Here is a 57,671-nt window from a genome sequence, read left to right as displayed (position 1 = left end):
TCCCGTTCGCGATGTGCATCGCCTGCACGTCGTCCATGGCGCCAATATATTCGCCGCCTATGGTTGTTGCATATAGTTGGCAACTACCTCAGTGATGATCTTCACCTCACCAGGACGTCGGCCACCCCCCGGCGCGGCGACGGGTGCCCCGGCTGGCCGAACCCGACCCGGAACGCGATCTGCGGGAACCCCGGCCGCCCCAGCGAGCGCCGCAGCTGGTCGCGAGCCGTCGGCACCTCGATCGGCTGCGAGATCAGCGAACTGGCCAGGCCCGCGTCGGTGGCGGTGAGCAGCACGTGCTGCAGTGCCTGCCCGGCCATCAGCTGATCCAGCTTGCGGTCGCCGGCCGTGCCCAGGATGCCGACCAGCGGCTCCGGCTCGTAGTCCCGGCCCGGTGCCCGCCGCCGACCGCCGAAGTTGCGCTGCGGGATCAGGTCGTGCGCCTCGGCCACCGTGGCGGCGGCCAGCTCCGGGATGCCCTCCGACTCCGACCCGGTGTCCGTCCAGGTGATCAGCTCGCTCTGGTACCGGTTGTCGCGGCGCAGCACCCGGTCGGCGCTGTGCGCGATCTCCGAGAAGCCGGTCAGCGCGGTCATCCCGACCAGCAGGTCCAGCCAGGCGCCCTCGACCCGGGCCGCCTCGATCATCCGTACCCGTACGTCCGCGGGCACCGGGTCCGGCCAGAACGGCTGCCGGTTGCTGTAGCGCCGCTCGATCGCTGCGTGCAGGTCACGTTCGGGGTAGGTCGGGGCCCGGTGCGGCGCCGGCGTCAGCCGGGCGATCAGGTCCGGTTCGGTGCTGTCCGGAAGCAGTCTCACGTCCGCCGGGGTGCCCGCCCACGCCAGCGCCAGCCGGGCGTTGAACGTGGCGGCACCGAGTGCCAGCCGCATCGCCCAGCCACCGCTGTCCGCGACCGTCAGCTGCCGGCCCGGATCCGCGAGCACCTCGATGGCGCCGTCCCGCAGGCGGAACGCCCACGGCTGGCTGTTGTACATGGAGGGGGCCTGGAGTCCGGCCGCGGCGGCACGCCGCAGGTCGGACGAGTCGTAGCGGGTCATGTCTCCACGGTGCCCCGCCGCCGCACGGCCCGTTAAGGGCCGAAGGTCCTACACCGGCACCCGCCACAGCAGGAGCGTGCCGGGACCGTCGGCCCGCGGGCCGATCTCGAACGCGCCGCCCAGGTCGTTGGCCCGCTCACCCATGTTGACCAGGCCGCCACGGGCCAGCGCCGGATCGGCGCCCACCCCGTCGTCCTCGACCTGCAGGACCACCTGCCGGTCGGCGACCCGGACGGAGACCCGCACACTGCGCGCCTGCGCGTGCCGGGCCACGTTGGACAGCGCCTCGCGCAGCACCGCGATCAGCTCCGGCACGATGTCGTCCGGCACCGCGCTCTCCACCGGCCCGGTCGTCTCCAGGGTCGGCCGGAACCCGAGCGTGTCCAGCGCCGCGTCACACGTGTCCCGTAATTCGGTCCGCAGCGTGGCACCGACCGGGGCCCGCAGCTCGAAGATCGACCGGCGGATGTCCTTGATCGTCGCGTCCAGGTCGTCGACGGCCGCGTTGATCCGGTTCACCACCTCCGGCCGTACGCCCGGGGCCATCGCGCCCTGCAGCTGCATGCCGGTCGCGAACAGCCGCTGGATGACCACGTCGTGCAGGTCACGGGCGATCCGCTCCCGGTCCTCCAAGACGGCCAGCAGCTCGCGCTCCTCCTGCGCGCGGGCCCGCTCCAGCGCCAGCGCCGCCTGGTCGGCGAACGTCGACAGCAGCGCGGCGTCGTCGGCGCTGGCCGGGCCGCTCACGATCAGCACACCCTGCGGGCTGCTCTTCAGCGGCGCGACGAGCGCCGGGCCGTCCGCCACCGGACCCGGCCACTCGGCGGCCTCCCGAAGGTTCTCCACGAGCCGGTACGAGTCGTCGAAAGCGGGCAGCACCTTGCCGGTCATCGCCGGGTCACCGCCCTCCACCACCTCGATCCGGTAGCGGTCGTTCTCGCTCTCGAGGAGCAGCACCAGCACCATCCCGGCGTCGGCCACCTCACGGGCCCGCCGGGCGATCAGCCGCAGCGCCTCGGTGCGCCGGACCGTACCCAGAAGGACCCCGGTGATCTCGGAGGCGGCCGCCAGCCAGCGCTGCCGCCGCTGGGCCAGCTCGTAGAGGCGGGCGTTGTCGATCGCCACACCGGCCGCCGCGGCCAGCGCCACCACGATCTCCTCGTCGTCCTCGGTGAACTGGGCCGCGGTCCGCTTCTCGGCCAGATAGAGGTTGCCGAAGATCTGCTCCCGGGTCCGCACCGGGACGCCGAGGAAGCTGTGCATCGGCGGGTGGTTCGGCGGGAAGCCGTACGAGTTGGGATGACGGGTGATGTCCGGCAGCCGGACCGGTCTCGGCTCGGTGATCAGCAGACCGAGCACACCCCGGCCGTGCGGCAGGTCGCCGATCTTGGCATGCGCCGCCGGGTCGATGCCGGTCGTGACGAAGTCGGACAGGCTGTTGCGGTCCGGCGCGAGCACACCGAGAGCGCCGTACCGCGCGTCGGCCAGCGCGCACGCGGCCTCCACGATCCGCTGGAGCGTGCTGTTAAGGTCGAGATCGGTGCCGATTCCGACGACCGCGTCCAGCAGGGCACGAAGTCTCTCCCGGCTCGTGACGATGTCGCCGACCCGGTTCTGCATCTCCTGCAGCAACTCGTCGAGACGGACACGGGACAGCGGGGTCAGTCCGAGCGAGGGTGTCGATCCTTCGGCCACGCGACAAGGTTATCGCCGGGACCTTCGGCCCTGGGGGACCGGGACCATCCCAGGATAGGAATAGGACATGATCCGAGTCTTTCTCCTCGACGACCACGAGGTCGTCCGCCGCGGCCTCGTCGACCTGCTCCAGGCCGGCGGCGACATCGAGGTGGTCGGCGAGTCCGGCTCCGCCCAGGAGGCGGCCCGGCGCATCCCGGCACTGCGGCCCGACGTCGCGGTCCTCGACGCGCGCCTGCCGGACGGCAACGGCATCGACGTCTGCCGCGACATCCGCGCCGTCGACTCGTCGATCAAGGGCCTGATCCTGACCTCGTACGAGGACGACGAGGCCCTGTTCGCCGCGATCATGGCGGGTGCGTCCGGGTACGTTCTCAAGCAGATCCGCGGCACCGACCTGGTCGACGCGGTCCGCCGGGTGGCCTCCGGGCAGTCCCTGCTCGACCCGGCCGTCACCCAGCGGGTCCTGGAGCGCATCCGCAACGGCGTCGAACAGCCCCGCGAGCTCGCGTCCCTCACCGACCAGGAACGCCGCATCCTGGAGTTCGTCGCCGAGGGGCTCACCAACCGGGAGATCGCCGGCCGGATGTTCCTCGCCGAGAAGACCGTCAAGAACTACGTGTCCAGTCTGCTGGCGAAGCTCGGGCTCGAGCGCCGCACCCAGGCCGCGGTCCTGGCCACCAAGCTGCTCGGCGATCATCCCTCCCACCGCTGAGAATCGTCGCCCGCGAGCCGCGGGAGCGTTGAGGCATGCCTGGGGTACGGCCGTGCCCCAGGCGGCTACCGGGTGACCTGACCGGCGCCGGCGAGGCCGACCAGATTGACCGGGATGGTGATCGGCGCCGCGTTCCGGGCCGCACCGGGATCGCCCGGGCAGCCTCGGGGGGCCGGGCAGCCGGCGGCCGCGACCGCGGGTCCCGCGGCGATCAGGAGTGCGGCGACCGTCCCGAGGCCGGCCGTCGTGACACGGGTCGATGTCTTCATGTGGATACCCCTCGCAGGTGTGGTCCGCCGGTTCACCGCGAGTCCACACCCGTCCGCCTGGGGCCGGGCGACGTTTGCCCGCCGACCGGCCGTTCGGGTGGCCGGGGCGGGCTGAACGGCCGGTCAGTACGTGCTCAGGCCGTGCGCCCGGAACTGGGCCCGGACGCGGTCCAGCAGTTCCGGGGACGGGGCGGGCGTGCCGGCCAGGGGGAACGGCTGGTCGAGGGCGGCGTACTTCGCGGCGCCGAGACGGTGGAACGGCAGAACCTCGACCCGCTCGACGGTCGGGACGGCGGCGGCGATCGCGGCCACCGCGTCCACGTTCTCGACGCTGTCGGTCAGACCGGGAACGAGGACGAAGCGGACCCAGATCGGAATGCCGCGCCCGGCCAGCCGGTGCGCGAACTCGACCGTCGGCGCCAGTGTTCCGGTCCGGGTCACCCGGTGGTACGTCTCCTCGTCGCCGGCCTTGATGTCCAGCAGCACCAGGTCGGTCACGTCGAGCAGTTCGTCGGGCGCCTTGGCACCGAGGTATCCGCTCGTGTCGAGGGCGGTGTGGATCCCCTTCTCGTGACAGCGGGTGAAGATCTCCCGTACGAAATCGGGCTGTTGAAGTGCCTCGCCACCGGAGACCGTGACGCCGCCCCGCGCGACCTTGATGAAACGCTCGTACCGCGCGATCTCGGCCATCAGCTCGTCGGCGTCCATCGGGTGCCCGCTGCGCCGGTACCAGGTGTCGGGGCTGTGGCAGTACTGGCAGCGCAGCGGGCACCCGGCCAGGAACGCGACGAATCGCGTTCCCGGCCCGTCGACGCCGGTCGAGACGTCGTACGAGTGCACGCTCCCGGTGACGGTCACAGCGAGCCGTGGAACGTGCGCGAGATGACGTCGCGCTGCTGAGCCCTGGTGAGCCGGACGAAGTTGACCGCGTAGCCGGACACCCGGATGGTGAGCTGCGGGTACTTCTCCGGGTGCTCCATCGCGTCCTCCAGGGTCGCCCGGTCGAGCACGTTGACGTTCATGTGGAACCCGTGCCCGTCGGTGTAGCCGTCGAGGACGCCGACCAGGTTCGCGGCCTGCTCGTCCTTGGTACGGCCGAGACCGTCCGGGGTCGAGGTGATGGTCAGCGAGATGCCGTCGCGGGCGCTGCGGTACGGCAGCTTCGCCACCGACAGTGCGGCCGCCACCAGCCCGTGCTTGTCGCGCCCGTTCATCGGGTTGGCGCCGGGTGCGAACGGTTCGCCGAGCCGCCGGCCGTCGGGCGTGTTGCCGGTGTGCTTGCCGTAGACGACGTTCGAGGTGATCGTGAGGACGGACAGGCTCGGTTCGGCGCCGCGGTACATCGGCTGCCGGCGGATCTTGTCCATGAACCGGTCGACCAGGTCCACCGCGATCGCGTCCACCCGGTCGTCGTTGTTGCCGAACGTCGGGTAGTCGCCGTCCACCTCGTAGTCGACGACCAGCCCGGTCTCGTCCCGGACCGGCTTGACCTGGGCGTACTTGATGGCCGACAGGCTGTCCACGGCGACCGAGAGGCCGGCGATGCCGGTGGCCAGGAACCGGTGCACCGGGTAGTCGTGCAGCGCCATCTCGAGACGCTCGTAGGCGTATTTGTCGTGCATGTAGTGGATGACGTTGAGTGCGTCGACGTAGATCTCGGCGAGCCAGTCGAGCGTCCGGTCGTAGGCCTCGAACACCTCGTCGTAGTCGAGGACGTCCCCGCCCAGCGACGCCGTCGCCGGTGCCACCTGCGCGCCGTTGATCTCGTCGCGGCCGCCGTTGATCGCGTACAGCAGCGCCTTGGCCATGTTGGCCCGGGCCCCGAAGAACTGCATGTCCTTGCCGACCCGCATCCCGGACACGCAGCAGGCGATCGCCGCGTCGTCACTGAGGTAGGGACGCAGCAGGTCGTCGTTCTCGTACTGGATGCTGCTCGTGTCGATGCTGACCCGCGCGCAGAACTCCTTGAAACCCCCGGGCAGGCGCGGCGACCAGAGCACCGTCATGTTCGGCTCGGGCGCGGGCCCCAGGTTGTAGAGGGTCTGCAGGTAGCGGAAGCTGGTCCGGGTGACGAGCGGGCGGTTGTCGGCCCCGATGCCGCCGATCGACTCGGTCACCCAGGTCGGGTCGCCGGAGAACAGTTCGTCGTACTCGGGGGTGCGCAGGAACCGGATGATCCGCAGCTTGATCACGAAGTCGTCGACGAGCTCCTGGGCGAACTCCTCGGTGATCCGGCCCTCGTCCAGGTCACGGGCGAGGTAGACGTCGAGGAAGGTGGAGGTGCGGCCCAGCGACATGGCCGCGCCGTTCTGCTCCTTGGTGGCGGCCAGGTACGCGAAGTAGAGCCACTGGACGGCCTCCTGCGCGGTGGCCGCCGGGCCGGAGATGTCGAAGCCGTACGAGGCGGCCATCGCCTTGAGTTCGCCGAGCGCGCGGATCTGTTCGGAAAGTTCCTCCCGGTCGCGGATCACGTCGGCGACCGACCGCCGGTCGTTCAGCGACTTCTTGATCTCCACCCGGGAGGCGATCAGGCGGTCCACACCGTAGAGCGCCACCCGGCGGTAGTCGCCGATGATGCGGCCGCGGCCGTACGCGTCGGGCAGGCCGGTGATGATGTGCGACCGGCGGGCCGCGAGCACGTCGGCCGGGTACGCGTCGAAGACGCCCTCGTTGTGGGTCTTGCGGTAGGTCGTGAAGATCTTCTTGATGTCGGCGGGGAGTTCCCGGCCGTACGCGGCGAGACCGGTCTCGACCATCCGCAGCCCGCCGAACGGCATGATCGCCCGGCGCAGCGGGGCGTCGGTCTGCAGGCCGACGATCAGTTCGGCGTCCCGGTCGATGTAACCGGGTGCGTGCGCGGTGATCGTCGAGGGGGTCGACACGTCGGCGTCGTAGATGCCGTCGGCGCGCTCCCGTACGAACATCGCGGACAGCTTGTCCCAGATGCCGGTGGTGCGCTCGGTCGGCCCGGCGAGGAAGGCGGCGTCGCCGTCGTACGGCCGCACGTTGTCGTGGATGAACGCGGCCACATCGATCCCGGTGCGCCACGTCGTGCCCGCGAAGCCGCGCCACGCGTCCATGTTTCCTCCCATGACCCCTCCTAGTGGTTCCCTCCCAGCGTCTCGTCGAGGGTGCCCGGGCGGGCAGGGCCGGAAGTCCCGGTCCGGCGGGGCAGCCGGACCGTGGCCACCGTCCCGCCGCCTTCGTTGCCGCTCAGCGTGATGGCACCGCGATGCAGCTCGACGATGGTGCGGCTGAGCGCCAGCCCGAGCCCGGCGCCCGGGATGCCGCTGTGCCGCGCGTTGGTGGCCCGGTACAGGCGGGCGAACAGCCGGTCGCGTTCCGCGGCCGGGATGCCGATGCCGGCGTCGCTGACCGTCAGGACCGCGGCGTCGTCGTCGGCGGTCAGGGTCACGTGCACGGTCGCGCCCTCGGGGCTGTACTTGACCGCGTTGCCGATCAGGTTCTCGGCGACCTGCCGCAGCCGGGCCCGGTCGCCCCGGACGATGAGGCGGTCCGGCAGGTCGGTACGGATCGGCGCGTCCGGCAGCGCCTCGATGACGATCGCGGCCAGATCCACGTCGCCGATGGTGAGCTGGGCGTGGCCGGCCTCCAGCGCGGACAGGTCGAGCAGCCGTTCGACGAGCGAACGCAGCCGGGCGTTGTTGCGCTCGATCACCCCGAGCAGTTCGCGGACCTCGCCGACGGTGGTGTCGTCGGCCTCCTCGGCGATCAGGTCGGTGTAGGTGCCGATCGAGGTGAGCGGGGTGCGCAGCTCGTGGCCGACCAGCGCGATGTACTCACCGATGCTGGCCGCCAGCTGGTGGGCCAGTTCCTCGGCCCGGCGCCGCTCCAGGTAGCCGCCGATGTATGCGGCGATGCCGCTGAGCAGCACGGTCAGGCCCGGGTCGGGTTCCTGGTGCTCGACGGTCAGGACGCTGAGCACGCCGATCACGTTGTCGGCGCTGCGTACCGGCACGGCCACCGCGGCCCGGTAGTGCTCGGCCTCGATCATCACGGGCACGTCCGGGGCCCGCAGGTCCGGCACCCAGAGCGGCTCGCCGGTCTCCCAGCAGGTTCCGGCCAGGCCCTCACCACGATCCAGGACCGGAGGCAGCTGTACGGTCGGCGCGCCCTCGGCGAGGTGGGTGGCGGCCGGCCGCAGCCGGTGGGTGACCGGGTCCACCAGCCACAACCGCAGGTACGGCCAGCCCAGTTCGGCCGAGATGGCCCGCAGCACCTCGGTACCGGCCCGGTCGGTGTCCGGTGCGTGGATCAGCGCCTTGAGCACCTCGGTCTTGCACCGCTCGTATTGGTGCTGGTGGTGTTCGGCCGTGACGTCGTGCACCGCCGCGACCGCGCCGAGGATGTTGCCGCCGGCGTCGCGGACCGGCCGGGCGTTGATCGCGAACCAGCGGCGCCGGTTCTGCCGGTCGTGGGCGAGCACGCCGTCGTGCCGGATCTCCTCGCCGCCGAGGGCCCGGTAGAGCGCCACCTCGTCGGGTGGGAGCGGGCTGCCGTCGTGGCGGCGCAGCCCGAACCGCTCGGCCCAGTCGCGGGCCGGCACGCCGAGGCTCTCGTCGCCGAAGAAGTCCCGGACCGCCTGGTTGATCACCACGAGCCGGCCGTCCAGGTCGCAGGCGACGACTCCGGCGTCGAGGCTGCGCAGCAGCGCCTCGGTGAAGGCCGGGTCGTGCCGGGGCGGCGGCGATTCCAGGCAGGTCCGCAGGGTTTCGCTGAGCTCCCTGACGCTGAACGGTTTGGGCACCACCGCGTCGGCCTCGGCCTCGGCCAGGGTGGTGTCGCCGGGTGGCAGGTAGGCGGTGATCAGCACGACCGGCACGGTGGCGGTGGCCGGGTGCTCGCGCAGCGCGCGGCACATCCGGATGCCGTCGAGGTGTGGCATGTCCACGTCGGCGACGACCAGGTCGGGAGGCTCGGCCACGGCGGCGGCCAGACCCTCGCGGCCGTCCCCGGCCAGGGTGGCCCGGTGGCCGAGCCGGCGGACCACCTCGGCGATCACCGCCTGATGTTCCGGGTTGTCCTCGACCACCAGCACCGATGCCATGCGTACAACCCTAAATCATAATAAATGCGGCAGAGGTTTCGTCGCTGGTGGAAGCCGGGTACTGTGCGTCGGCACGCAGGCGACTTTCGGGGTTTGACATGAGTGAGCTCACCGCCCACCTGGACGTCCCTCTGGACCGTGGTGCCCCCGCTGCCGCCCGCCGGGCCGTGACCGCGGTCCTGGAGGGCTGGGGCTTCCACGATGCCGACTGGCTCGACGCGGCTTCCGTCGTGGTCAGTGAACTGGTCACCAACGCCGTCCGGCACGGCGGCGGCTGTGTCTCCCTGCAACTGGAGGCACACGGCGACCGGGTGATCGTGTCCGTCGCCGACGGCTCCTCGGTGGTGCCCCGGCGGCGTGACCCGGACGGTATCGGCGGCCGGGGGATCGCCCTGATCGAGGCCCTGTCGGCCGGCTGGAGCGTGGAGAACTACCAGGGCGGCAAGCGCGTCCGGGTCGAGCTGACCGGGTCAGACGGAGAACCAGGGCCGGTCCGGTGCTGAGCGGCGAATGATCACTTCGGGACGGTCATCCTCGCGACGGTCCCGCGGCCCGGCCCGGCGGACCGCACGGTGAGTACGCCGTCGTGCGCGCGCATGATCCGGTCGGCGATGCTCAGGCCCAGGCCCACCCCGGGAACGGCCTCGTCGCGGGCGTAACGGCCGCGGTAGAACCGCTCGACGACGTGCGGCAGTTCGTCGGCCGGGATACCCGCTCCCGCGTCGGCGACCTCGAGGGTGCCCCCGCTCACCCGGATGGTCACGGTCTGCCCCTCGGCACTGAAGATCACGGCATTGCGTACGAGATGCTCCGCTGCCTGGCTCAGCCGGGTGAAGTCGCCCGGCACCGCGAACGGGCCGGGCCCCGCCTCGATCACCACCGGCACCTCGCGCTGTGCGGCCTGACCGCGGCACGACGCCATCGCCGCCTCGGCCACCGCGATCAGGTCGGTGCTGGCCCGCAGCAGTGGCAGCGGCGAGCCGGCCGGGCGGGTGCCCGCCAGCAGGTGGTCGACCATCCGCACCAGACGTTCACCGTTGCGCTGGATCGGCTTGATCAGCCGGCGGTACGGCGCCAGCTCCTCGTTGTCGACAAGCAGCTCCAGATAGCCCTGGATGGTGGTGACCGGGGTACGCAACTCGTGCGACACGGTCGCGACGAAGTCTTCCTCCCGGCTGATCGCCCGGGACAGCTCGTCACCGACCTCGGCCAGCAGCTGCCGGTCACGCAGCGCCGCCAGGTGGCCGGCGGCCTGCCCGGCCATCGCCCGCAGCAGGTCCAGCTGCCGGTCCCCGGCCGCGCCCGGCTTGTCGTCGAGCACACACATGCCGCCGATCGTGTGCCCGTCCTCGTCGACCAGCGGCACCCCGGCGAAGAACCGGATGTTGGGTGTGCCCAGCACACTGCCCCACGTGCGGTAGCGCGGCTCGGTGAGGGTGTCCTCGACGACCAGCGGCTCGAGGGAGTCGACCACCCGCCCGGAGAAGGAGGTGGCCCGCGGTCCGCCGTCACCGGGCATCCCGGTCTTGCCGGCGAACCACTCCCGGTCGGCGCCGATCAGGGCGACCGTGGCCATGGGCGTACCGAGGACGGCACCGGCCAGCCGGGTCAGCTCGTCGAGCACGACCGGGCGTGGGGCGTCGAGCAGGTGATAGCTGTGCACCGCCATGAGGCGGGCGTCTTCCCCTACTGCGCTCACAGTTGCATCCGTTCCTCAGACGAGACGGAGTTCTCCGCCGCGACTCCTCCTTTCGGCCGTTCGCGGTTCCGTCTTGAGGAGTCGGCCGCGGATAAATACCCGCCGGTCCAAACCTCAGCCGTCGGCCAGGTCCGGCGATAGGGAGCCACGTAACCCCGAAGGCCGGTCAGTCGAAGGAGACCCACATGCGGACCGAGCTGTACCGGTCGGGCGATGCCGACACCCGCAACAGCGGCAAGCCCATCCTGCTGCTCGTCGACGACGACAGCACCATCGCGACGCTCTCCCTGCAGCTGGGCCGCGATCACCGCCTGCTGGTCGCCGGCGACGGTGAGCAGGCACTGCGGCTGCTGGCCTCGAACGGCCCGGTCGCCGCGGTCATCACCGACATGATCATGCCCGGCATGAACGGTGTCGAGCTGCTGGGCCGCATCCAGATGGAATACCCGGAGGTGATGCGTATCCTGCACACCGCCCACGGCGATATGAACACCGCCATCGCGGCCATCAACTCCGGTGGTGTCTACCGTTACCTGCCGAAGCCGGCGCGACGCGACGACATCATCCAGACCGTCAAGCAGGCCGTCTCCAAGCATGAGCACTCGATGGCCGAGCGCACGAAACTCGACACCACCCTCAAGACCAGCGTGCAGGCCATCTTCGGGCTCCTGGAGCTGTCCAGCCCGCAGGGCTTCGCCCGGGCCGGGCGGATCCGTTCCCTGGTCGCCGAGCTCGTCCACGCGCTCGAACTGGACGGACTGTGGGAGATCGAGGTCGCGGCGATGGCGTCGCAGGTCGGTGCGGTCACCGTGCCGGCCGAGGTGATGCGGAAACTGTGTGAGGGCGACCCCCTCTCGGCCGACGAGCAGGCCACGGTCAACGGGATGCCGAAGATGGTGCTGCCGCTGATCAAGGACATCCCGATGCTCGAGGACGTGGTCGCCACCATCCGCGGTCTGGCCGGGGAGGCACCGCCGGCGGGCGGCTGGTCACCACTGGCCGAGGGCGCGATCAGCGTGGTCCGGACGGCGATCGAGTACGTGACCGCGGAGTCCCGCACCAACACCGCCTCCACCGCCATCACCGCCATCACCCGGGCCGGCAGCTGCGCCCCGCACGTGCTCGTCGCACTGCGCCAGCTCAAGGGCGTCGAGACCGGCTCGACCGCCACGCAGGCCTACGCGCTTGCCGACCTGCAGGTCGGGATGCGTCTGGCCCAGGACGTCATGGCGCAGAACGGCCTGGTGCTGATCGGCAGCGGTACGGTCGTGACCGACGTGATGCTCGACCGGCTGAACAACTTCTCGCGCATGGTGGGCCTGGTCGAACCGGTGCTCACCGCCGCCTGACCACCGGCCCTCCGGCGATCCGCTCGTACTCGCCGGTGAGCAGGTGGACGGCCCGCAGCGCGCCGTCCACCTCGGCGCGCAGCCGGTCGCCGGTCGGGCCCGGAGCGGTGATCCGGCCGGCGCGCGCCTGGTCCTCGACCTGACCGCAGAGGGCGGCCAGGGTACCGGCGCCGATGTTCGCGGCCGACCCCTTCAGGCTGTGCGCGTGATCCCGTACCGGGGTCGGGTCGCCCTCGTGCAGCAGCTGCACCAGCTCGTCCGCCGCGGGAGGGACCCGTGCGGCGAACGAGCGCAGCAGCCGGAGCACCAGGGCCAGTTCGGCCGGCGACGGGTCCTCCTCGACGAGATCGGCGAGCCGGGCCCGGACCCCGGCCAGCCGGGCCTGATCCTCCGGTGCGGTGGTGGTCCCCATTCGCTCATGGTGCGCCCGGACGGGCACGGTCCGAGCGGGTTTCCGCCGAAACGGTCAGGCGCCCCAGCTCGCCTGGGTCCCGCCGACGCGCTCGGCGGCGACCGTTTGTGCGTACCCGGAAGCCTGGAAGGCCTTGAGCGGATCGCGCGGCAGCCCCCGTTCCTCGCGCCGGTCCGCGAGAGCCGTCCGCACGTCGGTCTCGTAGGCGTCCATCAGCACCCGGTGCGCGCCGAGCACGTCACCCTCGCGCTGCGCGGTGGCCAGCGCCGCGCGGTCCACCTGCAGCGCCTTCGCCAGGGCCTGTTCCACGTTGAGCACCGAAATGATCTGACCCGGGATCTTCTCCTCGATGTTGTGGCACTGGTCGAGCATGAAGTTGACGCCCGACCCGGGCCGGTGCGCGTCCGCCGCCACGATCTCCGACATGATCCGGAACAGCTGGAACGGGTCGGCCGAGCCCACGATCAGATCGTCGTCGGCGTAGTAGCGCGAGTTGAAGTCGAAGGCGCCCAGCTTTTTCTGCCGGATCAGCTGCATCACGATGAACTCGATGTTGGTGCCCGGCGCGTGGTGACCGGTGTCCAGCACCACGGTCGCCCGCTCGCCCAGCGCCAGGCAGTGCAGCAGCGAGGTGCCCCAGTCCGGGATGTCGGTGCTGTAGAAGTACGGCTCGAAGAACTTGTACTCCAGCAGGATCCGATGGTTGTCGTCGGAGGCGTCGTAGATCTCCCGCAGCGACTCGGCCAGCCGGTCCTGCCGGCCGCGCAGCGAGTCCTGCCCGGCGTAGTTCAGGCCGTCCGGCAGCCAGATCTTCAGGTCCGTCGAGCCGGTCTGCCGCATCACGTCCAGGCACTGCTTGTGGTGGTCGATCGCCTTGCGGCGGATCGCCGGATCCGGGTTGCACAGCGAACCGAGCCGGTAGTCGTCGTCCTGGAACACGTTCGAGTTGATCGCGCCGATCCGCACGCCGAGCTTGTCGGCGTGCGCCTTCAGGTCGCTCCAGTCGTCGACGAGGTCCCACGGGATGTGCAGCGACACCCGGTTGGCCAGCCCGGTCAGGCTGTTCACCTGCGCCGCGTCCGACAGCTTCTCGTACGGGTTCCGCGGCCCGCCGGGACGGGTGAAGACCTTGAACCGGGTTCCCGAATTCCCGTACGCCCAGCTCGGGACCTCGATCGTGAAGCCGTCGAGTCCGTCGAGGTTGGTCATTGTGAGCCTCCGTACTTGCGGTTGGTGAGCCCGTTCAGCAGCGCGGCGAACACCAGCACCGCGCCGAGGGCGAGGAGCTGGTACTGCGAGCCCTCGTTGCCGACGAAGGCGAGCAGGATGCCGGCGTTGAGCCAGACGATGAGCAGAGTGGCGAGCACGACCCCGGCGACCCGGCCGATACCGCCGGTGATCGCCACCCCGCCGAGGACGGCGATGGTGATCGCGGGCAGGGCCATGCCGTTGCCGGAGACACCCGCGTCCGGACGGGCCGAGGCGAACTGGCCCACGGTCACCACGGCCACCAGGCCGGAGATGAGACCCGCGTAGACGTACGCCTTGAAGCGCGTGTCCCGGACCGGCAGGCCGGCCCAGCGAGCGGCGACGTCGTTGGTGCCGATCGCGTAGAGGCGCCGCCCGTACGAGGTGCGGGCCAGCAGCAGCCAGACCGCCACCACGGTGGGCAGCAGGAAGGTGAAGATCCCGAGCGGTACGTCGGGCACGTACTGGCCGAACAGCGGCAGCTCCACCGACTTGCTCAGGGAGAACAGCTCCTGGATCGGTTTCGTGCTGATCGGCTGCTGGTTGTTGATCACGATCGCCAGCGATTTGTACGCGTAGAACGTCGCCAGGGTCGCGATCAGAGCCGGGAAGCCGATGTACGAGACGAGGAAGCCGTTGACCGCGCCGAGCAGCGCGCCGAACCCCGCCGTCGCCAGGATCGCCAGCCAGAGCGGCCAGCCCCATTCGCCGTACGCGAAGCCGAAAACCATTCCGGCCAGGCTCACGATCGCGCCGACGCTCAGGTCGATACCGCCCCGCCCGGAGAGGATCACCAGCAGCTCCGCGAGGCCGAGCATGGCCAGCGGGATCGCGTTGATCAGGCTCGCCGACATGTAGTCGAAGTCGTACGGCGCGGTCAGATAGCCACCGGCGTCGTTGACGAAGAACGTCACGACCACGACGACGATCAGTACCGCGAGCAGGGCGATCCGCTGGGTGAGCAGGACTCTGAGGATCTTCGCGGCCGGGCTCTCAGCCGGGGCCTGCACGGTCGCCGCGGTCATCGGTTCCTCCTGGCGCGGGCACGCAGCAGGTCGGCACCGACCGCCACGATGATGAAGATGCCGACGAACAGGTCGGACAGCTGCGAACGCCAGCCCAGCTGGGTGACGCCGGACGCCACCGACTGCACCAGCAGCGCGCCGAGCAGGGTGCCGAGCACCGAGCCACGACCGCCCATGATCGAGGTGCCGCCGATGACGACCGCCGCGATCACCGCCAGCTCCTTGCCGGCACCGACCGACTGATCAAGCGTCGAGGTGCCCTGCGCGATCACGAAACAGGAGGCCAGTCCGACCAGCAGGCCGGTCAGCACATAGGCGAGCAGGACGCGCCGCTGCACCCGCACGCCCGCCAGACGGGCCGCCTGCGGGTCGCCGCCGATCGCGAAGAAGTGCCGGCCGCCCGCGGTGTGCCGCAGGTACCACCACGCCGCCGCGGTGATCAGCAGGGTGATCAGGAAGGCGTGCGGAATCCCGAGGGTGCGGCCGTCCGGGCCGCGCCCGAAGAACGCCAGCGTGCCGGGGATGCCGTTCACCGTGCCGGAGCCGAAGATCTGCAGGCCCAGGAACATGAACAGGTTCGCCGTACCGAAGGTGATGATGATCGCGTGCACCCGGCCGTACGCGATGAGCACGCCGTTGACCAGGCCGAGCAGACCTCCGGCCGCGACCGACAGCAGCACCGCGACGCCGAGGCTGACCTCCGGGCCGACCAGCGCCTTCGCGGTCAGCACCGAACACACCATGATCGCGCCACCGACCGAGACGTCGATGCCACCCGTGATGATCACGATGGTCATGGCCACCCCGACCAGCGCGACCGGGGCCGTCGCCACCAGCAGCGGCTGGATCGACCCGGCCGTCAGGAACGCGGGTGTGCTGATCGCGAGCGCGGCCCACAGCGCGACGATCACGCCGACCAGGACGAACTCCTGCCCGGTCACCGGCGCCGGCAGCACCCGTCTCCTGATCCTGGCCTCCGCCACCGCGGTCATTCGCTGCCTCCCGCGGCTGCTGCCAGCAGGTCCACCTGGCTGGCGTCGGGGCCGAACTCGTCGGTGGTCGTGCCGCCGCGTACCACCTGGATGCGGTCGGCGATGCGCAGTGCCTCCGGCAGGTCCGAGGTGACCACCAGCACCGCGGTGCCCTCCTCGGCCAGCTCGGTGATCAAGCGGTGGATCTCCTCCTTGGCGCCGACGTCGACACCCTGCGTGGGCTCGGCCAGCACCAGCACCTTCGGCCGCTCCACGAGCTGCCGTGCCAGCACCACCTTCTGCGCGTTGCCGCCGGACATCGCGCTGATCGGCTGCCGCTCGTGCGGCGTCTTCACCGCGAGCCGTTCGATCAGCTTCAGCGCCACGGCCTTCTCCCGCGCCCGGTCCACCCAGACGCCGAATCTCGACAGCAGCCCGAGATGCCCCGCGGAGATGTTGAACGCGATCGACTGGAAGCCGAACATGCCCTCGACCTTGCGGTTCGCCGGCAACAGCGCGATGCCGAGACGCTGAGCCTGCCCGGGGCTCCTGATGTCGACCGGGTCCGCGCCGATCAGCAGCTGCCCGCCGGTACTGCGATCGATGCCGTACACGCATGCCGCGATCTCCGAGACACCCGAGCCGACCAGGCCGTACAGCGCGACGATCTCGCCGGCCCGCACGCTCACGTCGACGTCGCGGAACTTCCCGGCCCGGCTCAGCCCGCGCAGCTCCAGCACCGCGGGCCCCTCCGGGACCTCGCGATGCGGCCGGGCGTCCGACAACTCCTCGCCGACCATCAGGTGGGCGATCTGCCGCACGCTCAATTCCGTGATCGGGTACGTGCCGATGGTGCGCCCGTCCCGCATCACGGTGACCTCGTCGGCGATCCGGAACAGCTCGTCCAGCCGGTGCGAGATGTAGACGACCGCGACCCCGGCCGCCGTCAGGCGCCGCACCACGTCGAAGAGCACCTCGATCTCGGCGTCGGTCAGGATCGCCGACGGCTCGTCGAGGATCAGCACCGTCGCGTCCGAGGCCAGTGCCTTCGCGATCGACACCTGCTGCTGCTCGGCCACCGACAGGGTGCCGACCTCGGCGGTCGCGTACCGCTCCGGCAGGCCGAGCAGCTCCAGCAGCTCGACCACCTTCGCGTTCTGCGCCGCCCAGTCGACCCGTCCGGCCCTCTTGAGCTCACGGCCGAGGAAGATGTTCTCGGCCACGGTCAGCTCCGGGAAGAGCTGCGGCTCCTGATAGACGGTGGCGATCCCGAGCGCGATCGCGGCGGTCGTCGAGCCGAGCCGGACCCGCTCACCCTCGAACTCGATCTCACCGGTGTCGGCGGTCTCGGCACCCGCCACGATCTTGATCATCGTGGACTTGCCGGCACCGTTCTCGCCGACCAGAGCGTGGACCTTGCCCGCCCGTACGATGAGATCCGCGTGCTGAATGGCCCGGACCGCGCCGAACCGTTTCGCGATGGCGGTCAGGCGCAGCCGGGGTGTCTCGTTCGTGTCGATCATCAGTAGTTGAACTGGTCGACGTTCTGGTCGGTGATCGCGAGGGCCGGGCCGAGCAGCAGCATCTTGTCGGCCTCGGTGTACGCGACCGCGGACAGCTCACCGGAGACGTTGTTGGTCGCCGCGAACGGCTTGCCCTGCGCGAGCTGCGCCCCGGCCCACGCCGTCAGGTAGCCCAGGTTCTCCACATCCCACAGGATCGCGGCGCTGGAGGACTTGTCCTCCAGGTACGGCTTCATCGCCTGCGGCGTGCCCAGCCCGACGGTGAACACCTTGCCGATCTTCCCGGCGTCCTTGACCGCCTGCGCCACCCCCGGCGCGCTCGAGGTGCACTCACCGACCAGACCGGTCAGATCCGGATGCGCGTTCATCAGGTCGGTCGCCATCTGGGTGGCCCTGGCCTGGTCCTCGCCGGCGTACACGATGTCGACGATCTGCGCGTCCGGGTACTTGGTCTTGGTGTAGGCCTTCTGCACCTCGATCCACGAGTTCAGGTTCTCCGCGGTCTGCCCGCACGACACGATCGCGTACTTGCCCTTACCGCCCATCTCCTTGAGCAGCGCGTCGGTCAGCCCCTCACCGATACCTTGTGCGGTGGCCTGATTGACGAACACCTCCCGCACACTCGCCGGCGCATCGGTGTCCGCGGTCGCCACATGAATCCCGGCATCCTTGGCCTGCTGCAACAACGGCGCCATGCTGTCCGGGTCGTTCGGTGCCACGATCAGCGCGTCGACCTTCTGCTGAATGTAGGAACGCACGATGTCGGCCTGCGCCGCCGCGTCGGCCTGCGTGGGGCCCTGGTACAGCCACTCCACGTTGCCCAGCGCCGCCGCGGCCTCCTTGCCGCCGGCGTTCATCGCCTCGAAGTAGGGCACTCCCTGCAACTTCGGAACGAACGCCACCTTGTACGTCTTACCGCTCGCCGCACCGGAGGAACCGGCATCAGGCGACTCGTTCTTCTTGGTGCAACCGGTCAAAGCCATGGCGGCCGTCGTGGCAAGCACGACGACAGCGGTCAACCGAGGGCGCATGACGCCTCCTGAGGAAGGGATTCTTGAAACGTTCTAGCTGAGGTGTGAGTCACGTTACGAGCCCGTTAGGGCAGGGTCAAGAGTCGCTTCTCAAGGTGCCCTTGATTTCTTCCTGCAGCAGGCCGTTAGCCCTTACGGCCAGTATGAGACGTTTCAAGTGCACCCATCACGCCCAGGGCCGCACTCCTCCACCGCGCCCCTGCCGACCCGCCGGACCACCCTGGCTTCCGGGCCGCTCTTCCACCGCGCCCCTGCCGACCCGCCGGACCACCCTGGCTTCCGGGCCGCTCTTCCACCGCGCCCTGCCGACCCGCCGGACCACTCTGGCTTCCGGGCCGTCATCGCGAAAAAGGCCGAGGCCCCGCCGCGGGTGCGACGAGGCCTCGGCCTGTGGTGAATAGGACTGCCAGATGTCAGCGGAGCTTCCGGATCATCACCGCTGCCACTGCGGCCGCGGCCAGGACCGCGCCGATCAGGGCGTACCGTTGCCGCTGGCCGGCTCGGTCCGGCAGCGTGCCGATGGTTTCGGCGGCGCGTCCGCGGAGAGTGCCGATCGCGTCGGTCGCCCGGCCGGGCAGTGTGCCGATGGCGGTCCTTGCGCGTTCTGCCGCCTCGGCGGCGGACTCGGCGAAGTGGGTACGCGTCTCAGCGGTCGCCTGCCTCCCCGTGTGCCCGGTGCCGCTGGGCTGTCCGGTTCCGCCGGCATATGTGGTGCCGCCGGACCGTCCGGCATCGTCCGCGTGCGTGTCGCTGGAACCCGAGCCGGTGACCTTGGCGGCCAGATCACGTGCGCCCTCGGCCAGCCGCCGGCCGGTCTCCGAGGCGGCGTCGGCGAGGTGGTGGCCCTTCGCTGCGGCAGTGCCGGTGACCTGATCCTTGCGCTCCCCGGCGGCGTCCTTGATCTGCTGCACCTTCTCGGTGGCGGCCTCCTTCACCTGCTGCTTCTTCTCGGTGGCGGCACCCTTGACCCGGCTGGGCACGTCGAGTTTCGCGACCAGGGCCGCGGCGGTCTCGCCCATCTCGGCACGGGTCTGCTCGATCTCGGCCCGTAGCGCCTCGGCCCGCTCGGAGGCCTCCGCGGGCTGACCCTCACGCGCCCGTTCGGCGGCGACCTGGGTGCTGTCGTCCCGGTCCGTTTCCGTACCGGCGTGCCCGGTTGTGACCTCGGCCGGCCGGATCTCCGCGGCACGTTCCGCCGCCGGGCGGGCCTTCGCCGCGTCAACGGATGCATCGGCGGCGTCGTTGGACCCGCTGGATCGAGTGGTGCCCCGCCCGGTATCGGTCGTTGCCCCGCTGCTCGATCGGCTTCCGCCGGTGCCACCGGCCGTGGTCGACGGGGTTGCGGGAGCGCCCGTGGTGCTGGACGACGTGGCGGCGGTGGCCCCTGCCGACTGCGGCGTGACGGGCGTGTCGCCGTCGTGGCCGGTGTCCGGGGGCGGGATGTCCGGGGTTCCGGATCCGCCGTACAGGTTCTCGTCCGCACCGGGCGTGGCTGCCCCCGCGCTCGCCATGGCCTCCCGGTCGCCGGACATTGCGGTCCGGCCGGGCGACGGCGTTCGCGCATCGGCTGCCGGGCTGCCGGTGGCCGGCCGTTGTGTGCCAGGCATGCCACCGGTCGCCGAGGTGGCCGGGGAGGTACCGGCCGGCGTCTGCGTTCCCGGCTTGGGTACCGCGGCGCGACCCGTTGCCCGAACCGTTGCCGTACCGGAGCCCGATCCGCTGCCGGAACCGGTGGCGCTCGAACCTCCTGCCGAGGAGGTCCTGCCCGCCAGCGTTGCTCCGGCCGGCGGGGTGGCGGCAGGCGTCGGCTTCGGCGTTCCGGCGGAGGACTCTCCACCGGTGGAATGGGCGGCCGCGACGGTTGCCGGCGTCACCTTCGGTGTAGCCGGGGTGGCCTTCGGCGTTGCCGCGACGGTTGCCGGAGTCGGCCTCGGCGTTGCCGGGCCGCCGGAGCCGGCCGATGCGGTCGCCCCGGTGGGTGGCGCGGTCGCCGATCGTGGGGTGTTGTCCGCGGGCGTACGACCGGTGGTGCCCGATGGTGCGGGCGCGGCGGTGCCGGCGGTTCCCGGTACGGCCGGTGACGACGAACTGGTCGTCACCGTGGTGCGGGAACCGGGCCCGGGAGTGACCGTGCTGTGGGCGCCCTTTCCGGGCTCACCCGTGCCCGGCCTGGCCGTGTCGGGCGGCATGGCAGCGGACGACGGGTTCGAGCCCGCCGGTACCGGACCGCTCTCGGACGGCGATGTTCCGCTCGGCGCGCCCTCGGCAGGGGCGCGGCTCGACGCGGGAGGGCCGGGCTTGGGCCGGTTCCGATTCGGGGTGGGCCGGCGTGATTCTGCTCGGCTGCGGTTCGGGGTGCTCATGAGTGCGTCCTGCGCCGGGCCGCGGTCATGATCTCGTTCACGTCGCGGCGGCCACTGGCGATCGCGGCATCCGGGGTGGGCGGTACCGCCTGCTCCACCTCACGCTTTCCGGCGAGTGCGGCGATTCCGGCGCCGCAGAACAGCACCACCGCCACGATGAGCGCGGCGGCCCAGACCGGCATGATCAGTGACAGGGCCGCGCCCGCGGTGACCAGCAGCGCGCCGACGCCGTACAGGGCGATCACCCCGGCTCCGCCCAGCAGGCCCGCGCCCTTGCCGGCCTTCTTACCCTTCTCGGTCATCTCGAGACGAGCGAGTGCCAGTTCATCACGTACCAGCGTGGTCACCTGCTCACTGAGCTGGCTCACCAGTTCCGCGGTCGATTGATCGGTTCGTGCGTCTGTGTGGGTCATCGTCCCCTCCGTCCTGCACGGTTGTCCTTGCACTCGTACCCACACCAATCCTGACTAATCGCCCGTGCTCAGGGCGCGGGAATCCGGTAAGTGCAGGTGAATCCCGGGGCCGGAGCCGCGGCGATCTCTGTCGTCCGTCACCGCGCCGCGCACCGCCCTGGGCCATCGACGGCAGTTCCCAGCCGGGAGCCGTGCGGCCGGTAGGTGATCGAAAAACGTCATTGATGACGTCAAGGAACCCGTGAGATCGCCGCGGACGCCCGCGAGGCCAGGCCGGTACGGAGCCCCATGCCGAGGAGCGGCGGGAAGGCCGGCTGCGGACGCCGGGAGGGTCGGAGGGCCAGTCATCACGAAGGGGTCGGCCGGCCTCGCGCGCCGGTGAGCGCAAGGACGGCTTCGTCATGCCGGAGCGGGTGCCAGCAGATCGGCCGGACGGGCACGCCGGCGATGCGGATGACCGCTCTGGTGATGCCGATGGCCTTGCGGGTGTGGTGAACGCGGGTGCGGTGGGCGCGGCAAGCGTTTCCGGGCGCCGGTAACGGCGAATGACCGTTATGCGGCTTCAGTCTGGCGGGGGTCCGCTTTACGGGAGCGCTGGACGGGTATAACGGTGCGCATGCCTGATGCGCCCGTGCTGCTCGCCGAACGGTACCGGCTGGGCGCGAGCCTGGGCCGCGGAGGAATGGGGCAGGTGTTCCTGGCCCGTGACGAGACCCTGCAACGGGACGTCGCGATCAAGGAGATCGACCGGCCGCTCGGCAGCGACGGCGACGCGGCGGCGGCGCGGCGCACGCTCCGGGAGGCGCGGGCGGCGGCGCGGATCAATCACCCCAACGTCGTTCAGGTGTACGACGTACTGCAGCTCGACGACCGCACCTGGATCGTCATGGAGTACGTGCCGAGCCGGTCGCTCCGTGAGGAGATCGCCGAACAGGGGTCGCTCGATCCGTACCGGGTGGCCCGCATCGGACTCGAACTGCTCGGAGCCCTGCGCACCGCCCATCGGCTCGGGGTCGAGCACCGGGACGTGAAGCCGGCGAACGTGCTGCTCACCGATGACGGCCGGGTGTTGCTCACCGACTTCGGGATCGCGGCCGTCGACGACGACGCGGTGATCAGCCGGTCCGACGTCCTGGTCGGTTCGCCGCAGTTCATGGCGCCGGAGCGCGCGCAGGGCACCTCGAGCGGACCGGAGGCGGACCTGTGGTCGCTCGGCGCCACCCTCTACGCGGCGATCGAGGGCCACGCGCCCTACCAGCGCGGTTCGACCATGGCGACGCTCGCCGCGCTCGCCACCGAGGAGCCGGACCCGCCGGTGCAGGCCGGCCCCCTGCGGCCGCTGCTCGACGGCCTGCTCCGCAAGGACCCGGCCACCCGGATGGCCGCCGAGGACGCCGAGAGCCTGGCCCGCGAGATCATCGCCGAGTTGACCGGCGAGCCCGAGCCGTCGTCTCCAGCACCGCGTAAGCCCGGCGGCCTGGCCGGACTGGCGGCGAGCATCCCGGCGGCGTTCCGGATACCACGTCCCCGGTACTCCGGCGATCCGTCCGGCGGCGCCGGCGACTCCGGTCGCGGCTCGTCCGGAGACGGGGGAAGGGCTGGACGTTCCGAAGGTCCTGGAGGCGCCTCAGAGGCGCCCGTCCCATCCACTCAGTCCGGGCCGTCTGCTGATCGGGGCGTAGCGGCCGTGCCCACGCCCACGCCCACGCCAACGCCCGCACCCACGGCTTCGGCTTCGGCTTCGGAGGAGCATCCTGAGTCCGCCAGGGATGCGGGCGAGGCCGCGTCCGGGGTTCCGGGTACCGCGGTCGGCGAGGACGGCCGGGGCGTCGAGGGGAAGAAGGCTGACGGTTCCGCTGAGGCGGGACTCGCTCCGACGATCGCGGAACCCGAGGCCGCGGGCACTGCGGCGGCGCATGTGGGCGGCGCCGAACTGTCTTCGACGCCCGCACGCGACGCCGACACAGTTCCCGGCACCAACATCCACCGCGCAGCCGACACCAACGTCGACAGCGACGCCAACACCAGCGTCGACACGAACCAAAGCAGCGGCACCGAAGCCAACGGTGGCACCGACACCGACCTCAGTACCGAAGCCAACGGTGGCACCGACACCGACCTCAGTACCGAAGCCAACGACGGTACCGAAGCCAACGGCGGTACCGAAACCGGCCGCACTACCGAAACCGGCCGCGGTACCGAAGCCAACGGCGGTACCGAAGCCGGCCGCACTACCGAAACCAACGCAGGTGCCGACTCGAACCTCGGTACCGACACCCACGTCGGTACCGGCGCCGCGACCGGCGAATCTGCTGCCGCCGGGCCGGCCGCCGGCGCCGGATCGGGTGGCGGGGAAGCTGTTGCGGCCAGCGGTGTCGCCACGGGCGTGCCGGCCGCTCACGAATCGGCGGCGGTTCCTGACGACGAGCCGGTGGCGCGGCCCGCCACGGCTTTCGCCCCGCGGCCGCAGCGTTCACACGTACCGGATGATGAACCGACTGCGGTGACCGGAAAGGATCGGCCGAACCGCCGGGGTCTGCTGATCGGCGCCGGTGCCCTGGCCGTCGTGATCGCCGCCGGGGCCACCTGGGCGATGTCGGGAGATCCGGAGGATCCGAAGGCGAATCCGCAGCCGAACCCGTCGGCGACCGCCACTTCGGCCGGTCCGGCCGCGACGTCCGGAGGGCCGCCGGCGGATGCGGTGCAGCAGCCGCCCGCGAGCCCTTCCAGCGTGCCGAGTGCGACTCCGAGTACGAGCGCATCGGGAGGCACCGGTCAGAACGGTGGCGGCCGTCCGCCGCTTCCGGCCGGCTGGAAGGAGTACCGGGACGCTACCGGCTTCTCGGTGTACGTGCCCGAGGGCTGGGCGAAGTCGCAGGAGGGTTCGATCGTCTACTTCCGTAAGAGCGGCAAGATCCTCGGCATCGACCAGACCGACGATCCGAGGCCGGATCCGGTCAAGGACTGGCGTACGCAGGCGCGGACCCGGGTGCGGGGCGGTGACTTCGTCAACTACCAGGAGGTGGGCATCAAGCCGGTGGACTACTTCCGCAAGGCCGCCGACTGGGAGTTCCTGCACACCCGGGACGGGGTGCGCAAGCACGTCAACAACCGCGGCACCGTAATCTCCGACGACAAGGCGTACGGCTTCTTCTGGGAGACGCCGGAGTCCGAGTGGGCCGCCTCCCGCGACGACCTGAAACTGATCTTCGACAGCTTCCAGCCGGCGAAATGAGCCCTGGGCGGAACAGGCCGGCGAGCTGAGGCCGACAAACAGTCGGCTGAGTGCGGCGGTGCGAACATCCGCCGGGCGAACATCCGGCTGGGTCATCCTCCGGCTAGGCGAACAGTCGGCTGGGCGAACAGTCGGCTGGGCGGACAGTCGGCTGAGGTAAGCCCCGACGAACCGCTCAGTCGCGGTCGTGCCGGATGCCGAGCAGGCGGTTCGCGTTGATCGCGACGTGGAACGGATCGTCGAGCATCAGCGTCTCGTCGCCCTTCGCCATCGCGTAGGTGTGGTATCCGCCGGCCTCCAGGCGGAAGAGCGTGAGAGTGACGGACTCGTAGTTCGTCATCTCCGGCTCGATCAACAGGTACCACTTGATCTTCGCGCTGGCATAGAGCTCCTTCTTGAGTACGCGGTCCATGGTGACGTTGCTCGGTGAGGTGATCTCGCACGCCAGTAGGACATCGGTCGCGTCGGTGACGGTGACGACCCTGGGTCCACGCGAGAGGATGAGATCGGGTTGCATGACCGTGCCGGCTGACAACCGGACGTTGACGTCGAGCCGCACCCAGACACCGGCGTCGTCGCCTCCGGGCAGTAACGCCGCGTACAGGCGTCCGCTGATGTCCCGGTGTGGCGCGTTGGGTCGTGGGCTCACCCAGAGGCTCCCGTCGAGCAGCTCGATTCGATGGTTGGTCTCGTCGAGCGCCAGGAACTCGTCCTCGGTCCAGGGGCTTGTCTGGTCATCCAGGGAGGACTTCGTCATGGGCAGAGGGTCGCATGCGCTCATGGCGTTATGGTCGCATGACGCGTTGTCAGACGTCAACATGTCATGGTTCAACGGGGAACGGTCTGCCCCGCCGCCCGGGCTGCCTCCGCCAGGCGCTCGGCCACGTCGGCGTGGTCGGCGGCGACGAGTCCGACGGTCACTCGCAGGTGGGGTGGCGTGCCCGTCCCGACCATGAAGGCGTTGCCCGCGGCGGCGCCGATGCCGGCGCTGGCGAGGCTCAGCAGGGCCGCCTGTTCGTCGGCCACCGGCAGCCACAGGTTCAGGCCTTCGCCGGGAGGTAGCTCGATCCCCGCCGTGGCGAGACCGGAAATGATCAGTCGCCGGCGCCGGGCGTATTCGTCGCGGGCGGCGGACACCGCCGCGATCGACGACGGATCGGTCAGCAGGGTGAGCAGCAGGCGCTGCAGGAGCCGGCTGGTCCAGCCCTGCCCGAGAAGGCGTCGTTCCAGGATCGGGTCGAGCACGGTGGCCGGGCCGCTCACCGCGGCGAGTCGCAGGTCGGGGCCGTGGGACTTGGAGAAACTGCGCACGTGGACGGTCTGCCGGGGCAGGTGCGCGCCGAGGGACAGCAGCGGCCCGGAGGACAGGTCGCCGGCCGAGTCGTCCTCCACCACGTACACGGAAGGGTGTGCGGAGAGGACCTCGGCGAGGGCGCCGGCCCGCGACGGTGACCACGACGCGCCGGTGGGGTTGAGGGCGCGGGGCTGGAGGAAGACCGCGGCGGGCCGCCGGGTCAGGGCGGCGGCGAGCCGGTCGGGAAGCATGCCGTGGGCGTCGGTGGCGACACCTGCGACGCGGACGCCGAGGGTGTCGAGGAGGTCTAGCAGCGGCGGGAAGCACGGATTCTCGACGAGGGCCAGTTCGCCGAGCCTCAGCAGTCCGGTCGCCACGTGGTCGACCGCGTCCATCGCCCCGTCGAAGATCGCAAGACGCTCGGGCGGGTACGGCCACCGCTCCCGCAGCAGTGCCCCGAGCTCGGGAAGCACCGGCTCGTCGAGGTAGCTGCTGGGGGCGGGCGAGAGGCCGTGCAGCGCGGGCACCGGTGGCAGCAATGCCGGGTCCGGCACGCCGGTGGAGAGGTCGAGCCCGAAACCCGAAGTTCTGCGCAGCGCGGCCCGATAACGACCGGGACCGCCGGCGCCGGGGGTGGCGACGACCGTGCCCCGCCGGCCGTCGGTGCGAATGGTGCCGGCCCGTCGCAGCAGCTGCCACGCCGAGTTGACGGTGCTGGGGGAGAGGTGCAGCTCACCGGCGACCGCGCGTACCGGCGGCAGTTTGGTGCCGGCCGCCAGCGCGCCTTCACCGACCGCGCGGCTGACCGCCTCGGCGAGCCCGCGGGCACTGGCGTCGGACAGTCGTTCCGTGACGGCCTGGTAAAACATTATGTGACAGTACAATCGGATCATTGTTCGGTCTAGAGTCGTCACATAATCTCAGTGCATGAATCACATCGCGCACTGGATCGGCGGGGCCGAGACCGCAGGCACTTCCGGCCGGGTCGGCCCGGTCTTCAACCCCGCCACCGGCGAGCAGATCGCCGAGGTGGATCTCGCGAGCGGAGCCGAGATCGGCGAAGCGGTGCGGAGCGCCAAGGAGGCGGCCCGGAGCTGGCGGGAGGCGAGTCTGTCCAGGCGGTCCGCCGTCCTGTTCAAGTTCCGTGAGCTCCTCGCCTCGCGCAGCGGCGAGCTGGCCGCGATCGTCACGCGCGAGCACGGCAAGGTGCTTGCCGACGCGGCCGGCGAGATCGCCCGCGGCCTGGAGAACGTCGAGTTCGCCACCGGTATCCCGCACCTGATGAAGGGCGGCTTCTCCGAGCAGGCCGCCACCGGCGTCGACGTCTACTCGATCCGCCAGCCGCTCGGTGTGGTAGCCGGCATCACCCCGTTCAACTTCCCGGCCATGGTGCCGCTGTGGATGTGCGCCACCGCGATCGCCGCCGGCAACGCGTTCGTGCTCAAGCCCAGTGAGAAGGACCCCTCGGCCGCACTGTGGCTGGCGCGGTTGTGGCAGGAGGCCGGCCTGCCGGACGGTGTGTTCACCGTCGTCAACGGTGACAAGGAGGCGGTCGACGCCCTCCTCACCCACCCCGACATCGCGGCGGTCAGCTTCGTCGGCTCGACCCCGATCGCCAGGTACATCTACGAGACCGGTACCGCGCACGGCAAGCGGGTGCAGGCCCTCGGCGGTGCCAAGAACCACATGATCGTGCTGCCGGACGCCGAGCTCGACGCGGCCGCCGACGCCGCGATCAGCGCGGGCTACGGCGCGGCCGGCGAACGCTGCATGGCGATCTCCGTGGTGGTCGCGGTCGGCGACATCGCCGGCCCGCTGGTCGAGGCGATCGCCGCGCGACTTCCGAAGATCAGGATCGGTGACGGTACGGACCCGGCGTCCGAGATGGGCCCGCTGATCAGCGCCCAGCACCGGGACAAGGTCGCCGGCTACATCGAGGCCGGTGCCGTGCAGGGCGCGACCGTCGTCGCCGACGGCCGTTCCGCCGACCTGCCGGAGAACGGCTTCTTCCTGGGGGCGACGCTGCTCGACAACGTCACGCCGCAGATGACGGTCTACACCGACGAGATCTTCGGGCCGGTGCTCAGCGTGGTCCGCGTGGACACGTACGCCGAGGCCCTGAAGCTGGTCAACGACAACGAGTACGGCAACGGCACCGCCATCTTCACCCGGGACGGCGGCGCGGCCCGGCAGTTCCAGTTCGACGTCGACGCCGGCATGGTCGGCGTGAACGTGCCGATCCCGGTGCCGGTCGCCTACTACTCCTTCGGGGGCTGGAAGGCGTCGCTGTTCGGCGACACCCACATGTACGGCCCGGACGGCATCCACTTCTACACCCGCAGCAAGGTCGTCACCTCGCGCTGGCCGGACCCGGGAACGTCGTCGGTCGACCTCGGCTTCCCGCAGACTCGATAAGGACGCTTGACGTGAGCAACGAATCGCAGGTGCGCGCGGACGACCGCACCCACGTGTTCCATTCCTGGTCGGCGCAGGGCCTGATCGACCCGCTGCCGGTCGAGAGGGCCGAGGGGTCCCACTTCTGGGACTACTCGGGCCGCCGGTATCTGGACTTCTCGTCCCAGCTCGTCAACATGAACATCGGGCATCAGCATCCGAGGCTCGTCGCGGCGATCCAGGAGCAGGCGGCCAAGCTCTGCACCATTCAGCCGGCCTTCGCCAACGACAAGCGCGGCGAGGCGGCGCGGATGATCGCCGAGATCGCGCCGGCCGACCTGAACAAGGTGTTCTTCACCAACGGCGGCGCCGAGGCGAACGAGAACGCGATCCGGATGGCGCGTCTGCACACCGGCCGGCAGAAGGTGCTCTCCACCTATCGCAGCTACCACGGGTCGACGGCCACCGCGATCACGGCCACCGGCGACCCGCGGCGCTGGCCGAACGAGCCGGTGGCGATCGGGGTCGTGCACTTCTGGGGCCCGTACCCCTATCGGTCGCCGTTCTACTCCGACAGCCCCGAGCAGGAGACCCAGCGGGCTCTCCAGCATCTGCGGGACACGGTCGTGTTCGAGGGCCCGGCCACGATCGCCGCGATCCTGCTCGAGACCGTGGTCGGTACGAACGGCATCCTGGTGCCGCCGCCCGGCTACCTGGCCGGGGTGCGCCAGATCTGCGACGAGTTCGGCATCGTGTTCATCGCCGACGAGGTGATGGCCGGTTTCGGCCGGTGCGGCGAGTGGTTCGCGATCGACCGGTGGGGCGTCGCCCCCGACCTGATCACCTTCGCCAAGGGCGTCAACTCGGGCTATCTGCCGCTGGGCGGTGTGGTGATCTCCGACGCGATCGCCGAGACGTTCCGGGAGCGCCCCTTCCCGGGTGGCCTCACCTACTCCGGGCACCCGCTGGCCTGTGCGTCCGCGGTGGCCAGCATGCAGATCTTCAAGGAGGAGGGGATCGTCGAGCACGCCCGCGCACTCGGCGACGACATCATCGGTCCGTCACTCGCCGCGATGCGCGACAGGCACCCCAGCGTCGGCGACGTGCGTGGCCTGGGAGTGTTCTGGGCGATCGAACTGGTCACGAACAAGGACACCAGGGCACCTCTGGTACCGTTCAACGCCGCCGGACCCGCCGCCGCGCCGATGAACGCGGTCGCCGCGGCCTGCAAGGAACGGGGCCTCTGGCCCTTCGTCCACTTCAACCGGCTCCACGTCGTGCCGCCGTGCACGATCACCGCGGAAGAGCTCCGCGAAGGACTGGCCATCATCGACGAGGCCCTCACCGTGGCCGACGAATACAGCGCCTAAAACGTCGGATTGCGTAGCTGAAACGGGGTCGGATCTTCTGATTCCGTTTCAGCTTTGGAAATTACTTCGGATTCCCTTGCTAGCGCGCTCGCCTGTGTGACAGGGTCCCTCCAGTCCGGGTGAGATCGCCCTTGACCGGAAGGCCAAAACTGCTGTGAGCACCCCTGTTCCCGTGCTGCGCAACTTCGTCGCCGGGTCCTATACCGACACCGAGGACGGGCTCACGTCCGCGGTGATCGACCCCAGCACCGGGGAGGCCTACGCAGCGGCGCCGGTCTCGTCGGCGCGGGACGTCGAGAAGGCAGTGGCCGCGGCTGCCGAGGGTTTCGAGGTCTGGCGGGACAGCACCCCGGCCGAGCGCCAGCGCGCGCTGCTGCGGATCGCCGACGCCGTCGAGGCGCGGGCCGAGGAGATCATCGCGGCCGAGGTGCGCAACACCGGCAAGCCGGTGGAGGCGACCCGCCAGGAGGAAATGGGCCCGCTCCTGGACGAGCTGCGGTTCTTCGCCGGGGCGGCGCGCATTCTGGAGGGCAAGTCGGCGGGGGAGTACCTGCGCGACCACACTTCTTTCGTACGCCGTGAGCCGATCGGCGTCTGCGCACAGATCACCCCGTGGAACTATCCGATGGTGATGGGTGTGTGGAAGTTCGCCCCGGCGATCGCGGCCGGCAACGCGGTCGTGCTGAAGCCCTCGGACACCACCCCGGTCAGCACCCTGCTCCTGGCCGAGATCGCGAACGAGTTCCTGCCGCCGGGCGTGCTCAACGTGGTCTGCGGCGACCGGGACACCGGCCGCGCCCTGGTCACCCACCCGACCCCGCAGTTCGTCTCGATCACCGGCTCGACGCGGGCCGGCATGGAGGTCGCCGCGGCCGCCGCACCCGACCTCAAGCGGGTCCACCTTGAGCTCGGCGGCAAGGCGCCGGTCGTGGTCTTCGACGACGTCGACATCGCCGCCACGGCCGCCGCGATCGCCGGCGCCGGTTACTTCAACGCCGGCCAGGACTGCACCGCCGCCACCCGCGTGCTGGTGCACGAACGGATCGCGGCCGACTTCACCGCGGCGCTGGCCGAGGCCGCCAGAGGCACGAAGGTCGGCGCGCCGAGCGACACCGACGCCTACTTCGGCCCGGTCAACAACGTGAACCAGCTGGACCGGGTCGCCGGCTTCCTGAACCGCACCCCGGACCATGCCGAGGTGGTGGCGGGCGGGCACCGCGTGGGCGACCGCGGTTACTTCTTCGCGCCGACCGTCGTGGCCGGTCTGCGCCAGCAGGACGAGATGATCCAGGACGAGATCTTCGGCCCGGTCGTCACGGTGCAGACCTTCACCGGCGAGGACGAGGCCGTCCGGTTCGCCAACGACGTCCGGTTCGGGCTGAGCGCCAGCATCTGGACCCAGAACCACGGCCGGGCCATGCGGGTGTCCCGCCGTCTGGATTTCGGCGCCGTGTGGATCAACACGCACCTGCCCTTCGTCTCCGAGATGCCGCACGGCGGATACGGTCACTCCGGTTACGGCAAGGATCTCTCGATGTACGGGTTCGAGGAATACACCCGTATCAAGCACGTGATGAGCTTCAACGACACCCCCGCCCAGAGGTGATAGATGACCACTCCTCCCTCCACGCCGGCCGCACATCCGGCGATCGAGTTCGCCGGCGTGCGCAAGGACTACCTGTCGCACGGTGAGGCGGTGCCCGCCGTCAAGAGCCTGGACCTGGCGATCGGACAGGGGGAGTTCTTCTCGCTGCTCGGGCCGTCCGGCTGCGGCAAGACGACCACGATGCGGATGATCGCCGGCTTCGAGGAGCCGACCGCGGGCAAGGTGTTCCTCGACGGCAAGGACGTGACCGGGGTCGCGCCGAACAAGCGCGACGTCAACATGGTCTTCCAGTCGTACGCCCTCTTCCCGCATCTGACCGTGCAGCAGAACGTGGCCTTCGGCCTGGAGCGCCGCAAGGTCGCCAAGGCGGAGATCAAGCGGCGGGTCGGCGAGATGCTCGAGATCGTCTCGCTGACCGGCATGGAGCGGCGGCAGCCCAAGGAGATGTCCGGCGGTCAGCAGCAGCGGGTCGCGCTGGCCCGGGCACTGGTCAACCACCCGCGGGCGTTGCTGCTCGACGAGCCGCTCGGCGCGCTCGACCTCAAGCTGCGCCAGCAGATGCAGATCGAGCTCAAGCGGATCCAGCGCGAGGTCGGGATCACATTCGTCTACGTGACCCACGACCAGGGTGAGGCGCTCACCATGTCGGACCGGATCGCGGTGATGAACGGCGGCCTGATCGAGCAGCTCGGCTCGCCCCGCGACATCTACGAGCGCCCGGCGTCCCGGTTCGTCGCCGGTTTCATCGGCACCTCCAACATCATCGACGGCCGGGTCAGCTGGTCCGATCAGGGTTTCGCGGTGCTCGACAAGGGTCCGGGCGAGCGGATCGTGGTGCCGGTTCCGGCCGGTGTCGCGGTGGGCCGGGACATCGAGGTCTCCATCCGCCCCGAGAAGATCGATCTGCACCGGACGGTCCCCGCCGACGTCAGCGGCAGTCTCCTCTCCGGTGTGGTCTCCGAGGTCGTGTACCACGGGACATCGACGAATTACACAGTGGCGACCTCCGCTGGAACCGACTTCGTGGTGTTCGATCAGAATGCTCACGATGCAGAGGACGTCGCGTCTCGCGGTGAGCGCGTCTTCCTCACTTGGGCCCCGCAGCACTCGTACCCGATCGGAGTCTGATGTTCCCCACCGATAAGCCGAGCCCTTCCCTCCTGCGAGGAATGACGCAGTCGCGGTTCGGCCGCCGTGAGGCGTTGCGCCTCGGCGGATTGTCGGCGATGGGCGCGTTCCTCGCCGCCTGTGGCGTGGAGGGCAAGGGCAAGCCGCAGGCCAGCATTGCCCCCGACGCCGTCGCCAAGTTCTGGGGCGGCAAGACCCAGAAGGGTCAGCTGAACTTCGCCAACTGGCCGCTCTACATGGACCCGAAGCAGCCCGAACTGAAGAAGTTCACCCAGAAGACCGGCATCAAGGTGAAGTACGACGAGGTCATCCAGGAGATGGGCCCGTGGTTCGCCAAGGTGCAGCCGCAGCTGTCCGCCGGACAGTCGATCGGTTACGACCTGATGGTCATCACCAACTCGATCCAGTTCGGTCAGTTCCGTGACTCGGGCTTCCTGGCGCCGCTGGACCACTCGAAGCTGCCCAACTACGCCGCCAACGCGGCCAAGTCGTACGCCGCCTCCTCGTACGACCCGGGCAACGTCTTCAGCATCCCGTACGCGTCCGGCATCACCGGTATCGCCTACGACCCGTCCAAGATCAAGGAACCGGTCACCAGCCTCGCCGACCTGTGGAACCCGAAGTACAAGGGCAAGGTCGGCATGTTCCGCGACCTGCAGGAGCTCGGCAACTTCGGTCTGCTCGCGGCCGGCCTCGACCCGTCCAAGTCGGACGAGAACGCGTGGAAGACGGCGGCGGCCAAGCTCAAGGAGCAGAAGGACGCCGGCATCGTCCGCAACTACTACGACCAGGGCTACGTCGACGCGCTCGGCAAGGGTGAGGTCTGGATCACCCAAGCCTGGTCGGGTGACATCTTCCAGAAGAACGTCTCCGACGGCACGAACTTCAAGTTCGTGATCCCGTCCGAGGGCGGCACGATCTGGACCGACAACATGGCCATCCCGATCACCGCGCAGAACCCGGTCGACGCCATCACGCTGATGGACTTCCTGTACGACCTGGAGAACGCCACCACGCTGGCCGAGTACATCAACTACGTGTGCCCCGTCCCCGCCGCCCAGGCGCAGATGAAGAAGCACGCGGCCGCGGCCACCGGTGAGGACAAGCAGTTCCTGCTCTCGGTCGCCGACAGCCCGCTGGTCTTCCCGGGCGACGCCGAGTACAAGCGGCTGCACTACTACGTCAACTTCAACACCGCTGAGGAGAAGAACGACTTCGAGCGGGTGTTCCAACCGATCGTGCTGGGGTGATCGATGGACCGGGTGAAACGTACACTCGCGCCCTATCTTCTCGTCCTTCCGGGCGGGTTGTGGCTCGTGGTCTTCTTCGCGGTGCCGATGGCGACGATGGTGTCGCTGTCCCTGCAAGAGGGTGACGTGGTCAACGGGTTCGTCTTCACGGGCCACTGGCAGAACTACGTCGAGTCGCTCGCGGATTACCAGACCCAGTTGATCCGTTCGCTGGTGTACGGCGCCGTCACGTCGTTCGTGTTGATCGTGCTGGCATTCCCGGTCGCGTACTGGATCGCCTTCTACGGGGGCAAGCGGAAGGCGACCTATCTGTTCCTGATCCTGCTGCCGTTCTTCGTGTCGTTCGTCCTGCGCACCATCTCGTGGCGGATGCTCCTCACGGACGACGGCGTGCTGCTGCACCCGCTGAAGGAGGCCGGGGTGCTCCCGGCCGACTTCCAGGTGCTCGGCACCGCCACCGCGGTGATCGCCGGGCTGGTGTACAGCTTCCTGCCGTTCATGGTGCTGCCGATCTACGTGGCACTGGAGCGCATCGACCCGCGCGTGGTCGAGGCGGCGCGGGATCTGTACGCCTCCCCGGTCTCCTCGTTCACGAAGGTCATCTTCCCGCTGGCACTGCCCGGTGTCTTCGCCGGTGTGCTGATGACCTTCGTGCCGGCCAGCTCCGACTACGTCAACTCGGAGCTGCTGGGCAGCTCCGAGACCACCATGATCGGGCAGGTCATCCAGTCGAAGTTCCTGTCCAACTCCGACTACCCGTCGGCGTCGGCGCTGTCGTTCACGCTGATGGCGGTGCTGCTGGTGGGCATCTTCGCGTACGCGCGGGCCCTCGGTACCGAGGACGTCATGAAGGTGGCGGCGCGATGACGGGCCGGTTCCGCATCGGCGGCGCGCGGTTGATGCACATCTACACCTGGGTGCTGATCGCCTGGCTCGTCCTGCCGATCTCGGTGATGATCCTCTTCGGGTTCAACAACCCGAGCGGCCGGTACAACCAGACCTGGCAAGGCTTCACGTTCAAGTGGTACCGGGACGTGTTCGCCCTCGAGGCACTCACCGACGCGCTGGTGATGTCGCTGGTCATCGCGGTGATGACCGCCCTGATCGCCGGTGCGCTGGGCACCGGCATCGGGTACGCCCTGGGCCGCTGGCGGTTCCGCGGGGCGGGCGGGCTCAACCTGCTGATGTTCGCGGCGATCTCGTCTCCCGAGCTGGTGATGGGCTCGTCCCTACTCAGCATGTTCGTCTCGCTCGGGGTCAGCCCCGGCCCGGTGACCATCACGATCGCGCACGTGATGTTCTCGGTGTCGTTCGTGGCGATCGTGGTCCGGGCCCGGGTGGTCACATTGGACCGGTCCCTCGAGGAGGCCGCGGCCGACCTCGGGGCGAGCGGCTGGACCACGTTCTGGAAGGTGATCTTCCCGATCCTCCTGCCGGCGATCTTCTCCGGTGTGATGCTCGCGTTCGCCCTCTCGATCGACGATTTCGTGATCACCAACTTCACCGGCGGTACGACCGAGACGTTCCCGATGTGGATCTGGGGTGCGACCCGGGTCGGCCTGCCGCCGCAGGTCAACGTGATGGGGACGATGATCTTCGCGGCCGGCGTGCTGATTGCGGTGGCGTCCAACATCCGCTCCCGGTCGAAGAAGAAGGTCGCGGCGTAACGAATCCCGGTGAAACGGCCCGGCGGTGCGAACCGCCGGGCCGTTTCGCATTCTCTCAAGTCCGGTAAAAACTGCGGAAAGAGCACTCACAACTCTTGTGTGCGACGGAATCCGTGGGCAGTATCGGATCAACCTCTGGAACTAGTGGGAGAGATACCCGTGACAGACCGATCGCCCGCTGACGTGGACGCCCTGTCCAACACCGCCCGTGACCACCTCTGGATGCACTTCACCCGGCTCTCCGCATACCAGAACAGCCCGGTCCCGGTGATCACCCGCGGAGACGGCTGCTACGTCTGGGACTCCGCCGGACGCCGCTACCTCGACGGCCTCTCCGCCCTCTTCGTCGTGCAGACCGGCCACGGCCGGCAGGAACTCGCCGACGCCGCCGCCAAGCAGGCCGCCGAGCTGGCGTACTTCCCGATCTGGTCCTACGCCCACCCCAAGGCCATCGAGCTGGCCGCCCGCCTCGCCGACCTGGCGCCCGGCGACCTGAACCGGGTCTTCTTCACCACCGGCGGCTCCGAGGCCGTCGAGTCGGCGTGGAAGCTGGCCCGCTCCTTCTTCAAGCGCACCGGCAAGCCGCTCAAGACCAAGGTCATCTCGCGGGCGGTGGCGTATCACGGCAGCTCGATGGGCGCCCTGTCGATCACCGGCATCCCCCCGTTCAAGCAGGACTTCGAGCCGCTGGTCCCGTCGACGATGCGCGTGCCGAACACCAACTACTACCGCCGCCCCGACGAGAACATGACGCCCGAGCAGTTCGGGATCTGGGCCGCCGACCGCATCGCCGAGATGATCGAGTTCGAGGGCCCGGACACCGTCGCGGCCGTCTATCTGGAGCCGGTGCAGAACGCCGGCGGCTGTTTCCCGCCGCCGCCCGGCTACTTCCAGCGGGTCCGCGAGATCTGCGACCGCTACGACGTGCTGCTCGTCTCCGACGAGGTGATCTGCGCGTTCGGCCGGCTCGGCGAGTACTTCGGCGCCGACCGGTACGGCTACCAGCCTGACATCATCACCGTCGCCAAGGGCCTCACGTCGGGATACGTGCCGCTCGGCGCGATGATCGCCTCCGAGCGTCTGGCCGAGCCGTTCCTCACCGGCACCAACTGGTTCGCCCACGGCATCACCTACGGCGGGCACCCGGTCGGCGCCGCGGTCGCGCTGGCGAACCTCGACATCATGGAACGCGAGGGTCTCAACCGGCACGTCCGGGAGAACAGCCCGCTGTTCCGCTCGTACCTCGAGAAGCTCCTCGACCTGCCGATCGTCGGCGACGTCCGCGGTGACGGCTACTTCTTCGGCATCGAGATGGTCAAGGACAAGTCGACCAAGGAGACGTTCGACGCCGAGGAGTCCGAGCGCCTTCTCCGCGGCTTCCTCTCGCAGGCGCTGTTCGAGGCCGGGCTGTACTGCCGCGCCGACGACCGTGGTGACCCGGTCATCCAGCTGGCGCCGCCGCTGACCGCCACGGAGACCCAGTTCGCCGAGATCGAGCAGATCCTGCGGACGGTGCTCACCGAGGCCCAGAACCGCCTCTGACGGTCCGCCGAAACCTGGCTGGACACCACCGTTGTCTCAAGGCTCGTAAGACAGCGGTGGTGTCCAGCTGTGGAGGTCCGGCTGTGGTGCGCCGTTGTCTCGGGGCTCTTGAGACAGCGGCGCGCGACAGCCGGACCTCTTTGTCATGCGTGGGCCACGTACACCCAGGCGGTGCCGCCGGAGGCGAGCGGTGCCTCGATGCGGTGGTAGTCGTCGACCTCGTAGTCGTCGGCGCGCAGCAGGTCCGCCTCGTTCACCTCGAGCGCTGACCCGGCCACCACGTCACCGGGATCACCGGTCGGGACGAGGATCGGGTGGAACCGCTCACCGCTGACCGCCAGCACGTCCCGGTCGGTGATCTCCACCTGCTCGAGCCGGAAGCCGACGATCCGGTCGTCACGCCCGTCGAGCCGGCGCCCGAACGTGCTCGTCTGCACGGCTGGATCACGGAGGGTCCCGTAGGAGAACAGCAGAGGCATGATCGAACCTTATCTGCCTCGGCCTCGCTCCGGCGTACCCGTCCCAGTCCGAGAACTTCCGGAACCATTTCGTAACTTGGCCGACGGAGAAATGCCTCCCAGAGCGATTAGGGCCCGCCTGCGCTGCCGCTTCTCTGGAACCTCGCAGCATCAAATCACCGAAACTTCCGAGCATTGCTCCGGGGTGGCGTGCGAGGCGCATCCGTGCAGGTCGATCGCCTGTCCTGGATGGACAGCCCGGCCGGGTAATGGGCGAAATACGTCACTCGGAATTGCAATGAATGCTGCTCCTGGGTTCGAATTGCGGAGGCGTCTATTCTCGATTCGAGAATTGGTGTCACCGATGTGCACGGATCGATGAGTCTCGGGCTGGCAAGCCTCTCACCAGCGCTCATGGGCGGCGGACTGCGGGATCGGCGGTCGGCGGCGTCATCTTCAGCGTATTGACGCGGTCAATTATCGGGGCTTAGCGTACGGGTTGCTGACCGCGCTCCTCCCCACGCTCGTTCCCATTTCGACACCCCCGGAGTGACCTTTGATGAAGGCAACCCGCGTCGCCGTGGCCGTCCTCGCCGCGTCGTCGCTTCTCACCGTCGGCGCCCAGCCGGTGCGGGCCGTACCCGCGGCCACGACGGCGCCGGCAGCCGCCGGGCACGGCAGCCACGTCAAGACGCTGCGTCAGGCGGCACCACGCGACCTGAAGATCGGCACGGCCGTTGCCGGCGGCGGCCACCACCTCGAGCAGGCCTACCCGGATCCGTTCACCTACGACCGCCCGTACCGCAAGGTCCTGGCCCGTGAATTCAACTCCGCCTCGCCGGAGAACCAGATGAAGTGGGAGTTCATCCACCCGGAGCGCCACCGCTACAACTTCGGCCCGGCGGACGCGATCGTCCGGTTCGCGCGCCAGCACGGTCAGGTGGTCCGCGGGCACACGCTGCTCTGGCACAGCCAGAACCCGGAGTGGCTGGCCGAGGGCACGTTCACCAAGGCCGAGCTGCGGTCGATCCTCAAGCAGCACATCTTCACCGTGGTCGGCCGCTACCGGGGCCAGATCCACCAGTGGGACGTCGCCAACGAGATCTTCAACGAGAACGGGGAGTACCGGCAGGAGAACATCTTCATCCGGGAGCTCGGGCCGGGGATCGTCGCCGACGCCTTCCGCTGGGCGCACCAGGCGGACCCGCGGGCGCAGCTGTTCCTCAACGACTACGGCGTCGAGTGGCCGGGCGCCAAGGTCGACGCCTACGAGGCGCTGGCCGAGCAGCTGCTCGCCGACCGGGTGCCGGTGCACGGCTTCGCCTCCCAGGCGCACCTCAGCATGCGGTACGGCGCCCCCGACCAGCTGCGCGAGGTGCTCCAGCGCTTCGACGACCTCGGGTTGCACACCGCGATCACCGAACTTGACGTGCGCATGGACCTGCCGGCCGGTGGTGTGCCGACGGCGGAGCAGCTGGCCACCCAGGCGCAGTACTACAAGACGGTCCTGGACGCCTGTCTCGCCGTCGACGACTGCAACTCGTTCACCATCTGGGGCTTCACCGACAAGTACTCCTGGGTGCCGGTGTTCTTCCCGGCCGAGGGCGCCGCAACCGTGATGGACGACGACTTCCGCCGTAAGCCGGCCTACTTCACCCTGCGCCAGACCCTCGCCGACGCCCGCTGACACACCGAACCCCGGCTGGCGCGCACCGCTGTCTCATGCTTCGCGAGACAGCGGTGAGCGCCGGCCGGATGTGCTGGGCCGCGTCCGGTCGGACGGGTTCGGGTGCGGCGTCAGCCGGCGATCTGCTGGCGCAGCGTGGACGCCCGGGCGGCGTCCCCCGACTCCTCGGCCAGCTGGGCGTCGGCGAACATCTGCTGCCAGCCGCCGGGAGCCCGCCCGGCCTCGGCGCGTGCGGCGGCGGCGTCACGCACGTCGGGGGTCGCTGCGGTGCGCAGGCCCCACCCGTACGGGAAGAGGGGTTGATAGGTCGTGTCCCCGATGTTGACCGGGACCTGCGAGACCGAACGCGGCCAGGAGAACGACAGCCGGCCGGTGAACGGCACTCTGCCGAAGAGCACATCCGCGACTCCGGCCCCCTCGCTGCCGGGCAGCCAGGACGCGACCAGGGCGTCGATCTTGCCGAGCTGGTCGGTGATCACCTGCGGGCGCCCGGAGACGATCAGCACCACGCACTTCGCGACGGCGTCGCAGACCTTGTCGACGACGGCCCGGTCGCCGGGTTGCAGGGTGAGCAGCTTGGGCTCCTTCTGCTCCTCGGTGCCCTGCGTCCAGACACCGCTCCCCACATCACCGAACCCTTCGGCGTACGGCGTCTCGCCTACCACGACCACGCCGACGTCGGATGCGCCGATCGGTGCGGAGGCGTCGGCGCTGAAGGTGACGGCCGTGGACGGGGCGACCTCCCGGATGCCGTCCAGAACGGTGGTGCCGGGGATGACGTCGCCGTTGCGGCCCTGCCAGTCGATGGTCCAGCCGCCCGCCTGGTTGCCGATGTCGTCGGCGCTGCGCCCGGCCACGTAGATCTTCGCGCCGGGCCGCAGCGGCAGCAGCCGGTCACTGTTCTTGAGAAGCACCTGCGACGCGGCGACGGCCTCGCGGGCCAAGGCGCGGTGGGCCGGGGTGCCGACTTCGCCGAGGGTGGCGTACGGGTTCTCGAAGAGCCCGATCCGGAACTTCACCCGCAGTATCCGCCGGACCGCGTCGTCGATCCGGCTGACCGGCACCCGCCCGGCCTCGACCTCGGCCCGCAGATGCTCCTGGAACTGCGGCGCGGTGCTCGGCTCCATGAACATGTCGACGCCGGCGAGGACCCCGGCGCGGACCTGGCCGGCGGTGGGTTCCGCGGTGTCGGCGGGTTCGGTCGACGGGAGCTGGTGGATGGCCTCCCAGTCGCTGATCACGAAGCCGTCGAAGCCCATCTCGCCCTTGAGGGTGCCGGTGATGAGGTCCCGGTCGGCATGCACCTTGACCGGGTTGCCGACGCCGTCCTCGGTCCGGTCGACGCTGGAGAACGACGGCATGACGCTCTGGACGCCGTGCTCGCTGACGGCGGCGGCGTACGGGACGAGGTTGATCCGGGCGAGGTCGGGCCGGCTCGTTACCGTGACGCCTTGGTCGATGGCGTAGTCACTGTCACCGGTGCCGTGCTCGGTGTCGCCGTCGCCGCCGAAGTGCTTGACGGTGGCGACGACTCCGCCCTGCTCGAGCCCGTCGACCGCGCTTGCGCCCAGCCGGGTGACGAGGCCCGGGTTCTCGCTGAAGCTCTCGTAGGTGCGGCCCCATCGTTCGTCCCGGGAGACGCAGACGCACGGCGCGAAGTCCCACGGGATGCCGGTGGCCCGCATCTCCGCGGCGGTGGCCCGGTAGACCGCATCGACGAGCCGGGGGTCGCGGGTGGAGCCGAGGCCCACGTTGTGCGGGAACACCGTGGCGCCGTGCACGTTGCCGTGCCCGTGGACGGCGTCGATGCCGTAGAGGAGCGGGATCCGCAGCGGTGTGTCCAGTGCGGCGCGCTGCAGGTCGTTGACCATGTCGACCCAGGCCTGCGGGGTGTTCGGCGCCGGAACCGACCCGCCACCGGACAGCACGGAACCGAGTCGCCACGCGGTGACCCGGCCGGGGTTGGCCGCCACCTGGGCACGTTCTGCCTGGGTCATCTGCCCGATCTTGTCGGCCAGGCTCATCCGGGACAGCAGGTCGGCGACCCGGCGTTCGACCGGTTGCCGGGCGTCCAGGTACGCCGGGCTGATCGTTTTCGTAGCCGCCGCGGGTACTGAGGCGAGGGTCGCGGTGAGGGCCGCCACCGCGCCCAGAGCCACGAGCCGAGAGTGTGGTCGCAATCGTCCTCCTCGGGATCTCGGTATGGGAGCGCTCCCGAAACGATCCTCGATGCGAGGAACGCCTCCCGGAAGAACAACGCGGGTGTTGCGGGTACCGACATATCCGCCCCGGCCCGTACCGGGCTGGCGCATGCTTGACGAACGGACTTCCGACGGAGCTGACATGGCCGTATTGCTGATCGCTGAGGACGACGAGGACATCGCTCTGGTACTCGCCAGGGTGTTCAAGCGAACCGGAATGACCGTGCTGCGCGCATCGGACGGACGGGCAGCGTTCGAGGCGATCGTCGAGCACCGGCCGGACATCGTGCTCACCGATCTCGGCATGCCGGTGATGGACGGGTGGGAGTTGATCGAGGCGATCCGGGGCCATCCGGACGATGACGTGCGACGCATCCCGGTCGCCGTGCTCAGCGGTCACCTGCGGCCGGGGGATCCGCGAGCCGGCTCGGCCCGCGTCTGCGCCATCATGCTCAAGCCGTGCCCGAACGACCGCCTCCTCGCGACCATGGACGAACTGATCGCCATCGGACTCCACGATCACGACGGCGCGGACAGCCGCTGTCCCGCAGACATGTCCGTCTCGGTATGAAAAGTTAGGAATTGGGTAGGGCCTCGGAAAGCCCGTGGCCACGGGCCTCGGTCGGGAGAATCGGGCGGGTCATGGTGGTGCTGGACGAGGCGTCCGCTCTGCACAACGGCGCCTTCCTCGTAGCCCTGCTGCAGAGCATGGACGCGGGGGTGGTCGCCTGTGACAGCCACGGGCGGGTGGTCTTCGCCAACCGGTCCATGCGCGAGGCCGCCGGCATCGAGCCGGACGGACCGCTCCCCCCCGACTTCCAGGACATCGCCTACCGTCACCTGACCACCCCCGACATGCGTCCGATGACCCCCGCCGAAAGTCCGCTGCTGCGGGCGCTGCACGGCGAGCACGTGGTCTCCGAGGACGTGCTGCTCCGCCGCCCCGGCCAGCGGGTACGCATCTTCGACACCAGCGCCCAGTGCATCCGCCACCCGGACGGGCGGCCGCTCGGGGCGGTCGCCGTCGCCCACGATGTCACCGCGCTGCGCCGGGTCGAACGGTTCCGCAACTGCCATCTCGCCGTTCAGCACGCGCTGATGAAGTCGTCCACGATCGCTCAGGCCACTCCCGGCGTGCTGCGTGCGGTCACCACCACGCTCGGCTGGCCGTCGGCGGAACTCTTCCTCATCGACGAGGCCACCGGCCTGCTCCAGTCGGCCGGGTACTGGGATTCGGCCGGTCTCGACCCGGATGGCTTCTTCGGGCACACCCCGGTACGCGGGCAGGGCATCACCGGCCGGGTCTGGGAGAGCGGCCGGCCGCTCTGGATCCCCGACATCAGGGTCAGCGCCGACCTGCGGACCGCACACGAGCGTGAACGCGTGCAGATCTGCCTGCGCCGCGGGGTGCGCACCGCGCTGTCCGTGCCGGTCCGCGACGGCCACGCCCTGCTCGGCGTGCTGACCTGCTACGCCGGCACCCAGGAGTACGAGCCCGACCTGCTCACCGTCCTGCTCCACGGGGTGGCCGGGCAGATCGGTGTCTTCGTCGCCCAGCGGCGGGCCGAGGAACTGTCCCGCCAACTCGCCCGCGCCCAGGGAGACTTCGTCGATCTGGTGGGGCACGAGTTGCGTACCCCACTCACCTCGATCACGGCGAACGCCACGCTGCTCGCCGAGGAGGCGGCCGGCCTCGACCCGGACATGCGGCAGATGGCCCAGGTCATCGCCCGCAACGCGGCCGTGCTGCAGAGGATCGCCGACAGCCTGCTCGACCTGGCCGGCCTCGACTCCGGGCATCTCGGGCTGGACGTACGTGACGTCGACCTGGCAGCGCTGGTCGCCGACGCGGTGACCTGCCTGCGGCACAGCGGCGACCGGCTGACCCTGGCCACCGAGCTGCCGTCCGCACTGCACCTGCCCGGCGACGAGGCCCGGTTGCGGCAGGTCATCGACGATCTGCTCTCCAACGCGGTCCGCTACAGCCCGCCGGGGGCGCCGATCCACATCACGCTGCACGCCGACGACCCGATGGCGGAACTGTGCATCGCCGACAGCGGCATCGGCACCCCGGCCGGGGAACAGGCCCGGGTGTTCGACCGGTTCTTCCGCGGCAGCAACGTGCGCCATCAGGGCAGCAGTGGCAGCGGGCTGGGTCTGAGCCTGGCCCGCGCCATCGTCCTGCTGCACGGCGGGACGATCAGGCTCACCGACAACCGGCCGACCGGCACCATCGTCTGCGTCCGCCTCCCGCTCGCCGGCCCCTGAACCCCCGGCTGTGCAAAACCGCTGTCTCGGGCGGGTTGAGGCAGCGGTGTGGGCCAGACGGGGGTCAGGCGGCGCGGCGGCGGTCGAGAGCGTCGAGCAGGGCGGTGGCACGCAGGCCCGCGTTGATGCCGAGCCACCGCGCCGGTTCCGGTTCCCAGCGGCGCGAGCGGTGCCCCACCCACGGCAGGCGGGTCAGGTCACTGTCGATCCCCAGGATCAGATCGGTGAGGGTACGCCCGGCGAGGTTCGCGGCGGCGACACCGTCACCCACGTAGCCGCCGGCCCAGGCGATCCCGTCACGCAGTCCGACCGACGGCATCCAGTCCCGCGGGATCCCCAGCGGCCCGCCCCAGCGACGGGCGATCGGCGGATCGATCCCGAACAGCTCGGTGATCGTCGCCCGCAACGCCTCGAACACCTGCGGCACCAGGTCGTACTCCGGCCGGATCCGTGACCCGAAGTGGTACGGCGCGCCACGGCCACCGAACGCCAGCCGGTCGTCGGCGGTCCGCTGGCCGTAGATGACCAGCCGCCGCTCATCGGTGAACGTCTCGCGCCGAGCCAGGCCGACGCGCTGCCAGAACTCCTCCGGCAGCGGCTCGGTGACGATCATCAGGGAGTACACCGGTGCGATGTCGCGGCGGTGCCCGGCCAGCCCGGCGGTGTAACCCTCCAGGGCCCGCACGACCGTGGGCGCGTGGACCGTACCGCGGGAGGTCCTGATCTGTCCGTTCCTGATCTGCTCGACGCGGGTGTCCTCGTGGATGGTGACGCCGAGGCTCTCGACGACCGAGGCCAGGCCGCGCACCAGTTTGGCCGGATGCAGCGCGGCACAGTGCTCGCTGTAGATCCCGCCCAGCACGCCGGTCGCGTGGCACATGGCCTTCGCCGTCCCGGCGTCGACGAAACCCGGATCGCCCTGTGCCCGGCGCAGCTGGACCGTGCTCCGGACCAGGGAGATCGTGCCGCCCTTGGCGTAGTCGCAGTCGATGCCCTCGGCCAGCGCGGCGCGGCCGACCTCGTCGACGGCACCGCCGAGTGCCCGGTGCATGGCGGCCGCCGCGTCCGGGCCGTACCTCCGGGCGAGTTTCGCCTCGGAGACCGGGAAGAGGCCGGACGCCCAGCCGCCGTTGCGGCCGGACGCGCCGAAGCCGCAGTACTCCGCGTCCAGGACTACGATCCTCCGGGACGGATCGGCCTTGGCCAGGTAGTACGCGGTCCACAGCCCCGTGTACCCGCCGCCGGCGATGGCCACGTCGGTGTCGAGATCACCGGCGAGCGGCGGGCGCTTCCCGATCGGCCCCAGCGAGTCGAGCCAGAAGGAGGGGCTGAGCATGTGGACCTACCGTGTTCCCCAGGCGTAGGTCTGTTTGGCGAGACGCAGGTACATGAAGGTGTCCGCGGCGCTGACCCCCTCGATGGTCCGCACCTTCTCGTTGAGGATGTCGAGCAGGTGCTCGTCGTCGGTGCAGACCAGTTCCACCAGCAGGTCGTACCGGCCGGCGCAGATCACCACGTAGTCGACCTCGGGGATCTCGGCGATCCGGTCGGCGATGGTGCGCAGGTCGCCGTTGACCCGCAGGCCGACCATGGCCTGGCGGGCGAACCCCAGGGTGAGCGGGTCGGTCACCGCCACGATCTGCATCAGGCCGTTGTCCAGAAGCCGCTGTACGCGCTGGCGCACGGCGGCCTCGGACAGGCCGATCGTCTTCGCGAGCGTGGCGTACGACATGCGGCCGTCACGCTGCAGATGCTCGATGATCAGTTTGTTCGTATCGTCCAGCGTCACGTCCGTCACGCCGCGATTCTTCCCTGGAACGCTTGACGTAAGCAAAGGGGTCGCCCGTCAGGTAAGCAGTGCTCGTCGAAGGATGTCGATGCCTCGGTTCAGGTCCTCGTCCGGGATCACCAGCGGGGGCAGGAATCGCAGCACGTTGCCGTAAGTGCCGCAGGTAAGGGTGAGCAGGCCGGCGTCGTGGCAGGCCTTCGACACGGCCGCGGTCCGGGTCGGGTCCGGTTCGATCGTCCCGGGGATCACCAGCTCGACGGCGATCATCGCGCCGCGTCCACGTACCTCGGCGACACCCGGATCGGTGTCGGCGAGCGCGGCTTTCAGGGTGGCGCCGATGCGCTGGGCCGCCGCGTTCAGGTCCAGTTCCCGCATCGTCTCGATGGCGGCGAGCGCGGCCGCGCAGGCCACCGGGTTCCCGCCGTAGGTACCGCCGAGGCCGCCGGCGTGCACGGCGTCCATCAGGTCGGCGCGGCCGGCCACACCGGCGATCGGCAGCCCGCCGCCCATGCCCTTGGCCGTGGTGATCAGATCCGGTTCCAGGCGCTCGTGCTCGGACGCGAACCACTGGCCGGTACGCGCGAAGCCGGTCTGGATCTCGTCGGCGATGAACACCGCCCCGTTCGCCTTCGCCCAGGCCGCGATCGCCGGCAGGAAGCCCGGTGCCGGCACGACGAAACCGCCCTCGCCCTGGATCGGCTCGATCAGCACGGCCGCCACGTTCGAGCCGCCGACCTGCTTCTCGATCACGTCGATCGCCCGGCGCGCCGCCTCCGCACCGTCCAGGCCGCCGTCGCGCAGCGGGTACGACATCGGCGCCCGGTAGACCTCCGGGGCGAACGGGCCGAACCGGTGCTTGTACGGCATGTTCTTCGCGGTCAGCGCCATCGTGAGATTGGTGCGGCCGTGGTAGGCGTGGTCGAACACCACCACGGCCGGGCGGCCGGTCGCGTGCCGGGCGATCTTGACGGCGTTCTCCACCGCCTCGGCGCCCGAGTTGAACAGCGCCGCCCGCTTCTCGAACGTGCCCGGCGTCAGCGTGATCAATTCCTCGCAGACGGCCACGTACGACTCGTACGGCGCCACCATGAAGCAGGTGTGCGTGAACCGCTCCACCTGCGCGCGGACCGCCTCGACCACGCGCGGCGCGGCGTTGCCGACGTTGGTGACCGCGATGCCGGACGCGAAGTCGATCCACTCCCGGCCGTCGACGTCGGTGATCGTGCCGCCGCCGGCGTGGTCCACGTAGGCGGGCACCACCGAGCCGACACCCTGCGCGACCGCCGCCAGCCGCCGCTTGTGCAGTTCCTCCGAACTGGTCACGGTCAGGCCCCCACGTTGTGCATGACGTGCTTGATGCGGGTGTAGTCCTCGAACCCGTACACCGACAGGTCCTTGCCGTGCCCGGAGTGCTTGAAGCCGCCGTGCGGCATCTCGGCGACCAGCGGGATGTGGCAGTTGACCCAGACGCAGCCGAAGTCCAGGCGCTGCGTCATCCGCATGGCCCGGCCGTGGTCCTTCGTCCAGACGCTCGACGCCAGCGCGTAGTCGACGCCGTTGGCGTAGCGGACCGCCTCGTCCTCGTCGGTGAACTTCTGCACCGTGATGACCGGCCCGAACACCTCGTTCTGGATGATCTCGTCGTCCTGCCGCAGCCCGGAGACCACGGTGGGGGAGTAGAAGAAGCCACGGTCGCCGACGCGCGCGCCACCGGCCTGCAGCACCGCGTGATCCGGCAGCCGCTCGATGAAGCCGCTGACCCGGGCCAGCTGATCCGCGTTGTTGACCGGGCCGTAGAGCACGTCCTCGTCGTCGGGTGCGCCGGTGCGGATGCCGCGGGCCTGCTCGGCCAGTGCCGCGACGAACTCGTCGTAGATGCCCGGCGCGACCAGGACCCGGGTGGCGGCGGTGCAGTCCTGGCCCGCGTTGAAGTAGCCGGCCTCGGCGATCGACGCGGCGGCCGCCTCGACGTCGGCGTCGTCGAACACCACGACCGGTGCCTTGCCGCCCAGTTCCAGGTGGGTGCGCTTGAGGTCGGCGGCGGCCGAGCCGGCCACCTCCATGCCGGCCCGCACCGAGCCGGTGATCGACACCATCCGCGGGGTCCGGTGGGTGACCAGGGCGCGACCGGTGTCCCGGTCGCCGAGGACCACGTTGAACAGTCCGGCCGGCAGGAACTCGGCGGCGATCTCGGCGAGCAGCACGCTGGTCACCGGAGTGGTGTCGGACGGCTTGAGCACCACGGCGTTGCCCGCGGCGAGCGCCGGCGCGATCTTCCACATCGCCATCAGCAGCGGGTAGTTCCACGGGGTGACCTGGGCACAGACACCGATCGGCTCGCGCCGTACGTAGCTCTCGAAGCCGTTCATGTACTGCCCGGCGGACCGGCCCTCCAGCACCCGCGCCGCACCGGCGAAGAAGCGCAGGTGGTCGATGGCCGGTGGCAGTTCCTCGCTGGCGGTCAGGCCGAGCGGCTTGCCGGTGTTCCTCGACTCGGCGGCGACCAGCTCGTCGGCGCGGGACTCGATGGCGTCGGCGAACTTGAGCAGGGCGCGCTGCCGCTCACCGGGAGTGGTGTCCCGCCACTGCTCGAACGCGATGGACGCGGCCTTCATCGCCCGGTCGACGTCCTCGCCACCGGAGACCGGGGCCGAGGCGAACACCTCGCCGGTGGACGGGTCGATGAGGTCCTCGTACCGCCCCTCCGCGGGCGCGACGGCCTCGCCCCCGATGAGGTTGTGCAGCACCGTCTTCGCGGTCATCCGCCCTCCACATGTGGTATCGAGTGATCGGCCCCATCTTTTCTGCTGATTCCGTTGCTAACAAGAGTGCGCAGGAATATTTCCGTACGGCCTGGGGCCTTCACGGGGTACGGCGAACCGCCAGAACCGCGATGTCGTCGGTCGGCATCTCGGCTGCGACATCCGCCATGACGTTAGCGCAGACGACGTCCGCCGCGTCGGCTCGTACGCTGGTCAGAAGTCTTTCCAGCCCGTGGTCGATGACCTCCGCGCGGCGCTCCACCAGGCCGTCGGTGTAGCAGAGCAGCACCGCCCCCGGCGAGAGCGGCAGCTCGGTGCTGCACCGCGGCCGGGGCGGCCGGGCCACGCCGAGTGGCGGATCCACCGGCACGCCCGCGAACACCGCCGGCCGGCCCGGCTCCACCAGGACCGGCCGCAGATGCCCGGCCGAGGAGATCAGCACCCGGTCGCGGTCCGGGCTGATCATCGCGTAGAGCGCCGTGGTGAGGCTGCCCGCCTCGAACGTGTGCACCTTCCGATTCAGCAGGGTCAGCGCCTCGCCGGGATCCTCGCAGATCAGCGCGTACGCCCGGAGCGCGCTGCGGACCCGGCCCATCACCACGGCCGACGCCAGGCCGTGCCCGGAGACGTCACCGATCACCACTCCCAGCCAGCCGGTCGGCAGGGAGAAGACGTCGTACCAGTCACCGCCCACCCCGGTGGCGTGGCCGGGCACATAGCGGGCGGCCAGCTCGACCCCCGGCACCCGGGGCAACCGGGCCGGCAGCAGGCTGCGCTGCAGGGCGAGCGCCGCCGACTGGTCCAGTTTCGCCGACCGGATCCGCCCGGCCACCGCGGCCCGGTCGGCGACCATCTGCAGCAGCTTGACGTCGTCGTCGCCGAAGTCACGCCGGGTCAGCGTGCCGACATGCAGCACGCCGACCAGGTCCCGGCCGGCCATGACGGGCACGCCGAGAAGCGACCGGATGCCCTTCTCCAGCAGTATCGGGTTGACCACGTCGCCGGCGGTGACGTCGGCGATCCGCACCGGCCGGCGCATCGCGGCGATGCGGCCGGCGAAGCCACGCCCCACCGCGATCCGGAAGCCGGCCCGGACCTCCTCCTCGAGGCCCTTCGCCGCGGTGGCGACCAGTTGCCGGGCGTGCTCGTCGAGCAGCAGGATCGCCGCCGTGTCCACGCCCAGCAGGTCGCGCACCCGGTCGAGCAGCTCGTCGAGGAGATCGGAGGCGTCGAGCCGGGACAGCGTCGCATCAGTGACCGCCTCGAGGCGGCGAAGCCGCTCGTCGTCGTTGATGCGTGGGGGCACGGAATCAGCCTAGTGGCCGGTGGGCGGTCACGAATCGGCCTGACGCACCTCCACCGGCGTCAGCATGACCCGGTCGGGGCCGGCCAGGCGCACCGGTCCGGTCAGCTCGACGACCGCCTCGCAGGGCAGGTCGGCCGCCGAGGTTCCGGCGAGGATCCGCAGCTCACCGGGTTCGATGATGCGCCGCAGGTCGCGGCCGGTGAACGCGGTGCGGTCGGTGTGCACCCGGAACGCGACCTCCGCGGCGGCGCCGGCGGCCAGCTCGACGCGCTGATATCCGACGAGCTGAATCACCGGACGGGTGACCTGGGCGACCGGGTCGGACAGGTACAGCTGCACCACCTCGCTGCCGTCGCGGTCGCCGGTGTTGCGTACCAGCACGGTGGCGGTGAACTCGCCGTCGATCGGCACCCGGGTGCTGGAGAGCCGCAGGTCGCCGACCGTGAACGAGGTGTACGAGCGGCCGTGCCCGAACGCGAACAGGGGCGTGGGATCGAGGTTGCTGGTGCCGGTGTGCATCGCGCCGAGGCGCGGCTGCAGGTAGGTGCCGGGCTGGCCGCCGGGCGTGCGCGGGATCTGCACCGGCAGCTTGCCGCTGGGCTGCACCCGGCCGGAGAGCACACCGGCGATCGCGGGGCCGCCCTCCTCGCCGGGCATGAACGCCTGCACCAGGGCGGTGGCGCGACCGGCCACGTCACCGAGTGCGTACGGCCGGCCGGAGACCACCACCACGACCACCGGCTTGCCGGTCGCGAGCAGCGCCTCCAGCAGTTCCGCCTGCACGCCGGGCAGCCGCAGGTCGGCGGCATCGCAGCCCTCGCCGGAGGTGCCGTTGCCGAACAGTCCGGCCAGGTCGCCGACGAACGCCAGGCACACGTCGGCGCCCTCGGCCGTGGCCACCGCATCGGCGAATCCGGAGCGGTCGTCACCCTCGACGGCGCAGCCCGGGGCGTACGCGATCTCCGCGCCCCCGAACTCGGCACGCAGCGACTCGACCGCCGTGGGCAGCTCGATCTCCGGCTTGACCCCGGGATAGCGCGGCAGCACGTGGTTGGGGAACGCGTAGCAGCCCAGGAAGGTGCGGGCGTCGTCGGCGCACGGGCCGACCACCGCGATCCGGGCGGCACCGGTCAGCGGCAGCACGGTGCCCGGGTCGAGCAGCACGATGGACCGTTCCGCGACGGCGCGGGCCAGCTCCCGGTTCGTGGGGGAGTCGAGCACCACCCGCTTGGCGCCGGCGACCGAGTCCTCCGGGGTCCAGCCGTCGTCGAGCAGGCCGAGCGCGGCCTTCTGGGTGAGCACCCGGCGGGCCGCGCGGTCGACGTACGACTCGTCGAGCTTGCCGGCCCGGACCCGGTCGACCATTTCGGAGCCGTAGCCGATGGTGTCCGGCAGTTCCACGTCGATGCCGGCGACCAGCGCCCGCGCGCCCGCGTCGCCGTCGTCGGCGGCCACGCCGTGCATGCTGGCCAGGAACGGCACCGCCCAGTAGTCCGAGACCACCGTGCCGGTGAAGCCCCACTCCTCGCGCAGCACGTCGGTGAGCAGCCACGGATCGGCGCCGGCCGGCACCCCGTCGATGTCGGAGTACGAGTTCATCACCGATCCGACGCCCGCCTCACGGACCGCCGTCTCGAAGGGTGGGAGGATCATGTCGAGCAGCTCCCGGCGGCCCATCGGGACCGGGCCGTGGTTGCGGGCCCCGCGGGAGGCGGAATAGCCCGCGAAGTGCTTCAGCGTGGCGATCACCCCGGAGCTCTGCAGCCCCCGCACGTACGCCGAGCCGACCGTCGCGACCAGATAGGGGTCCTCGCCGATGGACTCCTCCACCCGGCCCCACCGGTAGTCGCGGACCACGTCGAGCACCGGGGCGAGCGCCTGGTGCACACCGAGGGCGGCCATGTCCCGGCCGATCGCCGCGGCCATCCGCTCGATCAGCTCCGGGTCGAAGGTGGCGCCCCAGGCGATCGCGGCGGGGTAGACCGAGGCGCCGTGCATGGTGAAACCGGTGAGGCACTCCTCGTGGACGACGGCGGGTATGCCGAGCCGGGAGGAGGCCATCACGATGCGCTGCTGGCGTACCAGTTCGGCGGTACCCTCCGACACGGTGATCGGGTAGCTGCCGTAGATCCGGGTCAGCTGGCCCAGACCGTGCCGGCTGGCGTCCTCCAGAGCGGGGCCGCTCCCGAACTCGTTCTCCATGGGCGCGACCGAGTGCTCGGACTCCGGCTCCGGCCCGGCCGCGCCCGTCGCGCCTTTGTCTTTTCCGAGCCACCGGCTGCCGAGCTGTGCCACCTTCTCCTCAAGGGTCATGATGGCGAGAAGGGCCTCGACGCGTTGAGCTTCCGGAAGCTTCGGGTCGCGCCACAGCGGCGGCGATTGTTCTGTCGTCACGGTTCCTCCGATAGTTTCCGAAACTTCCGAACCTCCCCGGACCTCGGCGACGCCGGTGTGCCGGGCGTGCGGGGGAGCGTCGGCGCTGCCTACTCTGGCGCCCTGAGCACTGTTACGGCAAGGGCCTTGACACTCGTCACAACGAAACCCTACGTTTACGAAACCCCGCGTTAAATTGCAGTCACACGACGAAACTTTCGCAAGCTTAACCGGTTCAACAGAACAGTTGCAGAGATCGCCTCATCATCAGCCGCACCGCGGCTTCGTTCGAGTACGGAGATCAGCGTGAAGCGCAGGACATTGTTGACCCTCTCCGCCGGAGCCGCCGCGGGCGCCGCGCTGGCCGCGTGCGGTAACGAAGGCCCCGGTGGCGGCGGCTCCGGCTCCGGCAGCGGCGGCTCGGCCAGCTACTGGTCCCTCAGTGGCGAGCCCGGCCAGCCCTACCGCCAGGCCGCGATCGACCGTTTCAACAAGGCCAACCCGGACTCCAAGATCACGCCGACGTTCTTCCAGAACGACGCGTACAAGGCGAAGATCAAGACGGCCCTCGGCGCGAACCAGGCCCCCACCCTGATCTGGGGCTGGGGCGGCGGCGGCCTCAAGAGCTACGTCGAGGCCGGTCAGGTCGAGGACCTCACCGACTTCTTCGCCAAGGACGCCGCGCTCAAGGGCAAGCTCCTCCCCGGCTCCTTCGGCGCCGCCACGGTCAACGGCAAGATCTACGCGATGCCGGTCGAGACCGTCCAGCCGATCGTCCTGTACTACAACAAGAAGATCTTCGACCAGGTCGGCGTGAGCGCCCCGCAGACCTACGGCGACATCCTCGACCTGATCCCCAAGTTCAACGCCAAGGGCATCGCGCCGTTCTCGCTCGCCGGCCAGTCCCGCTGGACGAACATGATGTGGCTCGAGTTCATGCTCGACCGCAACGCGGGCTCCGAGGTCTTCGACAACGTCTTCGCCGGCAAGGCGGGCGCCTGGTCCGACCCGGCGGTGCTGGACATGCTGACCAAGGTCCAGGACCTGGTGAAGATGAACGCCTTCCAGAAGGGCTTCGCCTCCACCGCCGCCGACACCAACGCCGACCAGGCCCTCCTCTACACCGGCAAGGCCGCGATGATGGTGCACGGCTCCTGGTCGTACGGCATCCAGAAGGCCAACGGCGGCAAGTTCGTCCCCGATGGCGGCCTGGGCTGGATGAACTTCCCGCCGATCGACGGCGGCAAGGGCGACCCGAGCAACACCGTCGGCAACCCCGGTCAGTACCTGTCGCTCTCCTCCAAGGCGTCCGCCGCCGACAAGGAGACCGCGAAGAAGTTCTTCTCCACCGTGCTCGTCGACGACGAGGAGAAGGCCGGCTGGGTCAAGTCCGGTGGTGTGCCGGTCATCGCGAACAGCGAGAGCCTGTTCACCGGCGACGACGCGCAGTTCCAGAAGGACATGTCCACGATCGCGTCCAACGCCAAGACCTTCGCGCAGTCGTGGGACCAGGCGCTGAGCCCGACGGCGGCCGAGGTCCTGCTGGACAACATCGCCAAGCTCTTCCAGCTGCAGGTCAGCCCGCAGCAGTGGGTGGACAACATGAACGGGGTCATCGGTAAATGACGACGCTCGCTCCGCCCGCCGTTCGCGGTCAGGAGCCCACCCGATCCAGCGGCGGGCGGAGCGGCTCCGTCCTCGTGTGGATGGTCCTGCCCGCTTTCGTGATGTTCATCTTCTTCGGGATCATCCCGCTGTTCGGGGTGATCGCGCTCAGCTTCGCGACGTGGAACGGCATCACTCCTGACATCCAGCTGAGCGGTCTCACCAGCTGGACTGCGGCTCTGACCAACCCGAACCTGCCGAACGCCCTGTGGGTCACCTTCCTGATCATGGGGTTGTCCTGGCTGGTGCAGACGCCGCTCTCCATCCTGCTCGGCACCTTCATGGCCCGGCAGACCCGCTACCGCGGTTTCCTCGCGGTTCTCTACTTCATCCCCCTGCTGCTCAGCTCCGCGGCCATCGCGATCACGTACAAGTCGCTGCTGGACCCGAACTTCGGGCTCGGTGCCGGTCTCGGCATCGAGGCTCTGAACCAGAACTGGCTCGGCCAGGCCAACCTGGCCATCGCCACCCTGATCTTCGTGGTCTCCTGGCAGTTCATCCCGTTCCACTCCCTGATCTACCAGGGCGCGGTACGGCAGATCCCGGCATCGATGTACGAGGCCGCGCAGATCGACGGCGCGGGCCGGGTCCGGCAGTTCTTCAACATCACGCTTCCGCAGCTCAAGTACACGATCATCACATCGTCGACGCTGATGGCGGTCGGCTCGCTGACGTTCTTCGACTTGATCTGGGTGCTGACCGCCGGCGGCCCCGGCGACGCCACCCGGGCCCTCGCGGTGCAGATGTACCAGCTCGGCTTCCAGGCCAGCCTGATGGGCCCGGCCAGCGCGATCGCCGTCATCCTGGTCCTCGTCGGTGTCGGACTCTCGCTGTTGCTGCGGCGGATCGGCGGACGGGCCGATCAGAGCCAGCTGGAAGGAGCCTGAGGTGGCGACCATGACCCCTACCCACGCCGCCGGAACCGGGGCTCGTAAACACGCGGCGCCACCGGCCCCGCGCCGGCCGGTCGGACGGCGGTTGATCGAACGCAACTGGATCGGCGGCAGCCTCGGCTGGATCTGGCTGGTCATCGTGATGGTGCCGCTCTACTGGCTCGTCATCACCAGCTTCAAGACCCAGTCGAACTACTTCATCACCAACCCGCTGCTGCCGCCGGGCGAGTTCACCTTCGAGAACTACCAGCTGGTCATCGAGAGCGACTTCGTCAACTACTTCATGAACAGCGTCATCGTCACCGCCGGCGCCATCATCCCGGCCACGCTGATCTCGTTCATGGCGGCTTACGCGGTCGTACGCGGCGCCGGCAACCGGTTCCTGAAGACGGTCAACGGGATCTTCCTGCTGGGGCTCGCGATCCCGCTCCAGGCCGTGGTCATCCCGGTCTACCTGATCATCATCAGGATGGAGCTGTACGACACGCTCCAGGCGATCATCCTGCCGTCGATCGCCTTCGCCATCCCGCTGTCGGTGCTGGTACTGGCCAACTTCATCCGCGACGTCCCGAAGGAACTCTTCGAGTCGATGCGGATGGACGGCGCCACCGAGTGGGGCACGATGTGGCGGCTCGCCTTCCCGCTCACCCGGCCCGCACTCGTCACCGTCGTCATCTACAACGCGGTCGGCATCTGGAACGGTTACCTGCTGCCGCTGATCCTCACCCAGAGTCCCAGCCAGGCCACCATCCCGCTCGCGCTCGCGTCGTTCCAGACCCAGTTCGGCGTGAACGTCCCGGCGGTCGCCGCGTCGGTCACCCTCACCACGGTCCCGATCGTGCTGCTTTACGCGATCGGGCGGCGTCAGCTAGTCAGCGGCCTGACCGCCGGCTTCAGCAAGTGAAACCGCGCGTGCCGCGGTGCTCTCCCGCACCATCAGCTTGGTGACCAGCTCCACCCGCGGGGTCTCGATGGTCTCGCCGCGCGACAGTCGCAAGACGGTCCGCGCGGCGAGCGCCCCCATCTCGGCCAGCGGCTGACGGACCGTCGTCAGCGGCGGCGACGCCCAGCGCGACTCGGGCAGATCGTCGAATCCGACCACGCTCAGCTGCTCGGGCACCCGCAGACCGCGCCGCCTGGCCGCCTCGCACACCCCCAGCGCCATCAGATCGCTGGACGCGAACACGGCGGTCGGCGGCTCGGGCAGTTCCAGTAACTGGCAGCCGGCCACGAAACCGGACTCGTGCCGGAAATCGCCCACCTGCACCAGTGCCGGGTCGACCCGCAGGCCGGCGGCCTCCAGTGCGGCCCGATAGCCGTCCAGCCGGGCCCGGCTGCAGAGCAGATCGGTGGGGCCGCCGACGAAACCGATCCGCCGGTGCCCCAGGGACAGCAGATGGTCGGTGGCGGTCCGGCCGCCCGACCAGTTGGTCGCACCGATCGTCGGCACATCGGACGCGGCGCCACCGGCCGGATCGATGATCACCACCGGCACCTTGAGGCGGTGCAGCTCGTTGTGCACCGGCTCGGCGACGTCCGAGGTCACGAAGATGACGCCGTCCGACGCGCGGGCCCGCAGATTCTGCAGCCACTGCCGGGTGGCCGTGGTGCGCCGGTGCACCTGCGAGACGACGGTGCCGACGCCCGACGCGTGGGCGACGTCCTCCACACCGCGGATCAGCTCCAGGGCCCAGGGACTGTCCAGGTCGTTGAAGACCAGGTCGACCAGACGGGCTCGCCCGGTATGCCGAGAGTTGCGGGGCCGATAGTCATGCTCGCGCAGCAGTCGCTCGATCAGCTCACGCGTGTTGGGCGAGACGTCGGAACGCCCGTTGAGCACACGGGAGACAGTGGGAACCGACACCCCCGCGGCTTCTGCGATCGCCGCGATGGTCACTCGACCCCTGCCACTTGCCACGGAAGCGCTCCTTACCGCCGGCCCTTCTCGGCTGCAACTTTCGGGCTCCGGCACCGAGAATTCTGCCATGGCCGGGTCGCGGGACAAATGCCTGGTCGGACTGGGACCGCTCCCACTTCTGTTCCGCTGCGCGAAACGTACATTTCCCGGGAATCTTCCGTGGTCAGGCCCCTTTCCCGCCCGTTCGCATCCAGCGATCATGATGCGGTGAGCCAGTACTTCCAGGCTGAGGGCCAGGTCCTGTGGAACCCCGCCAGCCGTGTCGCGGAGCTCTTCTTCCGCACCGGTGAGGCACTCGCGCCCACGGTCGACCTGCCGACCGGGATCGATCCGATGGTGGCGGACGAGTACGAGATCGACCTCGACGCCTTCACCGGCTTCGTGGACGCTCTGGTACGCCGCTACCTGTCATCCAGCCACGCGATCCTCAGGTCGTTGCTGGAAGGCTTCGCCGCCACCGCGATCGTGATGGTGCAGCGTGCCGGCCGTCAGGTTCCGGCACTCGATGACGTGCCCGTACCCGATCAGCGGGACATCTCGGTGGGGCCCGCCGGCATTGCGCCGCCCGGCGATGCGGCACGCCTGCGAGCTCTCGCTGAGGAACACGCCCGCGCCATGCCGGTCTGACCGTCGCCGCGACGGATCCCGGGGGAGCGGCGCCGCTGCCGGTGTGCCGGCCCGCCCCGCCGGGCGGCGCGTGGGCGGGCCGGTGGGATGTCAGGCGAAGTGCGGGATGACCTCTTGCGCGAAGCGCAGCAGCGGCTCGTGGTCGTAGGCGACTCGCGGGATGTAGACGATCACGTAGTCGGCGCCGGCCTCGACGACCTTCTCCAGCCTGGCGATCGTCGACTCGGTCGACTCGGCCGGGTCCAGGTGGAAGCTTGTCGACTTGCGGATCCGGTCGTAGTCACGGCCGAGGTTGTCGCAGTGCTCCCTCAGGACCGCCGCCTTCTGCCTGATGATCTCCGGGTCGCCGTTGCCGAAGTTGGCGCCGTCGGCGTACTTGGCGACCAGTTTGAGCGTCACCTTCTCGCCGCCACCGCCGAGCCAGAACGACGGATGCGGCTTGCGGACGCCCTTCGGCTCGTTGATCGGCTCGTCGATCCGGTAATGCTTGCCGGTGAAGACGGGCCGCTCCTCGGTCCACATCCGGTGCACGATCTCGACCGCTTCGCGGAAGGCCGCCATCCGCTGCGGGACCTCGGCCCACTCGTAGCCGTAGGCCTTCCACTCGTGCTCGTACCAACCGGCGCCGAGCCCCGCGTAGAGGCGGCCGTGGCTCGCTACGTCGACGGTCGAGGCGATCTTGGCGTAGAGCGCCGGATGCCGGTAGCCGTTGCAGCCGACCATCTGGCCGATGTTGACCCGGCTGGTGTCCCGGGCCAGCGTGGACGACACCGTCCAGGCCTCGAACGTCGTGTTGATCGTCGGCTCGGGAACGGTGTGGAAGTGGTCGTACACCCAGACGCTGTCCCAGGGACCGGCGTCGGCGAGCTTCGCCACGGCCGTCATCGCCTCGTACTGCTCGACCGGGTCGGCGATCTCGACCAGGTCCATCCGCCATCCCTGCGGCACGAATACCCCGAAACCAATGCTCATGGCCATAACCTACCGTGCCGGTGGGATGCCCGCCGCTGGCAGTAGCAGGTCGACTGATACCGATGGGACGTGGCTGCTCCGAAGGCGTTGGCCTAGTCCAGAGGATCTCGGTTGAGCAGCCAGCGCGGGCCAATGGGGGAAACGGTGGGGTAACCAGACAGCGGTCGGCGGCGTGTCGAGCTTCCGGAACTGCCGCCGTGAGCAGGCGGATATACCCGTGCTCCGTACAGGCACGGGCCTCAGCGGCCCGGATTAACCGGTCTTCCAGCGACACCACGAGGGTGTGGGTGTCGACATCTGGCGCGTCGGGTCCGGCTGTGCCTTCGTCGTCGACTAAGAACTCCTAACTTTTTGTGGTTCGGAGGCGGCGCCAGCAGATGAGGGCGCAGCCGAGTTTGAGCAGGGCTTCGTGGATGTCGTCGCGGAT

At 69.8% G+C, this 57,671-nt stretch carries 48 protein-coding genes (1 of these 48 running past the window's edge); 20 read left to right on the top strand and 28 right to left on the bottom strand.

Annotated features, from left to right (window positions below):
• The 3 genes from AB0G04_RS41435 to AB0G04_RS41425 form a co-directional block, all read right to left on the bottom strand.
• Nucleotides 1–37, bottom strand: partial view of an energy-coupling factor ABC transporter permease gene (locus AB0G04_RS41435; protein ID WP_360995321.1) — the start only. It extends 665 nt beyond the left edge of the window; only the first 37 of its 702 coding nucleotides appear in the window; the start codon lies at nt 35–37; its stop codon lies beyond the left edge, outside the window.
• A gap of 64 nt (nt 38–101) precedes the next feature.
• Entirely contained in the window at nt 102–1,058 is a 957-nt protein-coding gene (locus AB0G04_RS41430; protein ID WP_360995318.1) for a nitroreductase, read from the bottom strand.
• Between the two features lie 48 nt (nt 1,059–1,106).
• Entirely contained in the window at nt 1,107–2,678 is a 1,572-nt protein-coding gene (locus tag AB0G04_RS41425; RefSeq protein ID WP_360995369.1) for a GAF domain-containing sensor histidine kinase, read from the bottom strand.
• 142 nt (nt 2,679–2,820) lie between these two features.
• Here AB0G04_RS41425 and AB0G04_RS41420 point away from each other — a divergent pair, with 142 nt between their 5' ends.
• Complete coding sequence (locus AB0G04_RS41420) at nt 2,821–3,468, top strand: response regulator transcription factor (protein WP_360995316.1); 648 nt, start codon at nt 2,821–2,823, stop codon at nt 3,466–3,468.
• 65 nt (nt 3,469–3,533) lie between these two features.
• Here the strand turns inward: AB0G04_RS41420 and AB0G04_RS41415 are convergent, their stop codons facing one another.
• From AB0G04_RS41415 to AB0G04_RS41400, 4 genes are all read right to left on the bottom strand, one after another.
• Nucleotides 3,534–3,737 carry a hypothetical protein gene (locus tag AB0G04_RS41415; RefSeq protein ID WP_360995313.1) on the bottom strand — a complete coding sequence of 68 codons (204 nt, stop codon included), beginning with the start codon at nt 3,735–3,737 and terminating at the stop codon, nt 3,534–3,536.
• A 123-nt stretch (nt 3,738–3,860) separates the two neighbouring features.
• Nucleotides 3,861–4,595, bottom strand: coding sequence for a pyruvate formate-lyase-activating protein (gene pflA, locus AB0G04_RS41410; RefSeq protein WP_360995310.1), 735 nt, complete (start codon nt 4,593–4,595; stop codon nt 3,861–3,863).
• Nucleotides 4,592–6,829 carry a formate C-acetyltransferase gene (gene pflB, locus AB0G04_RS41405; RefSeq protein ID WP_360995307.1) on the bottom strand — a complete coding sequence of 746 codons (2,238 nt, stop codon included), beginning with the start codon at nt 6,827–6,829 and terminating at the stop codon, nt 4,592–4,594. Before pflB ends, pflA begins: the two co-directional genes overlap by 4 nt.
• 8 nt (nt 6,830–6,837) lie before the next feature.
• A complete protein-coding gene (locus tag AB0G04_RS41400; protein ID WP_360995304.1) occupies nt 6,838–8,805 on the bottom strand; it encodes an ATP-binding protein in 1,968 nt (655 codons plus the stop codon).
• Between the two features lie 98 nt (nt 8,806–8,903).
• Between AB0G04_RS41400 and AB0G04_RS41395 the strand changes: the two genes are divergently transcribed.
• Nucleotides 8,904–9,308 (top strand): ATP-binding protein, encoded by a 405-nt coding sequence (locus AB0G04_RS41395; RefSeq protein ID WP_360995302.1) that lies wholly within the window; start codon nt 8,904–8,906, stop codon nt 9,306–9,308.
• 11 nt (nt 9,309–9,319) lie between these two features.
• Here the strand turns inward: AB0G04_RS41395 and AB0G04_RS41390 are convergent, their stop codons facing one another.
• Nucleotides 9,320–10,504 carry a GAF domain-containing sensor histidine kinase gene (locus AB0G04_RS41390; RefSeq protein WP_360995299.1) on the bottom strand — a complete coding sequence of 395 codons (1,185 nt, stop codon included), beginning with the start codon at nt 10,502–10,504 and terminating at the stop codon, nt 9,320–9,322.
• Between the two features lie 185 nt (nt 10,505–10,689).
• Here AB0G04_RS41390 and AB0G04_RS41385 point away from each other — a divergent pair, with 185 nt between their 5' ends.
• Nucleotides 10,690–11,853, top strand: coding sequence for a response regulator (locus AB0G04_RS41385; RefSeq protein ID WP_360995296.1), 1,164 nt, complete (start codon nt 10,690–10,692; stop codon nt 11,851–11,853).
• Here AB0G04_RS41385 and AB0G04_RS41380 read toward each other — a convergent pair.
• The 7 genes from AB0G04_RS41380 to AB0G04_RS41350 all read right to left on the bottom strand — a co-directional run bounded on the left by AB0G04_RS41380 (nt 11,840) and on the right by AB0G04_RS41350 (nt 19,595).
• Nucleotides 11,840–12,265: an Hpt domain-containing protein gene (locus AB0G04_RS41380; protein WP_360995294.1), complete on the bottom strand. Its 426-nt coding sequence runs from the start codon at nt 12,263–12,265 to the stop codon at nt 11,840–11,842. The genes AB0G04_RS41385 and AB0G04_RS41380 overlap by 14 nt on opposite strands.
• Before the next feature lie 54 nt (nt 12,266–12,319).
• Nucleotides 12,320–13,474: an L-rhamnose isomerase gene (gene rhaI / locus AB0G04_RS41375; RefSeq protein ID WP_360995291.1), complete on the bottom strand. Its 1,155-nt coding sequence runs from the start codon at nt 13,472–13,474 to the stop codon at nt 12,320–12,322.
• Nucleotides 13,471–14,538, bottom strand: coding sequence for an ABC transporter permease (locus AB0G04_RS41370; protein ID WP_360995288.1), 1,068 nt, complete (start codon nt 14,536–14,538; stop codon nt 13,471–13,473). Before AB0G04_RS41370 ends, rhaI begins: the two co-directional genes overlap by 4 nt.
• On the bottom strand, nt 14,535–15,530 hold the full coding sequence (locus AB0G04_RS41365) for an ABC transporter permease (RefSeq protein ID WP_360995286.1): 996 nt from the start codon (nt 15,528–15,530) through the stop codon (nt 14,535–14,537). The genes AB0G04_RS41370 and AB0G04_RS41365 overlap by 4 nt, the downstream gene beginning before the upstream one ends.
• Nucleotides 15,527–17,032: a sugar ABC transporter ATP-binding protein gene (locus tag AB0G04_RS41360; RefSeq protein WP_360995284.1), complete on the bottom strand. Its 1,506-nt coding sequence runs from the start codon at nt 17,030–17,032 to the stop codon at nt 15,527–15,529. Before AB0G04_RS41360 ends, AB0G04_RS41365 begins: the two co-directional genes overlap by 4 nt.
• Nucleotides 17,032–18,063 (bottom strand): autoinducer 2 ABC transporter substrate-binding protein, encoded by a 1,032-nt coding sequence (locus AB0G04_RS41355; RefSeq protein ID WP_360995281.1) that lies wholly within the window; start codon nt 18,061–18,063, stop codon nt 17,032–17,034. Before AB0G04_RS41355 ends, AB0G04_RS41360 begins: the two co-directional genes overlap by 1 nt.
• 413 nt (nt 18,064–18,476) lie before the next feature.
• A complete protein-coding gene (locus AB0G04_RS41350; RefSeq protein ID WP_360995278.1) occupies nt 18,477–19,595 on the bottom strand; it encodes a DUF3618 domain-containing protein in 1,119 nt (372 codons plus the stop codon).
• Between the two features lie 73 nt (nt 19,596–19,668).
• Here AB0G04_RS41350 and AB0G04_RS41345 point away from each other — a divergent pair, with 73 nt between their 5' ends.
• Entirely contained in the window at nt 19,669–20,457 is a 789-nt protein-coding gene (locus tag AB0G04_RS41345) for a hypothetical protein (protein WP_360995275.1), read from the top strand.
• Here AB0G04_RS41345 and AB0G04_RS41340 read toward each other — a convergent pair.
• Nucleotides 20,423–20,839, bottom strand: a complete 417-nt coding sequence (locus AB0G04_RS41340) for a phage holin family protein (RefSeq protein ID WP_360995273.1) — start codon at nt 20,837–20,839, stop codon at nt 20,423–20,425. The genes AB0G04_RS41345 and AB0G04_RS41340 overlap by 35 nt on opposite strands.
• Before the next feature lie 616 nt (nt 20,840–21,455).
• On the opposite strand from AB0G04_RS41340, the gene AB0G04_RS41335 reads away from it, so the two are divergent.
• Nucleotides 21,456–24,074 carry a serine/threonine-protein kinase gene (locus AB0G04_RS41335; protein ID WP_360995270.1) on the top strand — a complete coding sequence of 873 codons (2,619 nt, stop codon included), beginning with the start codon at nt 21,456–21,458 and terminating at the stop codon, nt 24,072–24,074.
• 175 nt (nt 24,075–24,249) lie between these two features.
• Here the strand turns inward: AB0G04_RS41335 and AB0G04_RS41330 are convergent, their stop codons facing one another.
• Together AB0G04_RS41330 and AB0G04_RS41325 are read right to left on the bottom strand one after the other, a co-directional pair.
• Nucleotides 24,250–24,831 (bottom strand): Uma2 family endonuclease, encoded by a 582-nt coding sequence (locus tag AB0G04_RS41330; protein WP_360995267.1) that lies wholly within the window; start codon nt 24,829–24,831, stop codon nt 24,250–24,252.
• Nucleotides 24,832–24,902: 71 nt separating this feature from the next.
• Complete coding sequence (locus AB0G04_RS41325) at nt 24,903–26,237, bottom strand: aminotransferase class I/II-fold pyridoxal phosphate-dependent enzyme (RefSeq protein ID WP_360995264.1); 1,335 nt, start codon at nt 26,235–26,237, stop codon at nt 24,903–24,905.
• A gap of 58 nt (nt 26,238–26,295) precedes the next feature.
• On the opposite strand from AB0G04_RS41325, the gene AB0G04_RS41320 reads away from it, so the two are divergent.
• The 8 genes from AB0G04_RS41320 to AB0G04_RS41285 all read left to right on the top strand — a co-directional run bounded on the left by AB0G04_RS41320 (nt 26,296) and on the right by AB0G04_RS41285 (nt 36,325).
• On the top strand, nt 26,296–27,783 hold the full coding sequence (locus AB0G04_RS41320; protein ID WP_360995261.1) for a CoA-acylating methylmalonate-semialdehyde dehydrogenase: 1,488 nt from the start codon (nt 26,296–26,298) through the stop codon (nt 27,781–27,783).
• Nucleotides 27,784–27,794: 11 nt separating this feature from the next.
• Nucleotides 27,795–29,132, top strand: coding sequence for an aspartate aminotransferase family protein (locus AB0G04_RS41315; protein ID WP_360995259.1), 1,338 nt, complete (start codon nt 27,795–27,797; stop codon nt 29,130–29,132).
• A gap of 154 nt (nt 29,133–29,286) precedes the next feature.
• Entirely contained in the window at nt 29,287–30,738 is a 1,452-nt protein-coding gene (locus tag AB0G04_RS41310; protein WP_360995256.1) for a gamma-aminobutyraldehyde dehydrogenase, read from the top strand.
• 3 nt (nt 30,739–30,741) lie between these two features.
• On the top strand, nt 30,742–31,866 hold the full coding sequence (locus AB0G04_RS41305) for an ABC transporter ATP-binding protein (protein WP_360995253.1): 1,125 nt from the start codon (nt 30,742–30,744) through the stop codon (nt 31,864–31,866).
• Between the two features lie 41 nt (nt 31,867–31,907).
• On the top strand, nt 31,908–33,116 hold the full coding sequence (locus AB0G04_RS41300; protein ID WP_360995250.1) for a spermidine/putrescine ABC transporter substrate-binding protein: 1,209 nt from the start codon (nt 31,908–31,910) through the stop codon (nt 33,114–33,116).
• Nucleotides 33,117–33,119: 3 nt separating this feature from the next.
• On the top strand, nt 33,120–33,983 hold the full coding sequence (locus AB0G04_RS41295; RefSeq protein WP_360995247.1) for an ABC transporter permease: 864 nt from the start codon (nt 33,120–33,122) through the stop codon (nt 33,981–33,983).
• On the top strand, nt 33,980–34,783 hold the full coding sequence (locus tag AB0G04_RS41290) for an ABC transporter permease (RefSeq protein ID WP_360995244.1): 804 nt from the start codon (nt 33,980–33,982) through the stop codon (nt 34,781–34,783). The genes AB0G04_RS41295 and AB0G04_RS41290 overlap by 4 nt, the downstream gene beginning before the upstream one ends.
• A 192-nt stretch (nt 34,784–34,975) precedes the next feature.
• Nucleotides 34,976–36,325 carry an aspartate aminotransferase family protein gene (locus AB0G04_RS41285; RefSeq protein WP_360995366.1) on the top strand — a complete coding sequence of 450 codons (1,350 nt, stop codon included), beginning with the start codon at nt 34,976–34,978 and terminating at the stop codon, nt 36,323–36,325.
• A 143-nt stretch (nt 36,326–36,468) separates the two neighbouring features.
• Here AB0G04_RS41285 and AB0G04_RS41280 read toward each other — a convergent pair whose 3' ends face one another.
• Complete coding sequence (locus AB0G04_RS41280) at nt 36,469–36,804, bottom strand: gamma-glutamylcyclotransferase family protein (protein WP_360995241.1); 336 nt, start codon at nt 36,802–36,804, stop codon at nt 36,469–36,471.
• A 538-nt stretch (nt 36,805–37,342) separates the two neighbouring features.
• Between AB0G04_RS41280 and AB0G04_RS41275 the strand changes: the two genes are divergently transcribed.
• Nucleotides 37,343–38,470: an endo-1,4-beta-xylanase gene (locus AB0G04_RS41275; RefSeq protein ID WP_360995238.1), complete on the top strand. Its 1,128-nt coding sequence runs from the start codon at nt 37,343–37,345 to the stop codon at nt 38,468–38,470.
• Nucleotides 38,471–38,580: 110 nt separating this feature from the next.
• On the opposite strand, the gene AB0G04_RS41270 is transcribed toward AB0G04_RS41275, so the two are convergent.
• Nucleotides 38,581–40,650: a glycoside hydrolase family 3 protein gene (locus tag AB0G04_RS41270; protein WP_360995236.1), complete on the bottom strand. Its 2,070-nt coding sequence runs from the start codon at nt 40,648–40,650 to the stop codon at nt 38,581–38,583.
• Nucleotides 40,651–40,813: 163 nt separating this feature from the next.
• On the opposite strand from AB0G04_RS41270, the gene AB0G04_RS41265 reads away from it, so the two are divergent.
• A complete protein-coding gene (locus AB0G04_RS41265; protein ID WP_360995233.1) occupies nt 40,814–41,242 on the top strand; it encodes a response regulator in 429 nt (142 codons plus the stop codon).
• 71 nt (nt 41,243–41,313) lie between these two features.
• Nucleotides 41,314–42,939: an ATP-binding protein gene (locus AB0G04_RS41260; RefSeq protein WP_360995231.1), complete on the top strand. Its 1,626-nt coding sequence runs from the start codon at nt 41,314–41,316 to the stop codon at nt 42,937–42,939.
• 64 nt (nt 42,940–43,003) lie between these two features.
• On the opposite strand, the gene AB0G04_RS41255 is transcribed toward AB0G04_RS41260, so the two are convergent.
• The 6 genes from AB0G04_RS41255 to AB0G04_RS41230 form a co-directional block, all read right to left on the bottom strand.
• Nucleotides 43,004–44,275 carry an FAD-binding oxidoreductase gene (locus AB0G04_RS41255; RefSeq protein ID WP_360995228.1) on the bottom strand — a complete coding sequence of 424 codons (1,272 nt, stop codon included), beginning with the start codon at nt 44,273–44,275 and terminating at the stop codon, nt 43,004–43,006.
• Nucleotides 44,276–44,281: 6 nt separating this feature from the next.
• A complete protein-coding gene (locus AB0G04_RS41250) occupies nt 44,282–44,737 on the bottom strand; it encodes an Lrp/AsnC family transcriptional regulator (protein WP_360995226.1) in 456 nt (151 codons plus the stop codon).
• A gap of 48 nt (nt 44,738–44,785) precedes the next feature.
• On the bottom strand, nt 44,786–46,051 hold the full coding sequence (gene gabT / locus AB0G04_RS41245) for a 4-aminobutyrate--2-oxoglutarate transaminase (RefSeq protein ID WP_360995223.1): 1,266 nt from the start codon (nt 46,049–46,051) through the stop codon (nt 44,786–44,788).
• A 2-nt stretch (nt 46,052–46,053) separates the two neighbouring features.
• Nucleotides 46,054–47,490 carry a gamma-aminobutyraldehyde dehydrogenase gene (locus AB0G04_RS41240; RefSeq protein WP_360995220.1) on the bottom strand — a complete coding sequence of 479 codons (1,437 nt, stop codon included), beginning with the start codon at nt 47,488–47,490 and terminating at the stop codon, nt 46,054–46,056.
• Nucleotides 47,491–47,590: 100 nt separating this feature from the next.
• Complete coding sequence (locus AB0G04_RS41235) at nt 47,591–48,796, bottom strand: GAF domain-containing SpoIIE family protein phosphatase (protein WP_360995217.1); 1,206 nt, start codon at nt 48,794–48,796, stop codon at nt 47,591–47,593.
• A gap of 27 nt (nt 48,797–48,823) precedes the next feature.
• Nucleotides 48,824–51,190 carry a glycoside hydrolase family 3 N-terminal domain-containing protein gene (locus AB0G04_RS41230; RefSeq protein WP_360995214.1) on the bottom strand — a complete coding sequence of 789 codons (2,367 nt, stop codon included), beginning with the start codon at nt 51,188–51,190 and terminating at the stop codon, nt 48,824–48,826.
• Nucleotides 51,191–51,475: 285 nt separating this feature from the next.
• Between AB0G04_RS41230 and AB0G04_RS41225 the strand changes: the two genes are divergently transcribed.
• From AB0G04_RS41225 to AB0G04_RS41215, 3 genes are read left to right on the top strand one after another with little or no spacing between them, the layout of a single operon-like run.
• Entirely contained in the window at nt 51,476–52,795 is a 1,320-nt protein-coding gene (locus AB0G04_RS41225) for an extracellular solute-binding protein (RefSeq protein ID WP_360995211.1), read from the top strand.
• Nucleotides 52,792–53,721 carry a sugar ABC transporter permease gene (locus AB0G04_RS41220; protein WP_360995208.1) on the top strand — a complete coding sequence of 310 codons (930 nt, stop codon included), beginning with the start codon at nt 52,792–52,794 and terminating at the stop codon, nt 53,719–53,721. Before AB0G04_RS41225 ends, AB0G04_RS41220 begins: the two co-directional genes overlap by 4 nt.
• A 10-nt stretch (nt 53,722–53,731) precedes the next feature.
• A complete protein-coding gene (locus tag AB0G04_RS41215) occupies nt 53,732–54,631 on the top strand; it encodes a carbohydrate ABC transporter permease (RefSeq protein WP_360995206.1) in 900 nt (299 codons plus the stop codon).
• Here AB0G04_RS41215 and AB0G04_RS41210 read toward each other — a convergent pair.
• On the bottom strand, nt 54,596–55,645 hold the full coding sequence (locus AB0G04_RS41210) for a LacI family DNA-binding transcriptional regulator (RefSeq protein WP_360995203.1): 1,050 nt from the start codon (nt 55,643–55,645) through the stop codon (nt 54,596–54,598). The two genes, AB0G04_RS41215 and AB0G04_RS41210, sit on opposite strands and share 36 nt — an antisense overlap.
• Before the next feature lie 207 nt (nt 55,646–55,852).
• On the opposite strand from AB0G04_RS41210, the gene AB0G04_RS41205 reads away from it, so the two are divergent.
• Nucleotides 55,853–56,272, top strand: coding sequence for a DUF6086 family protein (locus AB0G04_RS41205; RefSeq protein ID WP_360995200.1), 420 nt, complete (start codon nt 55,853–55,855; stop codon nt 56,270–56,272).
• A gap of 90 nt (nt 56,273–56,362) precedes the next feature.
• Here the strand turns inward: AB0G04_RS41205 and AB0G04_RS41200 are convergent, their stop codons facing one another.
• Nucleotides 56,363–57,244 carry an LLM class F420-dependent oxidoreductase gene (locus AB0G04_RS41200; protein ID WP_360995197.1) on the bottom strand — a complete coding sequence of 294 codons (882 nt, stop codon included), beginning with the start codon at nt 57,242–57,244 and terminating at the stop codon, nt 56,363–56,365.
• Between the last annotated feature and the right edge of the window lie 427 nt (nt 57,245–57,671).

This window comes from Actinoplanes sp. NPDC023801 (genome assembly GCF_040639655.1).
In the GTDB taxonomy this organism is placed as follows: domain Bacteria; phylum Actinomycetota; class Actinomycetes; order Mycobacteriales; family Micromonosporaceae; genus Actinoplanes.
The sequence above is the reverse complement of the archived record's forward strand: the minus strand, read 5'-3'. Positions and strand labels throughout refer to the sequence as shown.

Coding starts and splice junctions, on each gene's coding strand:
- AB0G04_RS41330 (WP_360995267.1), bottom strand. CDS start 24,831: ATGACGAAGTCCTCCCTGGATGACCAGACAAGCCCCTGGACCGAGGAC.
- AB0G04_RS41415 (WP_360995313.1), bottom strand. CDS start 3,737: ATGAAGACATCGACCCGTGTCACGACGGCCGGCCTCGGGACGGTCGCC.
- rhaI (WP_360995291.1), bottom strand. CDS start 13,474: ATGACCAACCTCGACGGACTCGACGGCTTCACGATCGAGGTCCCGAGC.
- AB0G04_RS41300 (WP_360995250.1), top strand. CDS start 31,908: ATGACGCAGTCGCGGTTCGGCCGCCGTGAGGCGTTGCGCCTCGGCGGA.
- AB0G04_RS41365 (WP_360995286.1), bottom strand. CDS start 15,530: ATGACCGCGGTGGCGGAGGCCAGGATCAGGAGACGGGTGCTGCCGGCG.
- AB0G04_RS41430 (WP_360995318.1), bottom strand. CDS start 1,058: ATGACCCGCTACGACTCGTCCGACCTGCGGCGTGCCGCCGCGGCCGGA.
- AB0G04_RS41380 (WP_360995294.1), bottom strand. CDS start 12,265: ATGGGGACCACCACCGCACCGGAGGATCAGGCCCGGCTGGCCGGGGTC.
- AB0G04_RS41320 (WP_360995261.1), top strand. CDS start 26,296: ATGAATCACATCGCGCACTGGATCGGCGGGGCCGAGACCGCAGGCACT.
- AB0G04_RS41370 (WP_360995288.1), bottom strand. CDS start 14,538: ATGACCGCGGCGACCGTGCAGGCCCCGGCTGAGAGCCCGGCCGCGAAG.
- AB0G04_RS41215 (WP_360995206.1), top strand. CDS start 53,732: ATGACCCCTACCCACGCCGCCGGAACCGGGGCTCGTAAACACGCGGCG.
- AB0G04_RS41275 (WP_360995238.1), top strand. CDS start 37,343: ATGAAGGCAACCCGCGTCGCCGTGGCCGTCCTCGCCGCGTCGTCGCTT.
- AB0G04_RS41420 (WP_360995316.1), top strand. CDS start 2,821: ATGATCCGAGTCTTTCTCCTCGACGACCACGAGGTCGTCCGCCGCGGC.
- AB0G04_RS41255 (WP_360995228.1), bottom strand. CDS start 44,275: ATGCTCAGCCCCTCCTTCTGGCTCGACTCGCTGGGGCCGATCGGGAAG.
- AB0G04_RS41260 (WP_360995231.1), top strand. CDS start 41,314: ATGGTGGTGCTGGACGAGGCGTCCGCTCTGCACAACGGCGCCTTCCTC.
- AB0G04_RS41395 (WP_360995302.1), top strand. CDS start 8,904: ATGAGTGAGCTCACCGCCCACCTGGACGTCCCTCTGGACCGTGGTGCC.
- AB0G04_RS41220 (WP_360995208.1), top strand. CDS start 52,792: ATGACGACGCTCGCTCCGCCCGCCGTTCGCGGTCAGGAGCCCACCCGA.
- AB0G04_RS41350 (WP_360995278.1), bottom strand. CDS start 19,595: ATGTCCGGCGACCGGGAGGCCATGGCGAGCGCGGGGGCAGCCACGCCC.
- AB0G04_RS41200 (WP_360995197.1), bottom strand. CDS start 57,244: ATGAGCATTGGTTTCGGGGTATTCGTGCCGCAGGGATGGCGGATGGAC.
- AB0G04_RS41325 (WP_360995264.1), bottom strand. CDS start 26,237: ATGTTTTACCAGGCCGTCACGGAACGACTGTCCGACGCCAGTGCCCGC.
- AB0G04_RS41425 (WP_360995369.1), bottom strand. CDS start 2,678: ATGCAGAACCGGGTCGGCGACATCGTCACGAGCCGGGAGAGACTTCGT.
- AB0G04_RS41335 (WP_360995270.1), top strand. CDS start 21,456: ATGCCTGATGCGCCCGTGCTGCTCGCCGAACGGTACCGGCTGGGCGCG.
- AB0G04_RS41265 (WP_360995233.1), top strand. CDS start 40,814: ATGGCCGTATTGCTGATCGCTGAGGACGACGAGGACATCGCTCTGGTA.
- AB0G04_RS41340 (WP_360995273.1), bottom strand. CDS start 20,839: ATGACCCACACAGACGCACGAACCGATCAATCGACCGCGGAACTGGTG.
- AB0G04_RS41290 (WP_360995244.1), top strand. CDS start 33,980: ATGACGGGCCGGTTCCGCATCGGCGGCGCGCGGTTGATGCACATCTAC.
- pflB (WP_360995307.1), bottom strand. CDS start 6,829: ATGGGAGGAAACATGGACGCGTGGCGCGGCTTCGCGGGCACGACGTGG.
- AB0G04_RS41305 (WP_360995253.1), top strand. CDS start 30,742: ATGACCACTCCTCCCTCCACGCCGGCCGCACATCCGGCGATCGAGTTC.
- AB0G04_RS41385 (WP_360995296.1), top strand. CDS start 10,690: ATGCGGACCGAGCTGTACCGGTCGGGCGATGCCGACACCCGCAACAGC.
- AB0G04_RS41355 (WP_360995281.1), bottom strand. CDS start 18,063: ATGCGCCCTCGGTTGACCGCTGTCGTCGTGCTTGCCACGACGGCCGCC.
- AB0G04_RS41400 (WP_360995304.1), bottom strand. CDS start 8,805: ATGGCATCGGTGCTGGTGGTCGAGGACAACCCGGAACATCAGGCGGTG.
- AB0G04_RS41345 (WP_360995275.1), top strand. CDS start 19,669: ATGCCACCGGTCGCCGAGGTGGCCGGGGAGGTACCGGCCGGCGTCTGC.
- AB0G04_RS41360 (WP_360995284.1), bottom strand. CDS start 17,032: ATGATCGACACGAACGAGACACCCCGGCTGCGCCTGACCGCCATCGCG.
- AB0G04_RS41280 (WP_360995241.1), bottom strand. CDS start 36,804: ATGCCTCTGCTGTTCTCCTACGGGACCCTCCGTGATCCAGCCGTGCAG.
- AB0G04_RS41295 (WP_360995247.1), top strand. CDS start 33,120: ATGGACCGGGTGAAACGTACACTCGCGCCCTATCTTCTCGTCCTTCCG.
- AB0G04_RS41240 (WP_360995220.1), bottom strand. CDS start 47,490: ATGACCGCGAAGACGGTGCTGCACAACCTCATCGGGGGCGAGGCCGTC.